Annotated in this window: 55 protein-coding genes and 1 rRNA gene (1 of these 56 running past the window's edge); 22 read left to right on the top strand and 34 right to left on the bottom strand. The window is 34.6% G+C overall.

Translation table 11 applies throughout. The features are described 5' to 3' along the window. The 8 genes from ABWU86_RS05385 to ABWU86_RS05350 all read right to left on the bottom strand — a co-directional run. Positions 1–2,145, bottom strand: the 5' portion of a protein-coding gene (locus ABWU86_RS05385; protein WP_353321838.1) for a beta strand repeat-containing protein. 2,058 nt of this gene lie to the left of the window's left edge; 2,145 of the gene's 4,203 nt are visible here — the first part of the coding sequence; its start codon is at positions 2,143–2,145; the stop codon falls past the left edge of the window. Positions 2,146–2,347: 202 nt separating this feature from the next. Continuing rightward, positions 2,348–3,556, bottom strand: a complete 1,209-nt coding sequence (locus ABWU86_RS05380) for an LPXTG cell wall anchor domain-containing protein (RefSeq protein WP_353321836.1) — start codon at positions 3,554–3,556, stop codon at positions 2,348–2,350. Between the two features lie 197 nt (positions 3,557–3,753). Beyond that, positions 3,754–4,041, bottom strand: coding sequence for a hypothetical protein (locus ABWU86_RS05375; protein WP_353321834.1), 288 nt, complete (start codon positions 4,039–4,041; stop codon positions 3,754–3,756). Positions 4,042–4,124: 83 nt separating this feature from the next. Next, positions 4,125–4,994, bottom strand: coding sequence for a DUF4097 family beta strand repeat-containing protein (locus ABWU86_RS05370; protein ID WP_353321832.1), 870 nt, complete (start codon positions 4,992–4,994; stop codon positions 4,125–4,127). After that, positions 4,994–5,593: a DUF1700 domain-containing protein gene (locus tag ABWU86_RS05365; protein ID WP_353321830.1), complete on the bottom strand. Its 600-nt coding sequence runs from the start codon at positions 5,591–5,593 to the stop codon at positions 4,994–4,996. Before ABWU86_RS05365 ends, ABWU86_RS05370 begins: the two co-directional genes overlap by 1 nt. Before the next feature lie 2 nt (positions 5,594–5,595). Further along, positions 5,596–5,901, bottom strand: coding sequence for a PadR family transcriptional regulator (locus tag ABWU86_RS05360; protein ID WP_353321828.1), 306 nt, complete (start codon positions 5,899–5,901; stop codon positions 5,596–5,598). 101 nt (positions 5,902–6,002) lie between these two features. Then, positions 6,003–6,551 carry a hypothetical protein gene (locus ABWU86_RS05355; RefSeq protein ID WP_353321826.1) on the bottom strand — a complete coding sequence of 183 codons (549 nt, stop codon included), beginning with the start codon at positions 6,549–6,551 and terminating at the stop codon, positions 6,003–6,005. A 68-nt stretch (positions 6,552–6,619) separates the two neighbouring features. Beyond that, entirely contained in the window at positions 6,620–8,026 is a 1,407-nt protein-coding gene (locus tag ABWU86_RS05350; protein WP_353321824.1) for a sucrose-6-phosphate hydrolase, read from the bottom strand. A gap of 256 nt (positions 8,027–8,282) precedes the next feature. Between ABWU86_RS05350 and scrK the strand changes: the two genes are divergently transcribed. The 9 genes from scrK to ABWU86_RS05305 all read left to right on the top strand — a co-directional run bounded on the left by scrK (position 8,283) and on the right by ABWU86_RS05305 (position 15,121). Then, a complete protein-coding gene (gene scrK, locus ABWU86_RS05345; protein ID WP_353321822.1) occupies positions 8,283–9,179 on the top strand; it encodes a fructokinase ScrK in 897 nt (298 codons plus the stop codon). A 17-nt stretch (positions 9,180–9,196) separates the two neighbouring features. Further along, the gene (locus ABWU86_RS05340) at positions 9,197–10,552 is read left to right on the top strand and encodes a glucose-6-phosphate isomerase (RefSeq protein WP_353321820.1); all 1,356 of its coding nucleotides are present in this window, start codon (positions 9,197–9,199) and stop codon (positions 10,550–10,552) included. Between the two features lie 20 nt (positions 10,553–10,572). After that, positions 10,573–11,463, top strand: a complete 891-nt coding sequence (locus ABWU86_RS05335) for an ROK family protein (protein WP_353321818.1) — start codon at positions 10,573–10,575, stop codon at positions 11,461–11,463. A gap of 69 nt (positions 11,464–11,532) precedes the next feature. After that, positions 11,533–11,709 (top strand): hypothetical protein, encoded by a 177-nt coding sequence (locus ABWU86_RS05330; protein ID WP_353321816.1) that lies wholly within the window; start codon positions 11,533–11,535, stop codon positions 11,707–11,709. Between the two features lie 72 nt (positions 11,710–11,781). After that, positions 11,782–12,345: an NAD(P)H-dependent oxidoreductase gene (locus tag ABWU86_RS05325; RefSeq protein WP_353321814.1), complete on the top strand. Its 564-nt coding sequence runs from the start codon at positions 11,782–11,784 to the stop codon at positions 12,343–12,345. A 188-nt stretch (positions 12,346–12,533) separates the two neighbouring features. Further along, positions 12,534–13,145: a hypothetical protein gene (locus ABWU86_RS05320; protein WP_353321812.1), complete on the top strand. Its 612-nt coding sequence runs from the start codon at positions 12,534–12,536 to the stop codon at positions 13,143–13,145. A gap of 23 nt (positions 13,146–13,168) precedes the next feature. Continuing rightward, positions 13,169–13,762 (top strand): hypothetical protein, encoded by a 594-nt coding sequence (locus ABWU86_RS05315; RefSeq protein ID WP_353321810.1) that lies wholly within the window; start codon positions 13,169–13,171, stop codon positions 13,760–13,762. A 23-nt stretch (positions 13,763–13,785) separates the two neighbouring features. Beyond that, a complete protein-coding gene (locus ABWU86_RS05310; RefSeq protein ID WP_353321808.1) occupies positions 13,786–14,400 on the top strand; it encodes a hypothetical protein in 615 nt (204 codons plus the stop codon). Positions 14,401–14,506: 106 nt separating this feature from the next. Then, on the top strand, positions 14,507–15,121 hold the full coding sequence (locus tag ABWU86_RS05305) for a pyroglutamyl-peptidase I (RefSeq protein WP_353321806.1): 615 nt from the start codon (positions 14,507–14,509) through the stop codon (positions 15,119–15,121). A gap of 29 nt (positions 15,122–15,150) precedes the next feature. Here the strand turns inward: ABWU86_RS05305 and ABWU86_RS05300 are convergent, their stop codons facing one another. Continuing rightward, on the bottom strand, positions 15,151–16,539 hold the full coding sequence (locus ABWU86_RS05300) for an AbiH family protein (RefSeq protein ID WP_353321803.1): 1,389 nt from the start codon (positions 16,537–16,539) through the stop codon (positions 15,151–15,153). Between the two features lie 76 nt (positions 16,540–16,615). Further along, positions 16,616–17,941 carry an MFS transporter gene (locus ABWU86_RS05295; RefSeq protein ID WP_353321801.1) on the bottom strand — a complete coding sequence of 442 codons (1,326 nt, stop codon included), beginning with the start codon at positions 17,939–17,941 and terminating at the stop codon, positions 16,616–16,618. 80 nt (positions 17,942–18,021) lie between these two features. Between ABWU86_RS05295 and ABWU86_RS05290 the strand changes: the two genes are divergently transcribed. Then, positions 18,022–18,417, top strand: coding sequence for a MerR family transcriptional regulator (locus ABWU86_RS05290; protein WP_353321799.1), 396 nt, complete (start codon positions 18,022–18,024; stop codon positions 18,415–18,417). A 36-nt stretch (positions 18,418–18,453) separates the two neighbouring features. On the opposite strand, the gene ABWU86_RS05285 is transcribed toward ABWU86_RS05290, so the two are convergent. Both ABWU86_RS05285 and ABWU86_RS05280 read right to left on the bottom strand, forming a co-directional pair. After that, positions 18,454–19,053 (bottom strand): DUF4352 domain-containing protein, encoded by a 600-nt coding sequence (locus tag ABWU86_RS05285; protein WP_353321797.1) that lies wholly within the window; start codon positions 19,051–19,053, stop codon positions 18,454–18,456. Next, positions 19,040–19,396, bottom strand: a complete 357-nt coding sequence (locus ABWU86_RS05280; RefSeq protein ID WP_353321795.1) for a transporter — start codon at positions 19,394–19,396, stop codon at positions 19,040–19,042. The genes ABWU86_RS05285 and ABWU86_RS05280 overlap by 14 nt, the downstream gene beginning before the upstream one ends. 394 nt (positions 19,397–19,790) lie before the next feature. Between ABWU86_RS05280 and ABWU86_RS05275 the strand changes: the two genes are divergently transcribed. Next, positions 19,791–20,342 (top strand): GNAT family N-acetyltransferase, encoded by a 552-nt coding sequence (locus tag ABWU86_RS05275; protein WP_353321793.1) that lies wholly within the window; start codon positions 19,791–19,793, stop codon positions 20,340–20,342. A gap of 137 nt (positions 20,343–20,479) precedes the next feature. After that, positions 20,480–20,665 carry a hypothetical protein gene (locus ABWU86_RS05270; protein ID WP_353321791.1) on the top strand — a complete coding sequence of 62 codons (186 nt, stop codon included), beginning with the start codon at positions 20,480–20,482 and terminating at the stop codon, positions 20,663–20,665. Between the two features lie 46 nt (positions 20,666–20,711). On the opposite strand, the gene ABWU86_RS05265 is transcribed toward ABWU86_RS05270, so the two are convergent. The 5 genes from ABWU86_RS05265 to dcm form a co-directional block, all read right to left on the bottom strand. Then, positions 20,712–23,705 carry an SIR2 family protein gene (locus ABWU86_RS05265; protein ID WP_353321789.1) on the bottom strand — a complete coding sequence of 998 codons (2,994 nt, stop codon included), beginning with the start codon at positions 23,703–23,705 and terminating at the stop codon, positions 20,712–20,714. Positions 23,706–23,790: 85 nt separating this feature from the next. Next, on the bottom strand, positions 23,791–26,337 hold the full coding sequence (locus tag ABWU86_RS05260; protein WP_353321787.1) for an SNF2-related protein: 2,547 nt from the start codon (positions 26,335–26,337) through the stop codon (positions 23,791–23,793). Beyond that, positions 26,324–27,481 carry a hypothetical protein gene (locus tag ABWU86_RS05255; protein WP_353321785.1) on the bottom strand — a complete coding sequence of 386 codons (1,158 nt, stop codon included), beginning with the start codon at positions 27,479–27,481 and terminating at the stop codon, positions 26,324–26,326. Before ABWU86_RS05255 ends, ABWU86_RS05260 begins: the two co-directional genes overlap by 14 nt. Positions 27,482–27,485: 4 nt before the next feature. After that, on the bottom strand, positions 27,486–29,852 hold the full coding sequence (locus ABWU86_RS05250; RefSeq protein WP_353321783.1) for a hypothetical protein: 2,367 nt from the start codon (positions 29,850–29,852) through the stop codon (positions 27,486–27,488). Positions 29,853–29,964: 112 nt separating this feature from the next. Continuing rightward, positions 29,965–31,254, bottom strand: a complete 1,290-nt coding sequence (gene dcm / locus ABWU86_RS05245) for a DNA (cytosine-5-)-methyltransferase (RefSeq protein WP_353321781.1) — start codon at positions 31,252–31,254, stop codon at positions 29,965–29,967. Between the two features lie 90 nt (positions 31,255–31,344). On the opposite strand from dcm, the gene ABWU86_RS05240 reads away from it, so the two are divergent. Continuing rightward, positions 31,345–32,787, top strand: coding sequence for a Sau3AI family type II restriction endonuclease (locus ABWU86_RS05240; RefSeq protein WP_353321779.1), 1,443 nt, complete (start codon positions 31,345–31,347; stop codon positions 32,785–32,787). Between the two features lie 15 nt (positions 32,788–32,802). Here the strand turns inward: ABWU86_RS05240 and ABWU86_RS05235 are convergent, their stop codons facing one another. From ABWU86_RS05235 to ABWU86_RS05175, 13 genes are all read right to left on the bottom strand, one after another. Then, positions 32,803–33,153: a hypothetical protein gene (locus ABWU86_RS05235; protein ID WP_353321777.1), complete on the bottom strand. Its 351-nt coding sequence runs from the start codon at positions 33,151–33,153 to the stop codon at positions 32,803–32,805. Between the two features lie 66 nt (positions 33,154–33,219). Then, positions 33,220–33,495: a hypothetical protein gene (locus tag ABWU86_RS05230; protein ID WP_353321775.1), complete on the bottom strand. Its 276-nt coding sequence runs from the start codon at positions 33,493–33,495 to the stop codon at positions 33,220–33,222. A 3-nt stretch (positions 33,496–33,498) separates the two neighbouring features. Further along, positions 33,499–33,711, bottom strand: coding sequence for a hypothetical protein (locus tag ABWU86_RS05225; protein WP_293793706.1), 213 nt, complete (start codon positions 33,709–33,711; stop codon positions 33,499–33,501). Between the two features lie 37 nt (positions 33,712–33,748). After that, the gene (locus ABWU86_RS05220; protein ID WP_293793707.1) at positions 33,749–33,940 is read right to left on the bottom strand and encodes a hypothetical protein; all 192 of its coding nucleotides are present in this window, start codon (positions 33,938–33,940) and stop codon (positions 33,749–33,751) included. Between the two features lie 108 nt (positions 33,941–34,048). Continuing rightward, positions 34,049–34,567: a hypothetical protein gene (locus ABWU86_RS05215; RefSeq protein ID WP_353321772.1), complete on the bottom strand. Its 519-nt coding sequence runs from the start codon at positions 34,565–34,567 to the stop codon at positions 34,049–34,051. A gap of 15 nt (positions 34,568–34,582) precedes the next feature. Continuing rightward, positions 34,583–35,047 carry a hypothetical protein gene (locus ABWU86_RS05210; RefSeq protein ID WP_353321770.1) on the bottom strand — a complete coding sequence of 155 codons (465 nt, stop codon included), beginning with the start codon at positions 35,045–35,047 and terminating at the stop codon, positions 34,583–34,585. 134 nt (positions 35,048–35,181) lie between these two features. Then, positions 35,182–35,829, bottom strand: coding sequence for a hypothetical protein (locus tag ABWU86_RS05205; protein ID WP_353321768.1), 648 nt, complete (start codon positions 35,827–35,829; stop codon positions 35,182–35,184). A 96-nt stretch (positions 35,830–35,925) separates the two neighbouring features. Next, complete coding sequence (locus ABWU86_RS05200) at positions 35,926–36,369, bottom strand: hypothetical protein (RefSeq protein ID WP_353321766.1); 444 nt, start codon at positions 36,367–36,369, stop codon at positions 35,926–35,928. Between the two features lie 55 nt (positions 36,370–36,424). Continuing rightward, positions 36,425–37,126: a hypothetical protein gene (locus ABWU86_RS05195; protein ID WP_353321764.1), complete on the bottom strand. Its 702-nt coding sequence runs from the start codon at positions 37,124–37,126 to the stop codon at positions 36,425–36,427. A 159-nt stretch (positions 37,127–37,285) separates the two neighbouring features. Further along, positions 37,286–37,711: an Hsp20/alpha crystallin family protein gene (locus ABWU86_RS05190; RefSeq protein ID WP_293793717.1), complete on the bottom strand. Its 426-nt coding sequence runs from the start codon at positions 37,709–37,711 to the stop codon at positions 37,286–37,288. Between the two features lie 234 nt (positions 37,712–37,945). Then, a complete protein-coding gene (locus tag ABWU86_RS05185; protein WP_353321762.1) occupies positions 37,946–39,352 on the bottom strand; it encodes a GH25 family lysozyme in 1,407 nt (468 codons plus the stop codon). 132 nt (positions 39,353–39,484) lie between these two features. Further along, complete coding sequence (locus ABWU86_RS05180) at positions 39,485–40,795, bottom strand: sensor histidine kinase (RefSeq protein ID WP_293793721.1); 1,311 nt, start codon at positions 40,793–40,795, stop codon at positions 39,485–39,487. Between the two features lies 1 nt (position 40,796). Further along, positions 40,797–41,480 (bottom strand): response regulator transcription factor, encoded by a 684-nt coding sequence (locus tag ABWU86_RS05175; protein ID WP_353321759.1) that lies wholly within the window; start codon positions 41,478–41,480, stop codon positions 40,797–40,799. A gap of 128 nt (positions 41,481–41,608) precedes the next feature. Between ABWU86_RS05175 and ABWU86_RS05170 the strand changes: the two genes are divergently transcribed. The 5 genes from ABWU86_RS05170 (at position 41,609) to nrdI (ending at position 47,365) form a co-directional block, all read left to right on the top strand. Next, a complete protein-coding gene (locus tag ABWU86_RS05170; RefSeq protein WP_353321757.1) occupies positions 41,609–42,019 on the top strand; it encodes a GtrA family protein in 411 nt (136 codons plus the stop codon). Then, positions 42,003–44,159 carry a glycosyltransferase family 39 protein gene (locus ABWU86_RS05165; RefSeq protein WP_353321755.1) on the top strand — a complete coding sequence of 719 codons (2,157 nt, stop codon included), beginning with the start codon at positions 42,003–42,005 and terminating at the stop codon, positions 44,157–44,159. The genes ABWU86_RS05170 and ABWU86_RS05165 overlap by 17 nt, the downstream gene beginning before the upstream one ends. Before the next feature lie 14 nt (positions 44,160–44,173). After that, positions 44,174–45,139: a glycosyltransferase family 2 protein gene (locus tag ABWU86_RS05160; protein WP_293793727.1), complete on the top strand. Its 966-nt coding sequence runs from the start codon at positions 44,174–44,176 to the stop codon at positions 45,137–45,139. 317 nt (positions 45,140–45,456) lie between these two features. After that, positions 45,457–46,836, top strand: coding sequence for a hemolysin family protein (locus ABWU86_RS05155; protein WP_293793729.1), 1,380 nt, complete (start codon positions 45,457–45,459; stop codon positions 46,834–46,836). 73 nt (positions 46,837–46,909) lie between these two features. Then, positions 46,910–47,365, top strand: coding sequence for a class Ib ribonucleoside-diphosphate reductase assembly flavoprotein NrdI (gene nrdI, locus ABWU86_RS05150; protein WP_353321752.1), 456 nt, complete (start codon positions 46,910–46,912; stop codon positions 47,363–47,365). 29 nt (positions 47,366–47,394) lie between these two features. Here the strand turns inward: nrdI and ABWU86_RS05145 are convergent, their stop codons facing one another. Next, positions 47,395–48,399 (bottom strand): NADP-dependent oxidoreductase, encoded by a 1,005-nt coding sequence (locus tag ABWU86_RS05145; RefSeq protein WP_293793731.1) that lies wholly within the window; start codon positions 48,397–48,399, stop codon positions 47,395–47,397. A 193-nt stretch (positions 48,400–48,592) separates the two neighbouring features. Between ABWU86_RS05145 and ABWU86_RS05140 the strand changes: the two genes are divergently transcribed. Next, the gene (locus tag ABWU86_RS05140; RefSeq protein ID WP_293793733.1) at positions 48,593–49,150 is read left to right on the top strand and encodes a TetR/AcrR family transcriptional regulator; all 558 of its coding nucleotides are present in this window, start codon (positions 48,593–48,595) and stop codon (positions 49,148–49,150) included. A gap of 32 nt (positions 49,151–49,182) precedes the next feature. On the opposite strand, the gene ABWU86_RS05135 is transcribed toward ABWU86_RS05140, so the two are convergent. Then, positions 49,183–50,358: an MFS transporter gene (locus ABWU86_RS05135; protein ID WP_293793735.1), complete on the bottom strand. Its 1,176-nt coding sequence runs from the start codon at positions 50,356–50,358 to the stop codon at positions 49,183–49,185. Positions 50,359–50,603: 245 nt separating this feature from the next. On the opposite strand from ABWU86_RS05135, the gene zwf reads away from it, so the two are divergent. The 3 genes from zwf to ABWU86_RS05120 all read left to right on the top strand — a co-directional run bounded on the left by zwf (position 50,604) and on the right by ABWU86_RS05120 (position 55,294). Next, on the top strand, positions 50,604–52,085 hold the full coding sequence (zwf, locus tag ABWU86_RS05130; protein WP_293793736.1) for a glucose-6-phosphate dehydrogenase: 1,482 nt from the start codon (positions 50,604–50,606) through the stop codon (positions 52,083–52,085). 80 nt (positions 52,086–52,165) lie between these two features. Next, on the top strand, positions 52,166–53,605 hold the full coding sequence (gndA, locus tag ABWU86_RS05125) for an NADP-dependent phosphogluconate dehydrogenase (protein WP_293793737.1): 1,440 nt from the start codon (positions 52,166–52,168) through the stop codon (positions 53,603–53,605). A 141-nt stretch (positions 53,606–53,746) separates the two neighbouring features. Continuing rightward, positions 53,747–55,294: a multicopper oxidase family protein gene (locus ABWU86_RS05120; RefSeq protein ID WP_353321748.1), complete on the top strand. Its 1,548-nt coding sequence runs from the start codon at positions 53,747–53,749 to the stop codon at positions 55,292–55,294. Between the two features lie 699 nt (positions 55,295–55,993). On the opposite strand, the gene ABWU86_RS05115 is transcribed toward ABWU86_RS05120, so the two are convergent. Continuing rightward, positions 55,994–57,262, bottom strand: coding sequence for a cation:dicarboxylate symporter family transporter (locus tag ABWU86_RS05115; protein ID WP_293793740.1), 1,269 nt, complete (start codon positions 57,260–57,262; stop codon positions 55,994–55,996). Between the two features lie 195 nt (positions 57,263–57,457). Next, positions 57,458–57,574, bottom strand: a 5S ribosomal RNA gene (rrf, locus tag ABWU86_RS05110). Between the last annotated feature and the right edge of the window lie 97 nt (positions 57,575–57,671).

The raw sequence follows: 57,671 nt of genomic DNA, 5'->3' as shown, positions 1-57,671 counted from the left end.
TGGATTATTTGTTACGTCGCTTCCATCAATATTGTCTTTTGCTGATTGGTTAGTTAAATCTACATTACTAAAATTAGTGTATTGATTTACCGCTGCACCATAATTTGCTAGTTGTTTATTAACTTGGGCTTTTACTTGATCTGCAGTTAATTCAGTTGAGTCGTTACTGTTTAATACAACTTGATGTGCAACACCATTTGCATCAGCAACTGTAATTGTTTTCTTGTACTTATTGTTAGTGGTGTCACTTCCGTTAATATCGCTGTTAGCATTAGCATTTGTTAAATCTACATCACTGAATTTAGTGTTTGGATTTACTGCTGCGTTACCATCTTTTTGTAATGCTGCTGCAACTTGTTGTTGTACGTCTGCAGCGCTTAATGTCTTGTTTTCACTGTTTAATGTTACTTTGTGAGATTTTCCTTCACTATCAATAACATCTACAGTCTTCTTGTATGGATTGTTGGTTACGTTACTTCCATCAACATCACTGTTTGCAGATTGGTTACTTAAATCTACATCACTAAACTTAGTGTTTGGATTTACTGCTGCGTTACCATCTTTTTGTAATGCTGCTGCGACTTGTTGTTGTACATCTGCAGCACTCAATGTCTTGTTTTCACTGTTTAATGTTACTTGGTGAGTTTTTCCTTCACTATCAGTAACATTTACAGTCTTCTTGTATGGATTGTTAGTTGCGTTGCTTCCATCAATACTACTATTAGCAGATTGGTTACTTAAGTCTACATCACTAAACTTAGTATTTGGATTTACTGTTGCGTTACCATCTTTTTGCAATGCTGCTGCAACTTGTTGTTGTACATCTGCAGCGCTTAATGTCTTGTTTCCACTATTTAGTTGAACTGTGTGATGGTTACCATTGCTATCTGTAACATCGATTGATTTCTTGTATGGATTGTTGGTTGCATTACTTCCATCCACACTATAAGCATTATTTGAAGTCATATCAGAAATAGCATCAAATTGAGTGTTTGGATTCACACTCAAATTATTAGCAGCTAATGCTGCATTTACTTGTGCTTTAACTTGATCTGCACTCATACTGCTATCGTTACTGCTTACAGTTAATTGATGTACATTTCCATTATTATCAATTACATTAACATTCTTAGTGTATAAGTTCTTAACTTGTTTATCACTATCTGTCATATTCGATAAATCAGAAATATCCTTGTAATCAGCATGTGAGTCAACTGTAAAAGATGGACTCTTTTGACTTGCTGCTAATACTTGTGATTGAACTTGTGCAGCTGTCATATTTTTAGTTGGACTGTTTAATGTAACATCATGCAAATTACCTGATGAATCTTTCACTTTAATAGTATTTACATATGAGAAATTAATGTTAACTGTAGATTCTGAAATTGGTGCTTGTTGAGTTTTAACAATAGTATTATTTTGATCTAAAAGTGTATTAGGGTTATCTTTACTAAAAGCTGTAGTTGATGACGATATATCAATATTACCTGAGGTAAGAGTTGGATCATATAAAACATTATAGGAATCCTTTGAATAGACATTTCCTGCACCATCAACATAGTTGATATTCATTTGATGCATTTCAAGATCATATACAGACAAAGTGCCTTTAGTGGCATCTAAATCCCCACTTTTTGGTAAATCTAAATTACCTTCCCATAAATGTTTTTTCCAAGATGTTTGAATGAAATTGAAAAGTGTATCATTTCTGATAGCTTGGCCTCCACTCTCCCAATCGGCATTAATAACATCCTTATAAATATTTATTGTTTTTTTACCATTAGTGTAAACTTTGATTGTTGCACTATCTCCACTTTGATTGTGGTAATTAATAACATGTAATAAAAAGGATGCTGGTGCTTGACTATCAGCACTTGATGAACCATTTGTTGTTCCTGTTGTTGCTTGGGCAGTATCAGTAGATGTTGATTGTGCATTACCAGTGCTTGTATCTGATGCTTGTTGAGTAGTAGATGTTGTTGGTGCAGCTGATGCTGCATCTGCCTTAGCTAAAATAGTGTGTGATTCTGTGTTGCGAACAGCTTGCGCACCAGTAATTAAGATACCAGTAGTAGCAGCAGCGTACGCCCACTTTTTGTAATTATTTGTTACTTTAATGTTTTTCTTATCGAATTCTTGATTCATATTATTCATATCCCCCTATCGTAATCGAATGAATAAATTTTAAACTTCTTGTCTTATTTACAAAATTGAGTATACAACCGATATAATTTAATTTGTACCCGATTGGATAGCTTTTAAATCAATTTTAAACATCTTAATATTTTCATAAATATCTTAAGAAATTCGCATACTTTTATAATTTTACATTTAGTAAATATGCTTATTAATGACGCTTCTTAAAGCCTAGCATCCCTAATAATGAGGCGAATGCAGCTGTAATGATACCCGCGATTGCTAGTGATGATTGGTTAGTTGCATCCCCTGTTTGTGGTAATGATGCTGGCTTACTTTCTGACTTTTTAACTGCTTTTTGGTGATGATCAACAGCTGGATGTGTTTCTTCGACAGCTGATGATGAATCGGCACTACTTTGGACAGTTGATTCAGCAGATGATGATTGGGCAGAACTACTTTGTGATGATGCACTGCTTGAAGCAATGCTTGAGGTAGCACTTGAGCTTACACTAGCAGTAAAACTTGATTGAGCACTTGAGCTTACTTCACTGCTTGAAACTGAACTTGATTGGGCGCTTGAGCTTGTTGTGCTGCTTGAACTTGCAATTGATTGCGCGCTTGAACTTTCGCTAGATGCTGAAGAACTTTGTTGTTCGTTAGTTGCACTACTTTGGACAGTTTTAGTAAGAATATTTAGCTTAGGACTGGTTTTAAAGTCATAGTAGCTAGTGGTAATTTCATCCTTATTAGTAATTGTGTAGCCCTTATCTTCAATTTCTTTAAATAGTTCTTGTTTGTCAACTGTGTAATCTTTAGATTTGAATGTTAATTCTGAACCATCAGGTAATTTGAAATTCAATGTATTTAAGCCAACTCTAGTTAAATTAGCACCTGAATCAAACAAGTTAACTGGATCACTTAAATCATTAGAATTAGGTACAGTTAGGCCATATTGACCAACTGTATCGATGAAATCTTGTTTAGAAATCAATAGTGAAGTACGTGTGATAGATTTATCGTTTCCATCGCTATCTTTGATGGTTAATGTATATGATGATTGTTGATTTACGGTTGCAACAACGTTGTTATCCTTGTTATTCAAATCAATTGAATCGCTAGTTAAGCTTGATGGGTCAACGTTTAACGCAATATTTTTTAAAAATTCAGTAAAATCTGCTTTGCTCATTGTACTGGTCTTGCTTGGTACATAAGCGTTAACGACTTGGTTATTTACCTTAATATGTTGCACATATACAGTTTCATTGTCAGTTGAATCAGCTTTGGCTAAAACCACTGGATTAGTCAAGATGTTCACTGTTTGAACACCTGTGGCTAAAATTCCTGTAATCGCAATAACAGACGCTAGCTTTTTAGCATTAGCGCCTTGGTTAAAATTATTTTTACTATTATTTTTCATAATACATATCTTCTTTCTTACAATAAATTTAAGTAAAACAAGACAAATGAATTTATGCTTTGAGTATATATCCACGAAAAAAATTTAAAAGTATTTAGGAAACTTTTTAAGCTAATTTTAAGTTTCTTTATACTTTCATAAGAATTCAAAACAAAAAGAGGCATCCCCTATCAGGAATGCCTCTTTAGCTATTTAAATTATACGTTCCAAACACCGTCAACCTTCTTGTATTTAGGTGCATGGTGCTTTTTAATGTCTTCTTCCGCTTCGCTCACAGCTTGTTCACGAATATCTTCTGCGTATTCTGAAATCATATCAATGAAGTCTTCATCAGAAATATCAGTCTCGTTTTGGCGATTGTATTCTTCCTTACTATTTTGTAATAGCACTTGACCAATTTCTTCGACTTCGGCGTCGCTTAGATCTGAGTAGACAGCGACCCATAATTTATACATGTAATTAAAAACGATTTTATCGTTAAACACGTTAGTACCTCCAGATATGATTTTTCTTGTTACTTTAATTTTACTATATTTATAGTGAAATTTACATATCCTTTTAATTAAAACTAATCATTAAGATGAATATCGCCATTTTCTGAAATAATACGGTAGTGCTTTTTACTATTTGGATGTTTATCGACTGATCCATAGATATTTCCATCACTACTATGCGCATATACGTCAGCATCGTAGTTCTTCACTAGCGCTAAATAAACATCTCCATCAGTATTATTAACATTTAAATTGGTAGCAATATCTAAATTGTTTAAATGTGCATTGCCATCAGTCAATGCGGCGTTCAATGCTTTAAAGCTACTATTGTTAATGCGAATATCGCCATCTTCAGATTTGACCGTACTATCGTTACCATCAAAGTGACTGTCCGTAATCGTAATATCAGCATCTTGGGTATCAATTGATAGACTCTTGGCAGTAACTTGGGTTAAACGAATGTCACCGATATTAAATCCGTTGATATTCAAACTATCATTAGAACGCATCTTAGAGATGCCTAAATCACCAGAGTTATTATTGCCTTCAATGCTCTTCAATTGGTTATCAGGAACGGTTACGACCACCATACTAGAGCCGAATGTGAATTTATTTTTGTTAAACTTCACAGCGAAGTTTCCATTAAATGCCGATCTTTTATTGCTGATTTTTAAAACTTGATCATCAACATTGGCATCGATACTGCCTTTTTTCTCTTCATAAACATGCACGGAGAATTCCTTCCCGGACACGACTTCAACGTCGACCTTACCCGATACTTCAATCCGGTTAAACTTAGTCACCGCTTTTTGGTAATCATAACGAGTGGCTGAACCTGTAATGGCATTTTGAATATCGGAACGGCTAGTCCCAATAAAGCCCAAGACAAATAATAATAAACCGACTAGAAAAATTACTAAACCGACTATACTAAATTTCTTCATTATTGATTACCTCCCTTGATTTGATTAAGCGTCTTACCATAAATCCAAGTACTGAATTGACGAATCCATTTGGCAAAACTAGTCACCATTTTTTGCACACAGAAAGTTAAGACCATTGAAGCTCCTAATAGCATTAATCCAGCTCCTACTGCAACGATACTTAAGTTAAAGTAAATTCCCATATTGGTGATTGCCCAATAAATTAAGCCGACAAAGCAAATTAGGAAGAACGCAATCACACAGATACTAAATAGTAATAGAGCCACTAACGTCGCGATTAAAAATGCGACCACTGCCCCTAATACACCGGCTAGTGGTAGTAATACTGGTACTGATGCCATCGCAATGAAGATTTCGGTAAAGTACTTCCAAGTACTCTTTTCGTTATTAACGCCCGCTTCTTTATAATCGTTGACATTAACATCGGCACGAATGCGACGAGCTAATTGCTTCGGTGTGCCTAATTCCTTAATACAAGCTGGGTAAGTATCAATTCCAGCATCTTCCAAGTATTCTTGGTAGTAAGATAATGCATCATCGATATCTGCTTGCGATAAATTATTTAAATATACTTTTAATTCTTCAAGATAAGTTTGCATGCTTATTCCCCCATTAATTGATCGATTCCATTTTTGAAATCGTACCATTCTGTTCTGACTGCCGCTAAATGGTCAACCCCATCATCAGTAATGCGGTAGTAGCGACGGTTCCGTCCTTCAAACGATTCGTCGTAGGTATCAACTAAGCCATCTGATTTTAAGCGACGCATGACCGGATACATCGTCGAATTAGATACATCAATCAATTCTTGCACCCGCTTGGTTAACTCATAACCATACATATCGTTTTGATCGAGAAGGCCTAAAACACAGCCGTCTAATAGCGTTGTTGCGACTTTAATTGCCAAACAATCATCTCCATTTATATTTCACATCATATTATATGACATATAATATTATACAAAAACAAAAAAAGCAACTAGAATTTTCATTCTAATTGCTTTTTGTTTTATCTGTAGCTGAATTTGGGTAATTTAGCGTCTTTGTATTTAGCAGCTAGTGCTTTAGTTTTAAAGCTGTGACTGTTAGCCCAAACCCCGGCACCGTCAGCATCTGTTAGGACCTTATGGCCTTGGTAAGTAGTAACGGCGTAGTATTCACCTGAACCGGCAGTTTGTTGCCAACCGTAAGTCCATACCCATTTGTAGCCATGAATCTTTTGGGGGTTGTTGGTAGCAAAGAACCAGTTAGCAGTCTTCTTGATTTCCTTCTTGCTCATCTTCAAAGGATTGTGATCAACGTACTTGTGTAAAGTTCCCTTGTTGGTCTTTTGTCCTTCTTCTTTGACAGTGATAGTAGTAGCAGTCACCTTAGTAGTAACTAATTTATCACCATCGTATGCGTACCAAGTCCCACGCATGTTCGCAGGTAAAGTGGTTAAATACTTAGGTTGGGCGTCCTTCTTGTGGGTTGCTGCTGAAGCAGTCACACCGCTGACTAAAACCACTAAAGTCGCGATGAATAGACTAGCGATAGTCCAAAACTTGTTCATCTTCATAATATGTAGCCTCCAAAAAAATTGTTAGCTCTATATTACCATATTGTTACCGGTTTGTTACAAAAATGTTACATGTTTTTAATTTTATTTTGTTTAATTGTCATTTGATTGGCTGAAACCTTAATCGATTCGCCATCATGGAAGAATTGACCAGTCATTGTGACTTTCCCACCATTAATGAAAATTTCGAAAACAGAGTTATCTAAGTAGACTTCTAATGATGATGGATCACCACTAAAACTTCTAGTCACCGCTGCTTCACCAACGTTTTTACGTTCTAATGTCCACTGACGGTCAGTTTCATCATAAGATAGATGTAAGTAACTATCAGTTGAATCTAAGTTCAAACCGTATTGACCCGCAAAAGGAGACGCCGTGATGCGTTTTTGTAAATCAGTAGCTGCTGGTTCTGTGTCTTCGATAAGATTGCCTAATTCATTGACTGGGGATTGAATCAAACGGCCGCTAACGATGTGTAATTCACGGACCATTGAAAGTTCACCTTCCCAACCATCTTGGTCAGATAGGTATTCAGTATCAGGTAGCCCAATCCAACCAACTGAGAGTAAACGTCCATCGGGAGAATTTAGTAGTTGGGTAGCGTAGTAGTCAAAACCTTCATCTAGTTGTTGCATAGGTGATGGGTTAACTAGTTTCATATCTGTGAAATCTAATTCATCGGCAATGATATAAGCATTTGGATGGACATTGTCATAGTGGAATGATGCTTTATCAGCCCCTTGCGGACAGAAAATCACGACGACTTTACCATCGACGAAGCCGATATTTGGACATTCAGCCATGTAACCTAAGTTGTCAGTTCCTAAATCTAGTTTCTTATATAATTCCCATCCGGAATCGACTTGTTGACTACGGTAAGTCAAAATTTCGCCAGCATTATCAACAGTTTGCGCACCAATAAAAGCATAGTAGTAATCGTCACGCTTAATAATTTGTGGGTCTCTAAAATGACCAGTCACTCCCGCTGGCGAATCTTGAATTAACGGTTCCGCTAGCTTTTCGATGTTATTATCAGCATCCATCCAGGCACCGACTTGGTATGGATGACGGGTGAATTCACTACCTTCAAATGTATTTCCGGTGTACATGATAAAAAGCTTATCGCCCACGTTAATCGCACTACCGGAATAACAGCCATTACGGTCGGAGTAAATGTCTGGAACCATTGGTTTATCGACGACGCGCCAATGCACTAAGTCATCGGACACATTATGTTGCCAACTCTTTAGGCCATGTACTGCCCCATATGGGAATGCTTGGTTAAAAAGGTGCCATTGACCATTAAAGTATGAAAAACCATTCGGATCGTTTAACAATCCAGTCTTGGTGGTAATGTGATAACCCGGACGCCACTTTGATTGCGCTACTTTAGCTGATAAATCAGTTAAAACTTTGGGGTCCCAATCCTTATATAGTCGACCTAAGCGGTCCAATGTCCAATAATTTGTATCCATGTTAGATGCCTCGATTCTATCTGTGTTTTTGCCTATTTTAGCAGGTTTATTACTTTTTTGAAATCGTTTTCATAAGCTTTATAAAAACTTTAATAACTAAATCCTATCACGTTAGATATTAATAACAATTTTTTTATGATATCTTAACCAATTTTTAAATATTTTTAGCTTGTATTTATCAAATTCGAGTCCATAATTAAGGACAAGGAGACAATGTAAGCGCCTCCTTATACCGTATAAAAAGGAGATTCCAATTATGAAATTTGGTAGCATTGAAGCAGGTGGAACAAAGTTCGTCTGCGCTGTTGGTAATGAAAATTATGAAATTTTAGATAGCGTAAGAATTCCCACTACTACTCCTGATGAAACATTAAAGAAATGCGTGGAATACTTTCAAAAATTCGATGATTTAACTGCGATGAGCATTGCCTCATTCGGTCCCATCGAAGTAAGAACAGATTCACCTAAATATGGATACATTACAGATACACCTAAGCCTAACTGGTCTAACACTAATTTCTTAGGCACTATGAAAGCAGCCTTTGATATTCCCATATTTTGGACTACTGATGTTAACGGTTCTGCTTATGGTGAATACATTACATCAATCAGAAATCATAACCCACTACAAACTTTGGTTTACTACACTTTTGGAACTGGTGTCGGTGCCGGAATTATCAATGAAGGTTCATTCATTGGTTCACTAGGTCACCCCGAAGCTGGTCACACTTATTTAAAACGTCACCCTAAGGACTTGGACTTCGAAGGCCTTTGCCCATATCACCACAGCTGTCTAGAAGGATTAGCTGCTGGTCCTACTTTTGACGTTCGTTGTGGTAAAAAAGGAAAAGATGTCACAATGGACGATCCAGTCTGGGACATCATTGCCAACTACATTGCCCAAGCAGTAATGCAAGCAACCCTATTTATCAGACCACAAAAGGTCATCTTAGGAGGCGGGGTCATTTCAGAACCTGTCGTTGAAAAGGTTCGTGCCCAATTCAAAGAAATGTTTAAGGACTACGTTAATGTTGGTGATTTAGATTACTACATCACAATGCCAGCATGTGAAGATAATGGTTCAGCTACTATTGGTAACTTTGCATTAGCTTCACGTCAATACTACAAAGAAAACATCGTCAAGATTGACTAATCGATGGAGGCTTAATTATGAAAAGAGTTCAATTAGATACTTTAGGGCTACAAAAGTTTGTCGCCGCAAATGAACTAACTGAAATCACTCCAATGGTAAACACCGCTCGTGACCTCTTAGTTCAAGGCACAGGAGTTGAAGCACACATGGGTGATTGGATTAATCTCCCTACTGACTTCGACCAAGTCGAATTCGATCGCATTAAGGACGCTGCAAAACAAATTCAAACAGATTCAGAAGTGCTAATCGTGATTGGTATCGGTGGTTCATACCTTGGTGCCAAGATGGCGTTAGACTTTCTACACGGGAGTTTCTTCAACTTAGAAGGAACTGATAAACATCCCCAAATCTTCTTCGCCGGCAACACCATCAGTCCATCCTACACCGCTGACTTAATTCGTATCATCGGCGACCGTGACTTCTCAGTCAACGTGATTTCCAAATCAGGAACTACGACTGAACCTGCAATGGCGTTTAGAATTTTCCGTCAAAAACTAATCGAAAAATACGGTGAAGAAGAAGCCAACCGTCGTACCTACGTCACTACGGACGCACAAAAAGGTGCGTTACACACTGAAGTCGTTGATAAAGGATTTACTAGTTTTGTGATTCCCGATGGTATCGGTGGTCGTTACTCCGTTTTAACACCGGTTGGTTTATTACCAATCGCCGCTTCTGGTGTCGACATCGACGCATTAATGAACGGTGCTGCTGAAGCCCAACGTGAATTAAAGGATGCCAAGATTGAAGATAACGACGCGCTATTGTACGCCGCTTACCGTAACATCTTATACCGCAAGGGTTACACCAACGAAATCCTAGAAAGCTACGAACCACATCTTCGTTTCCTAGCCGAATGGTGGAAGCAATTAGCTGGTGAAAGTGAAGGCAAAGACCACAAAGGAATTTACCCAAGCTCAGCCATCTTCAGTACTGACTTACACTCATTAGGTCAATACATTCAAGAAGGAATTCGTAACTTAATGGAAACCGTTGTCGAAATTAAGAAACCGGCATCTAACTTAGGAATCCCTTCATTAGATAAAAACTTAGATGGTCTTCAATACCTAGAACAAACTTCAATGGACGCAGTCAACAAGACCTCCAGAGAAGCGGTGGTATTAGCCCACACTAACGGTGGCGTCCCTAACATGTTAATTGAAATCGAAGATAACTCTGCTGAAACATTGGGTTACTTGATTTACTTCTTCGAATTCGCAATTGCGACATCTGGTTATCTAAATGGAATTAACCCATTCAACCAACCAGGTGTAGAAGATTACAAGAAGAACATGTTTGCGCTATTAGGGAAACCCGGTTACGAAGAATTACGCAAATCCATTCAAGAACAAGATCAACAAGAATTTCATTAATTTAGTAAAGAGGCGATGATATGTTATTAGGAAGTCTCTGTACCACAGATCACAACCAAATGGTATGTGCTGTGGGTGACGGTAAATGTAACATTTTAGACCGCATCACAATTGATTTAACCACACCCGAAGTAACATTAAAAAAAGTAATTGATTACTTCGACCGATTTGATGACCTAGCTGCGATTGGGGTTTCCTCATTTGGACCATTGGAACTTAGAACTTACTCTTCTCAATATGGTTACATTAAGGAATCTTCCAGAAAGCATTGGCAAAACGTCAATCTTTTAGGCACCCTTCGTCATCACTTCAAGATTCCAATTTCATTCACAACCGACGTTAACAGTCGTGCTTACGGTGAATACATCAAATCAATCTTAGAAGATGACCCCATTTTAGCGCTTTCCTACATCACCATCAGTGATGGTGTCGGCGTTGGGATTGTCAACGATGGTAAATTCGTTGGTACAATGGGCAGTCCTGAAATTGGTCACATTATTCCACAACGTCATGTCGATGACATGGAATTTAAAGGAACTTGTCCATACCAAGGAGATTGCCTAGAAGGACTAGTTTCAACGCCTGCGATTGAAGCGCGGACTGGTCAAAAACCGGAAGAAATTTCGATGTTTGATCCGCTTTGGGATATCGTTGCCTACTACATTGCCCAATCTTTGGTGCAAACTACTGTCTTTGTCAGACCACAAAAAATTGTATTAGGTGGCAGTATCGTCAATGAAATCGAACTTCAAAAGGTTAAGGAACAATTCAAGAAGCTATTAAACAACTACTTGGATGTCGGCGATGTTGATCAATACATCACCCTTCCTAGTTGTAATGAAGACAAGTTAGCGATTATCGGTAACTTAGCCTTAGCAAAACAACAATTCTACTCACAAGAAGTGAGATAACCAAAAAGACGCATTTCAGCGTCTTTTTTGTGTGATAAAATATAATTATCAATTCAAAGGAGTAATCCAATGAGAAATAAATACAACATATCAATGGCCGGTGTCTTATTAGTTAACATCGTTTTAGTTAGTGATGACAGTCTAACTAGCAGCAACGCCGGTCGTTTCTTTCAATTAATTTTGATCATCGCGTTATTAGCAACCGCTGCCCTATGGGTTAAAGATCGTCATAAGAATCAAAAATAAAACAGACTCGTGGGAGTCTGTTTTTTATGTTGCGGTATAATGACGGTATTAAATAATAAAGAGGATAAAACAATGAAAATTCTAGTTATTCAAGGTCATCCTGATTCCGAATCATTTTCCCATGCTAACGCGATAAACTATTTAAAACATGCACAAGAATTAGGCCATGAAACTGAATTAATTGATTTGAGTGATACTGATTTCGATCCAGTATTACGCTTTGGCTATCGTCAACATATGGAAGATGAAATTTTTCCTAAAAAGGCGCAAGCCTTAATTAAGGAAGCTGATCATATCGCCTTCTTCTTTCCCATCTGGTGGTCCAGTGAGCCTTCCATCTTAAAGGGCTTCATTGATAGAGTCTTGACCCCACACTTTGGCTACACTTATCATCCAAATGGTAAGACCGAAAAACTACTAACTGGTAAAACCGCAGCTGTCTTTACCACTAGTCACGGTCCAGGTTTCTTCTACAAAATGATTGGAAACACCCTATTTAGATGGAAGTATTTAGTGCTAGGTTTCTGTGGCATTAAAGCTAAACATTGTTTTGACCTTGGTAATATGGAAGATAAAAAAGATACTTTAGAACGTCGACAAGCATATATTAAGAAATGTTCTGACACATTAAAATAACCAAAAATAAAACAGACTCGCATGAGTCTGTTTTTTTATTTTAAAAAACAAATTTAGACATAAGTATAAAATTATATAAAAATGCTTTAACATTAGAAATTCCTTTTGACAAAGCATTTTTGCGGTGCTATTAATTAATTATGCTTACATAAGCAAAATTAATATCTATATGATATGGGGGAATATTTATGAAATTCAAGAAAGCTCTATATACAGCAATCGCTGCATCCGCACTATTTACAACCGTCTTTAGTACTGTTGCAAATACTACTAATGACGTTACCGCATCAGCTAAGGCGAAAGAAAAGACTAAAGCAAAAGCTAAATATGTAACTTTTACCCCAGTCTTTTTCGTTGAAAGCACCGGTGGTCATCCAACTCAATACTTCAAGAAGGCTAAAGCTATTAAGATGAAGGTTCCACATAACTTCACAGCCGTTCAATATGTAACACCTTTTGCGCCAGATCGTCTACAAGCTCAATATAGACTTTATGACGTTTACTATGCACCATACAAAGGTAAGTTAGTAAACGTTACTAAATACACATTAGGCTTTAGAGTTAGTGGCAAGATTGATACCAAAGCATTCGAAGGTCTTGGTTTCAAACGTATTTCTAAGAAAGAATTCAACAAGTTAAACGTTCACCATGCTGAAAAGAAATACAACAAAATGGTAGATGACTTCACTAACCAAGTTCAAAGCTCACAAAATGATGACAACTCAAGCGATTCATCACAAAGCAGTAGCTCACAAGCTGACTCATCATCACAAGCCAGCTCAACTAGCTCAAACAACTAATCACAGGAAAGAAGACGAATTATATGAAATTTAAGAAATCTTTATTCGCAGCTTTCGCTGCAACTGCACTATTTACAACCGTCTTCAGTACTGTTGCAAATAATACTAATAACGTTACTGCATCCGCTAAAGCCAAAGCGAAGGCCAAACATCGCTATGCAGTGTTCACTCCAACCTTTTATGTTGTAAGTGCTGATGGTCATCCCACTCAATTTTTCAAACGAAATAAACCAACTAAAATTTTAATTAAATCAAAGAACCCAGTATACAATGTTTACGTTGGCCTTGCACCGGATAACTTCCCAGTTGCATACCATGTTTTCAATTTATACTACGGTGAATACAAAGGTAAGTTCGTCAACTTTACTAAGTATGAATTTGCATACCGCGTAGATGGCGCCATTGATACCAAAAAATTTGAATCTATCTTCGGTGCTAAACGCATTTCTATGAAGGAATACAAGAAACTAAATGTTCATCATCCTGTTAAGAAATACAATAAAAAGGTAGAAGCTTTAATGAAAGAAGCAGATGATGAAAACAATTCATCACAAAGTAATAGTAGCTCACAAGCTGACTCATCATCACAAGCCAGCTCAACTAGCTCAAGTAATTAATCACAGGAAAGAAGACGAATTATATGAAATTTAAGAAAGCTTTATTCGCAGCTTTCGCTGCAACTGCACTATTTACAACCGTCTTCAGTACTGTTGCAAATAATACTAATAACGTTACTGCATCCGCTAAAGCCAAAACTAAGACTAAGACCAAAGCTAAAGCCAAACGTCGCTATGCAGTGTTCACTCCGGTCTTTTATGTTGCAAGTGCTGATGGTCACCCTACTCAATACTTCAAACAAAAAACCCCCAACAAAATTTTGATTCAACGCAAGAATCCAGTTTATCAAATTTATATTGCATTCGCGCCAGATAGTTTCCCGGTTGAATACCAAGTTTTTGATCTATACTATGGCGAATACAAAGGTAAGTTTGTCAACTTTACTAAGTATGATTTCGCATACCGCGTAAGTGGTGCGATTGATACTAAGAAAGTCGAAGAACTATTCTACGCTAAACGCATTTCTAAGAAGGAATACGATAAACTAAATGTTCATCATCCGGTTAAGAAATACAACAAGAAAGTAGAAGATTTAGCTAGAAAATCAAAAGAAAACACCAACAATAATAGCTCATCTGATACCTCACAAACTGACTCATCATCACAATCTAGTGACGACAGTGATTTCGAAGACTAGTATTGATGGATTCTAAAAACCTCACCCAATTGGATGAGGTTTTTTCTTTTCAAATTAATTAATAGTGATATAATCAATTCAATTTATAAAAAAGAAGGTATTTGTGATGAAGATTTTAGTGACTGGTTTCACCCCATTTAATAACGCTGAAGAGAACCCGTCGATGTTAGTATTAGACGCCTTGCCGGATCGAATTGGCCATGCGTCAATTATCAAACAAGTTCTACCAACTGAATTCAAAGGTAGTTCTGAAGTACTAACCACCGCGGTCGATAAATACATGCCAGATGTCGTCGTCAGTTTAGGCGAAGCTGGTGGCCGTGATTCAATCACGCCAGAAACAATTGCGTTTAACGAAGATGATGCTATTATTGCGGACAATGCAGGATACCAACCACGCCATGAGTCCGTCCAAGCATCCGGTAATAATGATTACCACAGTAGTTTACCAGTCCAAGACATCGTCGATGCATTAGTCGAAGCCGGAATTCCCAGCAAGTTATCCAACGATGCCGGTCGTTACGTCTGCAATCACATCATGTATGAATCACAATACCTAATTCATACCAAATACCCTGACATGAAATCCGGTTTTATTCACTTACCTTCTAACCGTGCTTATCACCCTAACATGCCAACACTGGATTTAGACACTGAAATCAAAGGAATTGAAATCGCCTTAGCCACAATTGAAAAAACATTTAGTCAACAAAACGTGTAACTAAAAAGACTGCCAATGGCAGTCTTTTTTTACCCATCAATATTTATTATATTAATTCTTTCCTCTATTAATAATTTATGCAATAAGTTCTTTCCATGGTCTTTATTTTCAAGCGTTTGACCATAATTATTAATTAAATTAGCTATCTTTTTAGATTGTGATTCTCTTTTTTCTATATATCTTTGTTCCTTTTCAGTTTCGCTATCATCGTCTTTATATCTAGGTGAGAATACAAACTTTAATACCAACTTAGAGCTGTATAAATCATAATAATCAAAAATTGACTGAAAGTAAGAGTAATCTGAATCTCCTAATGAGTGTCCAAAAAAGATAATTTCATTAATGTTGTCCTCTAAAACATCTTCATGATTATTCACTAAGTTCAATACCCTACTTGTTTTTGTGAATAAATAAATTGAGTCTTTTTCCTCTTGAGTACAATTTTCAGGATAATCAATGTTACTATCAATTCCAATTATGATATTACTTCTATTTTTAACATCATTTGTATCAATAGATCCATGAATATGTTTTACTTTTGAAATTCCGTTAGGCATATTGTTTATAGAAGTATAGTTAAATGTAAGAAGGTTACATGATTTATTTTTTGAAATGTTAACTAACTTTTGATATAAACTTGCTAAGTCTCTGCTGTAATCTGCATGTTCTTTTATATTTTCGGATAAATAATCAGCGAATTCTTTTTCAAATTCATACAACTCTCCTAAAAGAATTTTATCAATATCTTCCTCGCTGTTAAACTTCTCATCATATTTATCCAAAATATAATATAAAGCGAACATATATAATCTCTCACTCTTTATATCATAAATTAGTCCATTTTCATATTCATATCGATAATTATCATCTCTCATGTTATCTAGCGATTTATAAAGATAATAAGAAGTTTCTCTGTCTAATTTTCTTTTATTCAAAACACCCGTCATAAAATTTTCTATCTGTTTTTCAATGTCATACCAAGACATTTCAGAAGTACGTAGACAAGAAATAAAAATTTCCCAGAAACTATAACCTCTAATGTTTCGATATAATTTTTCAAAATTTTCATAGTCTTTTTTCATATTAGAAAAAGTTAAACTTAACTTTGTTTTTAAATCTTCAATATATGTGTCATTTAACATCTCATTTTTTAAATTTTCTATAGATTGATCAACATCTGCATTTGATAACTTAATGTAAAAAGGCAATAATCCTATCTTAAATACTTTAAAATCATTTCTCATTTGTCTATTATTTTTGGACAAATATTCGCTTGCTGTATTCTTAAAACTACTAAAGATATTGTATGTATTCTCTATGGTACCGACCTTATCATTCATGAAGCACTCAAAAGTACTATCCAAATTGGCATATAGATCTGCTCCGTTTCCAACAACCAATAAACTTTTATTTTCCATATAATATCCCCCTCTTTAATAAATTAATTATATTATCATAATAACATTAAAAAAGACTGCCAATGGCAGTCTTTTTTTATTTGTGAATCCGTTTAATATTTATTGCCATGACGATTGGCACAATGATGAAAATGGTCATTAATAATGTTTGGTAATGGTAGGCCGTCACAACATTGGTGATCGATGCAGTTAAACTAACCACGATTGATAAAACGATGGAACTGCCCAGTTGATGGAAGACATTAACCGCACTGGAAGTCGCCCCACCTAATTCTTTTGGTGTATTAGCCACTCCGGAAATGGTGAGTGGACCAAACGAGAAGCCTTGACCAATCCCAATCACAACCATTGGCAACGCAATGGAAATCCAATAACCATAATGTAAGTCGAGCATAAATAGTATGAAGACCCCAACGAATGAAACAATTGTCCCAAATAAGAGGATGTTTTCATTCTTATACTTGGCAGCGAGTTTGGATTGAACAAAACCAAATAAGAATTGTGGAATTGTCTCTGGCATGAAACCAAACGCAGCTAGTAGTGGTGTAAAGCCATAGTATTTTTGCAGAACTTGCGGCACTAAAAAGAAGAATGAGAACATCGCGCCGATATAACAGAAACGGGCAATGTAGGCAGAGACGCGTTCACGATCTTTGAAAATGGTGAGTGGCATAATCGGGTTGTCAATTTTGACCTCACGAATTAAAAAGACAATGAGTAAGATGATAAATAACGCGATGAATAAGATATGATGACCACTACCGTTAATTCCATTAACTAGTGATAGAATCGCTAAGACCGATAGAATTGAACCGAAGTAATCTAGTTTTTGATGCGCTTGCGCAGGTCTAGCTGGAACGGTGAAGATTGTTAATAAAATTAGTAAAAGTCCTAATGGGACGTTGATTAAGAAACCTAATCTCCATGAAACAAACGTGGTCACAATTCCACCGATAATCAAGCCAACACTGGCACCTAATCCAGCGGTGACACCATAATATGAAATTGCCTTTTCACGTTGTTTTCCTTCATAATTATCTAGTAATAATGCCAGTGAAGTTGGTGCTAAGATGGCAGAACCGATGCCTTGAAAACCGCGCATGATAATGATGAAACTACCGGTGGGAGCAATCCCAACTAGCAATGAACATACAGTAAAAATAACGAGGCCGACTAAGAAAATCCGTTTACGCCCATATAAGTCCCCTAAACGACCACCTAACAATAGTAGACTGCCGAAGACTAACGCATAGATGTTGGTAATCCAGGCGATACTTTGTGGCGTCATTTGAAGGTCGGATGCAATCTTGACGGTACTGGTAAAGACGACCGAATTATCTAGTAAAATTAAAAAATAGCTCAGTAAAATAATTGGCAGAATGATGCCAAATTTGTTTTTCATCGTAATTTCCCCTTTGAATGTGATAAAATCATCATAATACTTAAAGCCAACTTTAAGGCAAGCGAAAGAAGGAAATAATTTTGAATATTAAAGAAGTTACCGCTCAAACTGGTGTCCCTGCTTCCACGATCCGTTATTATGAAAAAGAAGGGATTATCCCGCCAGTCAACCGTAATAGCGCCAATGTCCGCGACTTCGATGACCATGCGATTAGACGCATTGACTTTGCGAAGAAGATGCGCGATGCGGGGATGGAAATCAGTACGTTAAAACAATATATCCATTTGTTTGATAATGTCGAAAATAGCGAAGATCAACAATTAGCGATGTTAGTCGAACAAAAGCGCATCATGGAAGAAAAACGCGATAAAATGCAAAAGGCGATTGATCACTTAGCGCATAAGATTGAAAACTTCGACTCCCACATGTTGAAAGTTGAAGCTGAATTAAGAACAATGGCACAAAATAATAAGTAAATAAAAAAGCAGTCCGATTTGGACTGCTTTTTATTTTTAGTTTAAATCGATATCAACTGTGTTGTTATCAAAATAATCAGGTTGGTATTGTAGTTTTAATTTAGCACTTGGGTTAGCTTCACCAATTAGGTAACCGGTAACCTTTGCACCTGTATCAAGAGTACCGTCTTCGATAGTGTTATTATCGTAATCGTCATTACCAGTATCTGCATCTAGATCAGTTGCATTACCATCGGCACTCAATTTAAAGTCATATGCGTTATAATCTTGTTTTTGGTTGGTGTCATTTTCAATAGTTACATTGATAACAACAAACTTGTTACCACTTTTAGGTGTTTCATAGTCGCTTCCTGAATCATACTTAACATCGTTAACCATGATTTTGTAACCTTTATAGTCGATAGTTTCACCGACTTTATATTCCTTTGATAAAATATTATCAGAACTTGAAACCTTAGTTGCACTTCCGCTTGTTGTCTTTACATCTGAGCTTGAGCTAGCGTTGTTGATAGAATCATCACTACTACCTTGTGTACCAACGAATACAATCACAGCAACAGCAGCAACAGCAGCAACAGCAATAATTACCCAAATCCACCAAATTTTATACCATGGAGTTACATTATTGTTGTTCATTGGTTGGTTCTCCCTTCTTAGCTGGCTTTTGAAGGAATTCAAAAACAGTTGAAATAATCAATAATACGATTGATGGGAAAGCAAATAATAATGCTAACCCTGATAATACTGAACCAATAATCCCCAAAACTGGTCCAACAATTGAAATGCTTAATTGTTTAGCGTAGTACAATGCTAATACATTTAATACTACCCCAATCCAAGTAATAATATAAAAAACTCCAGCCTCGGTATTTCCATTATTAGCGATTGCTTCTCCGATAATGAAAATCCAAGATACAAATAACATCACTGCATTAAAAATATTGTAAATTGCAGTCCATGTGTTCATTCTTGACTTCATATGTATTTCCCCCAGAACAAATTTAATTTATACACATATATAATTTTACCACTTAATTTTTTATATTAAAATTATTTTTATATTATACTTATAATTAGAATATCATAATTAAAAAAGACAACCTCAACGGTCGTCTTTTTTATAAAATTGGCTTTAGCTGTGAATCAACCATTACTAGGTAAAGGATGGTGACCTACATTGATTCCACCATGGTAAAGCCAAGTTTTGATTAGTATTAAGTAGCTTGGGAGTAATATATCTGGAACAATTTTTAATATAGGAAACAATTGTAAATTCTAAATAAAAATAATGTAAAAGTTATGTAAACATTCAAAGATATCAATCTAGTGTTATTAAGCGTATACTTAGTGCAAATGAAAACGGAGGCCACAATATGAAAACGATTTTAGAGTTCAAGCACCAAGATGATGACATTATGATTGGGTTAGTTGATATGACAATGGCGCAAGCTATTTTTAAGTTGGTGCAAGATGATCGTGATATGTTGAGTGAGTGGCTTCCGTGGGCGAATTCGATGAAGACGATTGAAGATGAATACGCCTTTATTGAGTTTGCGCAGATTGAGTATGAGAAGAAGAATTTGATGGCGTGCGTGATTGTGGTGAATGGTGTGATTGCAGGGATGATTGATCTGCATAACATTGATTTAAAAAACCTGGTTGCCGAAATCGGATATTGGTTAAGTGCTGATTTTCAACACCGTGGCCTCATGCATACCTGCGTCGATAAATTATGTCGATACAGTTTTAATCAAATGGGATTGAAGGAAATTAAATTACTGGCTCGTCCAGATAATCAAGCGAGTCGACATGTCGCAGAAAGCTGTGATTTTGAATTAGTTTCTGAAATTCCAGCCGTTCATATCGTCGGTCAAAACGATAAAGATTGGGTGATTTATTCAAGAAAAATTCAGGACGAAAAATAGCTATTTTTTAGACAAAAGTATAATTAAAACGTTGATATGACAGGATTTGGATTGATTTCAAAAAAGTTGAAAATTTTTATTTACTCTCAGCTCAAAATCAATTAAAATAATCTCCATCAAGTATATGGGGTAAATCTATGAAAATAAATTATTCTCTAGTTTTTGACGTTTTAGTTAGGTTAGCATTTCTGTGCTTTGCAGTCTGGATTCAAGTAGCATATAGTTATGATTCAATGGCACATCTAGTTTCTTATTTAATGATGCTATTTAACCTATTCACAATTTTTTATGACACTAACTTTAGAAAAGGAAAAAAGGACTAACTCGAGGGGAGTTGGTCCTTTTTATACATAGGTATACAATATTTAGCTACTCTATCTTTCTTCTTTTTGTAAAAGCTTTTTGCATTTCTACATTACTAGCAAACATAAATTTATAATTAGATATAATGTCAAATTGATTATCATCACATCTATTAACTACGAAATCAGAAACTTCATATTGATAACTTGTAATAATGTTTTCATACAAAAGTTTAATATAAAGTTCAATAAAATCATTCGTTTGATGATTATCCATTTTTGATAGTTTTTCTTTGGTCCAGCCCATTATATTAATACTATAACGGATATTTTTTAAATTATTAAGTATTACATCTTCAAAATAAATAGCTCTTTGGTACAGTGGTTGTTTTGAAGAAATGAAACATCTAAGATATTGGACTAAACAATTAGGAGTATTCACAATAATAAATGATACCCACTCGTCATCATAATGGCCATCCAAGTTTAAATACATAATATCTCTCATTAATGATACGGAATTTTTAACACATAACTCTTCATATGATAAGAGATCGTTAGGACTGTAAATCCTACTTAACATATATAGAATATGCGGAATTACATTAGTTATCGTTTCATCATCTGAGTTCAACAATGATTTCAACTCTTTATCATAATCACACACTAATTTACTAAACATTTTTTTATTGTTAACTAATGGAACCCAAAATTTATTTAAAATAGACAATATATATTCACTGCCTAGTCCTGGTTCATATGGAAATTTTTCCAAAAAATAACCTTTAATAAAGGATACATTTTTTGCCTTAAAAGAAGATACTTTGTTTAAAACATCATTATTTTCTTTCTTATTGTTCTTACATACTTCCAAGCATACTGATATATAAGGCTCTATAAATGAAATAAAATTACTAAAGCTAGAATCATTACACTCATATATTACTAAGTTAATAAAAACAGAAGATACATTAGAACTATAATCACAGTATCTTAACATCTCATCCCATATTTGCTTATCTAATCCCATGAATTTTACACAATCTCTATTTTTATAGAACTTACAGATTCTATCAATTAAAATTCTACTTGGATTAATTTTCAATAATTCCAAATAAACTTCCTCATAACAAAAAAATAATTCATTTATTTTGTCAACAAAAACAGATTCAATTTTATTAATATGTTTATTTCTCTTAATCCGTACTTTTAAATCAATTATTGTTTGTTCTACACTTAATCTCACTACATTTCCGTTATTAAATATCATTCGTTCTCCTTTAGATAATACATTAAAAAGAGTGCCAAATTCTATGTCATCTTCAGAAATAAGTGAATGTTCTGTAATATTTACAGGTCCAATATTTTCAGAATAAGTTTGTCTTTCAATTAGCATTTTAAATAATGCTGTGTTTATAAATTTTTCACTTATATTATTTTTCCATGGTTTATTTAGAAAATATATTTTTTCTTCAAACCATAAGTTATAAATTGCTTTCCACTTAGAAGTATAGAATAAATCCATGCTTAATAAAGACGAAGATATTTGAGATTCAAATTCACGAATCAAATCATACAGTTCTAGTTCCGATTTTTCTGTAAGTTCATAAAGATTTGATCTATATCCATTTTCATACATTTCTTCAAATTTAGAAGCGCTATCTTTATCCTTCATAGATTTTACAAGAATCCATCCAGATATTACTCTTTCTTTACTAAAATCAGTATATTGAATATCTTCACGAAGTGACATTTTTTCATAAAATTCATATAATTTTTCATTTACGTCATCAAAACAAATTTTTTTATAAAATTTATAAGCATAAGTAGAAAAATACGAATTATCATTATTTAATAAATGATTTAAAAAATTTATCTTTTCTTCCTTTTTTAAATCATTTATTTTCTTATTTATAATTTCCCAAACGAAACCACTTAAAAAAATCTTTCCGTTTTTAAATACTTCACTTGTAAAAATTTGATGTATTCTTTGTTTCAAAAGATTACTATTAGAAATCCCCATCAAAAATTCATTCAAATCAAAGTCTATTCTAGATGGATTTCCACAATATGATAATCTATTAAGTATATCGAAAATTTCTTTGTCCTCGGTATACTCATTTCTAAATTTAGAGTAATTCAAACTATTAATATCACCATTTCTTTTAAATTCCTTACTGAGACCACGATTAAATTCAATACTAAAGTCGCTATGGGACTCATTATAAAAAAATGGCTCGATATTATGTTCTTTTAGTTTTTGTTCAATTCTTTTTTGTTCCACTGACTTTGAGCCTTTTTCTTCTAATCTCAATATAGCTACATAAGTATTTTTAACATTATCAAATAAAGACAATATGTAGTCTTCTTCCATACTTGATCCTATAAAGACAAGTAAATATTCTCCGTTAGACAATATATTTTTAAATTCTTTTAACATCTTATTTTCACGATAATAACTTTCATACGAAGAAAATGAGCTTATAAATAGATTTGGATCCCCATAAACGCTTCCATGTAAATGAAAAACTGTGTTATCTGTTATATTAAATAAATCATCATTTAATTCTTTTATGTCTCTAAACTCTCTAAATGAACCTCTAAATTTTTTTAAGTTCATTTCAGTAACATTATCATAATTAGTAGTAAAATAAGCCGCATCTAACTGGCTTAAACTATAATAGATTGAATTATCAAGCACGTTATCTTCGCTAATTATAAAGTGGGCTTTTTCATAATCTCTAAAATGCTTATAAAAATAATCGCTTCCAAAAACATCTTTTAAAAGCTTATATAGCTTTTTCACAATTTTAGTTTTATCTGAATCACATTTTTCATTCTCAGCAATTAAATCTCTTATTCTATTTTTTTGATTTTCGTTTGAATAATAATAATTCTTGATTTTACTATCCCAATATCTCAAAAGTTCCTTTATATATTTATTCCAAGTGGGAATTCCATACGGTACAGAAACTCCTGAACCAATAAAAAATATCAAATGATTGTTTTTACTGGCTTCATAAATCATATGTACCAATCCGCCAATGTTTTCTTTTACCAATTAATAAACACTCCTTTTAATATTTTATAAACATAAAATTGAAACATTTAGATTAGTAAAAAAGCATTCTAATAAGAATGCTTTTTTAATCGCCAATGATTCTAGAAATTTCTTCCTTTTCATCAACATCAATATCAATGGATAATTTAGTTCCATCAACAGCTTTTTTCATTAGGTTTTCTTTATCCTTCAATCTCGAATAAATCTTTTCATCAATATATCCAGGAAGTCCTTCTCTTCCATCTGATATAAAGTAATAGTAATTAGTCTGATCTGTGGGATTAAGTCCAAGACGGTGAATTCTATCCCTTGATTGCAACATGTGAGTTAGATTAAATGAATATTCCAAATAAATTGCATCATGACATACAGAATGAAGTGATACAGATTCAGCCATCGTTTGCGGATTAGCAACAATAACATTTAAATCAGTGTTTTTAAATTCATCAATAATCTGTTCTCTATCTGATAAATCAACACTTCCACTGATTTCTTTAGCGGTAAATCCCATTCTTTTGATGTCTTCACAAACCTTAGACATTGTATCTCTGTTAATACACCAGAAAATTAACTTTCTATCTTGATCTAGTATTTCTTTAGCTACTTCCATTGACTTTAAATATTTAGATGATTTATCAATAACTGGCAATCCTAAAAATTCAGCATCATCAATTTCATCATTATTTATAATTTCTGCTTGGCCATCCTCAAATTCATCCATCAAGTCAGTTTGTGAAGATATCTTTTTCAACAATAAACTTGGATTAGAAGAAAGCTGAATAAGTCTTATAAACAAAACAATTGGCTGATCAGAATATCTATCCCATAAATAAGAGGCCCATTTTTGCTCGTCTTCGCTTACTACAGATCTATATATGTGGTCATCATTAGCATCAGGAACTTGTAATTGCTTCTTATTAGTTCTCCAATAGAATGGATATAGTTTTTCATTTATTTCATTAGATTCTGAACTGTCATTCTTGGCTTTTTTCAATTCATTCAAATCCAATCCAAAAACTTTACCATAATCCTGATTGTACAAAATGTGCATAAAATTCCATATATCACTATAACTATTAGGAATAGGTGTACCTGTAAGAACCATACAGTATTCTACTTTTTTAGAAATATCTATACATATTTGAGCTTTTTTTGAATCCGTAGATTTTATTTTATGCCCTTCATCAAAAACAACCAGAGTTTTATCGTCTAAAATATCATTAAATATTATGTCTGTATTTCCAGGTAATGATTCATAATTAAATAGATACAAATTGTATTCTTTAGATGACATTATCGGTCTTCGATTTTTATCTTGAACATCATAAACGCTTAAGATGGCATCGTTTCCGAAGTTTTCATAAAATTCATCTCTCCAAGCTTTAAATGAATTCTTAGGTCCAACAACTAATATCTTTTCAATGTCATATATTGCTCTTAAATATGAAAAGGTCCCATAAACCATTGATGTCTTACCAGATCCAGGGACAGAGAAATTTCCAACTCTTTTCATAGCTTTCATATAAAAACTAGCCCACATCTGTTGTTCACGTAATTGTCGGGACATGCCCAAAGAAACCACTGTCTTAAATTTTTTAAATTCAGATAATATGGAATCATCTTTTTCCTTTATTAAAGTCCCCATTTCTCTTAATTTATCTATAGGTAGATCGTTAGACTTTTTGAGAAACTTAAATAAATCATCACTAATTCTTAAATTCAAGTCTCTATTTTGACAATATGACGTTATGGAATCAACAATATAACTAACGTTATTAACACTCAATTCATCCTTAAATACCCATTTATCTTTATCGAGTAAATAAACATTTCTAATTGTTCTAATATCGGAATCAGAATAGTCAAAATTAAAGTTAGGAAAATTAATCTCCATCATTAATTTTCCGTCATATTTTAAAACTATTTGTTCTTTAGCTGACTCTGATGAATCCATTTTTATGAATTTATCTTTGCTAAAGGAGATTAACTCATCTCTTAATATTTCATCAAATTCCTTAACCATAATAGTGTCATCATCAGAGGAATTATTCCATAAATCATTAAAGACGACTTCTCTTTCAATTATTGAAACTTTATCTTCATCCGACGTCCAGCTTTTATTAACTGTTATCGATTCATAATTATTTAAAAAAGCTGCTTTAGTCTCATTCAATGATCCAGAGAAAAACAGATAATCATTTCCATCACTAATAATTCCGTATTTTGCATGGAATATTCCGCTATTTTTGAATCCCACTTTTATTTCAACTAAACCTATTTCTATTAAATAAGCAAGATTACAGAAATCATTTTTTTGATCTAAACTTAGTTCATTAAAGTCTGATAATTTCTTTTTTATATCAGATTGAAAGTTATTTTTATCCAAATAACCTTTCTTCATCAGTATATAATCTTCATCACTAATTGTATTAGATATAATCAGTTGATATTTACCATTGTTTTTATAAAGCCCGTATAACCCTTTAGCGAACAGTGATAACGCAGCTGAACTAAAATATCCACTTACTCTTTTATATTTAACAGCTTCCGAAAGCGCTTTGTCATAAAAATCTTTCTGAATATTGTCCGCTCCAGTGGAATATGTCATCTTAAATTTTTTATCTCTTAGCATTTATAAACTCCGAAAGATTATCCACTTTATCTTTTAATTGGTTTAATTTATTAATAAAGTTCGACTTAAGTTCACTACTCATATGATTTACATCATCTATATCAACTTTAGATATGTTATTAAGGGCTACATCAACTAATTTTTCCTCTTTATTTTTTTCTTTAGATAACGCAAATTCTTCAATTATATCTTTAGAGAAATCCGAAACTGATTGCTTTGTTTCTTTATTTAAGTATCCATCATCGTGAAATGATTGATATGTTTCAGCATTAATCTTCTTAGCGTCATTAATTTTATCTTCTGTAAAAACTTTATCGTTTTTACATGAATCGATTAATGATCTTATTTTTTTAGAATCATATCCACTCATAAACGCAGAGAAACATGTTTCTTTTATCGCTTGTTTTCTCTCTTCATCCATCCCTTTAGACTTTACAATCTTTTTCATTTCATTCAATGTTCCATCTAGTTTTTGTTCTCTCGCAAAATTAAATTGCAAAGGTTTTCCGATGAAATCAAGAAAATCAATCATTATTCCAGCCATTATAATGTCATCTTGAACTTTTCCGACAGACTGATTACTGTCTTGAGCGTACTCAGAAATAGTAAATTCTTTATTTTCAGCCATTAGATTTCTATAAACGCCAACATATCTATCGATTGGATTGTAAGAAACTTTTTCTTCCAAATTTTGAATTTGAAGTTCTAATTTCTTAACATCTTTATCTTCGTACTTACTTTTATCCAAAACGACAGCTATTATATGTCCATACTTATCATCATTTGTTTCTCTGCTTAATTTCCTTAAACATGTAAATCTTCTGTTCCCATCAATAACTGTTCCATCACTCATAACAACTGCAGATTCTCGTTGTCTTGTTGCTTTAATGTTAGCCATGGTTTTTTTATTATCAGCAGGGGCACTATCGAAAATAAATGATTCAATCTTATCCTCAGTAATATCTTGATTTGTTGCTTCTATTTCAGTCATGAAAGAAGCAATTCGATCGTTTTTTCTATTGTATTTAAGCATATCAAGCGGAATTCTATATGTTTTATAAGTGTTTGTTTCACCCTTTAAATCTAATGTCTTGGTTCCAACTTCTTCAAAATCTCCATTTGAAATATTATCTAGTAAATTCATCATATTAATCCCCTTTTTGTTTATCTAAGTAGTAATCTTCTTTATTGTTGTATATTTTCTCAAAGTATTCAGCGTAATAATTACATCTCTTTATTACTAATTTTTTCGATAAAATAACACCATACTTTTCCTTTATTTCATCAATAAAATCAATAATATCGCTAACATTCCCTAGTTTAGACAATTCAATACTAATAAAATCTTCTATAACATCTTTATAATTATTACTATAAATACGTACGCTATTATTTGTAATCCTCTGTACTACTCTCAATCTACCTGAGCAGTTAATAATGTCATCATAAAAACAGTCATTAAAATAGTATCCAACAATCTTATCTTCCAGAGAATCAAGCAACATTTTAACTGAAACAAATCGATGGTTTCTTGAGCTAATAACAAAATTGCTTATAAAATCTAAAATATCTTTTTTATCGATTTCACCATCACTAATGTCTTTTAAGTATTCAATAGTACAAAACTTACCAGGTTCTATTTGGAATACTTCTAACTCTTTTTGCAAAAATTTTAAAGACGTTCTTATAGAACGAGAGGTTAGCAATATATTATATTTAGCATCATCAAAATCTGATATTCTTATTACATGTTTCAATGCTTTTGATATGCTATCGTAAGTATTTTTAACATATACATCACCTTTATGGGTGTATCCAAATTGTTGATAAAGACTACCATCATAATCTTTACCGGTAATTATTTTAAATTTTTCTTCTAGGTAAATATCTTCCGACAACTTATTATTTATATCTTTATTTATTTTAGACGAATCATTAGATTCTTCATGAAAATGATTTATAATAAATCTCTTAACATACTGAACAGATAAACCAAACGTTTTATTCATTTTGTCAGACATTGCATCTATTGACATACCGATATGTTCGTCCATATATTTTTTGAAAAAAACATATTCAGAATCATTTCCTATATGGAAGAATGGCCTTTTAAGTAATTTAATTTTTGGAAAAACATTTTTAAAATAACTAAAATATCCAAATAATTCGTAATAATTTCTAATATCTAGAGATTGCATTAAGCTTTTATTGTTGTCATAAATTCTAAAGAATGAATAATAACCGCCATCCAATTTTTCAATAATTTTATTTAAGCTAATTAATAAATTAACTTTTCTATTGTAGTCATAATATCTTATTTGTCCTAAAGAGCCCTCAATAGTTATGCCCTCTTTTTCTAATCGATTATCTAGGTCATATTCATTCTGTAATTTTGTAGTCCTATATTTACGATTATACATCGACATAAATACGCTTTTTGAAAAAACATAATCTTTATTTAATGTAATAAATTCTACTAAACTTCTGCTAAACCTACCGTTTAACAAATTGTCACTAGCGAATTTTTCATTAGAGTAAATAAAAAAATCATCCTTATGGTTGTTATACTCTTCGTATGTTAGTCTTTTAACTCCAGAATCACAAAAAACATTAATAATATTATATGTCTCAATACTTTCGTCAAATAACCCGCAAAACATTTTTGCATCTAATCTATATTCTTCAAAAGCATTTCTATATTTATAAAACTCAATCGATTGATTAAAAACATAAAAAATATTTTTAATATCTTCTTTGACTTCATCTTCGCTCTTCTCAAAAGCAGTAGCAACAAACACTTCTGACTTTCCATCTAAAAGGTATAAAAGTTCCTCTTTATGATTAAAATCTTTTTTCAAGAAATCTTTATAACTTCTTCTAACGACATCCCTATCCACATCGAACAAAATATTACTAGGGAACTTATAATATCCCCACTCAGTTATAATATATCCATCTTGTATAAGGTCAATCGTTAAAGAAATAACACTTGCTTTTTCTGGAATCCTAACTTTTAGATTTGATAAATAATGATTAACATCATCATAAAAATTTTCAGCCTTCACCTTTTTATTCTTCATCAAATAAAAAAGTATCAATTCCTTTATATATTCAACATCGGATGAAAATTCTTCCAAGAAATTATCGCATGGTGTTAATATGCTCTCTACAAAAGAATCTTCAAAGTATATTCTTCCAGAATAAAGTCTGTTGATAATGTCTAATAGGTCATTACTTATATCTCTTAACCTACATATAACAGATTCACTTGCTCCAAATGATTTTAATAAATTAACAGAGTATAAAAAATCCTGATTATGTACTTCTGCTTCTCTAAGATTGTTTTGGGCTTTATGTAATTGTTCTGCGTAATTATTGCCACCTCCAACATCCAGTAAAAATTCTAAAGATTTATCAATTATGATCAAGTCAAAAACGTTATGAATTTTATCAACAAAATATTGATTGTTATCAATTTCATAAATATTTTTGAACTCACAAGCAGTCTTAGTCATCAGTCTCACTTCTTTTATTCATATATAGTTATATAAAAATACATAATAATTAATATTTAAATTATATAACGTATATAACAATAAAAAAAGAGAAACCTTTTTAGGTTCCTCTTTATTCTTCATACTCTTCAACTATATTTTTAATGCCCTTACCGATACCTTCAATTATACTTGTTACTAATGCATTACCCATAAAGAACATTCTCATTCGATCGGAAACCTCTTTGACTTCTCCATCGACTATCTTGTATTTAGTCCAGTCGTCTGGGAAGTCTTGTAGTCTTTCTGCCTCAATTGGTGTCAAAATTCTATATCTATCATTAATCTTTAACCAATGGGTTGATCTGTTTACACTTCCTTCAGAAGTAAGCATTGTTCTTCCTGGAAGAGATAAGTCTTCATAAGGTGACATTCCACCTTCACTATAAGTGTAAGTATGTCCATCCGCACTGGTTCTATCAATTCTTTTAGGACCACGTAGGTAGGCAAACTTATCAATCTTAGCTTGATCATCAACATAATATTTTTCATCAACGTCTTCTTCAGGCAAGATAATGTCTCTCAATGGAATTGGATTCTTTCCTGAATTAGGGACAGAATCTACTGTATAGTATCTGCCATGTCTCATAATTCCGGTATTAAATACCTTTCCTGTAAAGTTATCCGAAGCTTCAACAATATCATCAGGTAGTTCATAATAAGCTCTTCTACCCTTATATAATTCTTCCTTGATAGGAAATTCTTTAGCAAATAGACCTTCTTTGAAGATGTATTCATCATAAGCATCATCAGCCATTAAAATGCTATCTTGTTCATACTTTTCATCTAAATGCTTAGCATATGGTAAGTCATCCCTAAACACAAAGAAATAAACGCGTCGACGACGTTGTGCTCGACCGTATTCTGCAGCATTAATAACACGCCATTCTACTGAATATCCTAAGCTATTAAGTGCAGTTAACATAATTGAGAAGTCACGACCACGCTGACTGGCAGGCGCCTTTAGTAGTCTATCGACATTTTCAAAAATCATGTACTTAGGATGGATGTTTTCTGCGGCACGAATAATTTGCCAGAATAAGACACCCTTTTTACCTTGAATACCCATTTCATTTTTCTTTGATCTCGCAACGGAATAATCTTGGCATGGAAAACCACCAACAATTATATCAGCATCCATTGATTTGAATTTTTCATCGGAAATTTCTGCAACATCAATTCCGATGTTATCGGAATCTGGGAAGCGATAGTTATAAACATCAAAAGCATCTTGGCTTTTTCTACCAGGTTCAAATTGGTTAGCCCATTTTGTTTGGAATAGTTCCTTATCTGCATTATCTAATCCAATGCGGAATCCACCAACACCGGCGAATAATTCCAAAACATTTAATTTTTCTGCCATGATAATCACTCCTTTTTCAAATTTACTATCTTCTATTATATAATAGATGTTGAAAAGGATCAACACATATTGTCTATTAGTGAGGTAACTATGGAATTTAAGACCAAGGAAGACGTACATAATAGAGCTGTTCAAATTGAGCACATCAAACAATCTGACTTAATAAATCAACTTAATCTAAATATAAAAGGCAACAAAAACGCAATGGGTGACGTTTTTGAAGCCTGGTTTGGCAAGCCAAAAGACTCAGCTAGCGAACCAGACTTAGGAGTCTCTGAATTAAAGGCTACCCCATTTAAAAAGTTAAAGAATGGCAAAATAAGTGCTAAAGAAAGATTAGTGCTCAACATTATTAATTACGCAGAGTTAGACAAAGAAATTTTTGATAAAAGCCACTTGTTAAGAAAAAATAAGGTGCTTGAACTAGCGTACTATGAATACAATAATGACATTCCAAAGTCTGATTGGTATTTTGCTAAATGTGTTACCTATGAAATGCTAAAAGATAAAACTGATTTAGAAATCATAAAACGTGACTGGGAAACTATTCAATCATATGTAAAAAATGGTCATGCCGAAGATATTAACGAAGGATTAACCAACTACCTAGCTGCATGTACTAAAGGAAAAAATAAAAATTCACTAAGATCACAACCTAATTCTGATGTTATGGCTAAACAAAGAGCATTTTCATTCAAGAGTAGTTTCATGACTACCCTATTAAGAAACTATATTTTTGGCGACAAAAAATCAGACGCGATAATCAAAGATGCTAAATCTTTAGAAACACAGTCTTTTGAGGATATCATCATTGATAAGTTCAAACCTTATATTGGTATGTCCGTTAATGAGATAATTAAAAAATTAAATATCCCCGTAAAAGAATCTAAAACTATTGGAAAATACAACGTAGCAATCGTAAATAAAATTCTAGGCATCAAAAGTAGAAACGGAATAGAAGCTGAAGAATTCCAAAAAGCGTCAATTGTTCCAAAAACAATTCAATTTAATTATAAAAATAACAACAAAGAAAGTATGTCTTTACCACCATTCAAGTTTAAGGAATTGGCAAAAGAAAAATGGGAAGATGATGAAGGAAATCCATCCGCAACCCTAAATATATATTTTGCTGAAAGTAAGTTTCTATTTATAGTATTTAAATCCGATGAACAAGGTAATAATTTCTTAAAAGGGATTAAATTTTACCGAGTTCCTGATGAGCAAAGAAATTCAATAATCAAAAATGCTTGGTTATCTACTGTTGAAGAACTAAATGATGGAGTAAAACTAACATACGACGAGAGAAGAAAGCGCGTATCAAACGATTTGATTTCTGCAAAGGATAAGATGATTATCCATGTTAGACCGCATGCTGCTCATAGTAGTTATATAAATAACGTAAATTCTAACGAACTTCCTAAACCTGCTAGATGGATTAATAAACCTAAAGAATACTCAAATAATTACATGACTACTCAATCATTTTGGTTAAATAGTAGTTATATTAAAAAATCAGTTGAAGATTTATTGTAAATAGAGATGATATTTTCATCTCTTTTTTTGTATTCTATAGTAAAACTTCCCGAATAAATTTATGACTCCTTTATTCTCACCAACATCTTTATATTCATCCCTTAAAAGTAATTGAATCCGATAATTTCTTTCAAGCCATCCCACCATATCCATTACCTCTGCATTATTTTCTTTATCAAATGCCAGATAGTCTTCTTCGGGTTGTTCTAAATTATTATAGTCAGTAAACTCATCAATCATGATTCGATATGCAAGAATGGCTAATTTCCAATCATAATTTTTATATTTAATCTGATAGTTTTTATCATCATATGTTCTTAAGTCTTCTTTATAAGATTCACATGCAATTTCCGTAATATCTCTCATATAACCACCTACCAGTAATCATTATAGATCGAATTACCATACAAAAAAGGAATAACTCACTTCGAGTTATTCCTTTTTCTTTACAGATACCACTTTAAAACTATTACGACGCTTTCGAACTCGCGCTTCATCATTTTTAAGCTCTTGTTCTTCAGCCATCTCCATAATCCATTGTTGATAGCCTTTTGTGATTCCATTGTCTATCATTTCGTACATCAAATCTTCAATCGACTGCTTCTTACATTCAGATAGTACCTGTAATTTGCCAAACATTTCGTCTCCCATTACCATCTTAACAATGAAATCAACTTTATTATTATCATCATCGAACATATTGATCACCTTCTAATCATCAGTAAATCCAATTCTTTTTTCATAGCCATTTTCCAAAAACATTAGCGCTAATGCGCCGATATAGACTAATAATATCACTAGTTCTTGCACGATTGATAGTGGTCTAGTCATCCCGACCCAAGACATAATCATCACGACCACAAATGACAACAATGACAATGTGCGACGGAAGTATACGACTGCGATTTGTTTTCTGGTTTTCAATCTAATCACCTAACTTATGTACATCCCCAGCGGGATTTTATTTAAACAACTTAAAAGTCGTCTTATGGTAAAACTTATTATAGGCAGCTTTGTGCGGATTATTAATCCAACCCATCCCTTTTTGTCCATACAATGGATTGAATTCTTTCTTGATTGAGCGGGTCAAACGACCCTTAGTACTAGCTGCTAAAGATTTCTTCCAACTAGGTTTTCTGACGCCGATTTTCATCTTATCATCTTCTTTTCCTAATATACGACTAGTATACATCATAATTAACTAATCGATAAATAATTTATTGAAAAATAAAAAGAACTTCCTCTGAAGTTCTTTTTTGGCTTACACAATCGTAGGGACAGTTGGGTCAAAGAAGTCATTAACTAATAGCATGACACGATATAAATCGTTTGATAATTCTTCTAATCCGGCGTGAGTGCGTTTATTGTATTGTAGTGCTGATTGATAATTAAATAATTTGTAGTTGTCCGGATCACTGGCATCGTATAAGACAGCGGTTAACGCAGCGGTCAAACCAGCGGTTAATGTTACCTGCATTCGTCTAGTACTAATTTCGATATCAATCTTGTATCCAGTAATTAAGTCGTGTTTTTCAACGGAAGTAATAAAAATGGGTGTCACTTTAAATGATGATTTAGTGTCGTTGGTATATCGACAATATGTTTCATAATCCCCAATTAATGCGGGAATCAACTCATCATGCAGGCGACCACAAAAACAGTAAAACATATCATGATCAGAAACATTGTAGTCTTTCACAAATTTCTTGATGCCTTGAATTAATCCGGAAGTTGATGCATTGATTCCTTCATACATTGTGACTAGTTTTTCTTCATCCATTTTAGGTGGCCTCCCTTAAAGTAAAATTTCTTTAACATTATGGTATTTATCGACTTCTTCCATCGCATCGACAAGCCCTTCGGCTAACTCTTCTGGGGTATAACCATCTTGTTTTTTTAATGCGACGATTTCATTAATTACCTTATCTTCATCGCCGGAAACGGTGGCTTTAACGGTAATTAAGTCCTCCCCACCAAAGGTGATGAAAATGCCTAATTGTGGTTTTAATAAAATGACTTCATAAGTGTCGTCGTCTTCATTATGACGTGTCTTTAATAAGTATTGTTCTTTGGATTCCTTAGTAACTTCATTGGGTAACCGGAAATACAAATTCCCGTATGGTGAAATAAATTTAAAGGCCTGAATAAATTCCTTCGACAAGCGTTCTTTGATTTCGTCAGCAGAAATTTTAGCGTCTTGGTCAGTAAATTTTTTGACCCACTCTGATGCAAACGTGATATAAGCTATGATTCGATCCATTAAAACAACACTCCCATCTATTGATACTATTATTATATAACTATAATCATAAATTAGATGGATATTTGCCGCGGATTTTAGCATCTTTTGAGGATTATTTGAAAATAAAAAAGACTTCATTTTTTAGAAGTCTTTTAGTCGTCATGATTAGTATCATCATCATCTTTTTGATCTTGTTGTTTTTCGTTTTTTCTGTGCTTCCGTTCAAATTCTCGGCGGATTTGTTCAGCCGCATCGTGAATGTCTTCAGCTTGAATAGCAGGTTCATCCCCGTTGGCAAATGCTTCCTTTTCTTCAAACCCATGTTTTAAGTCTTCTTGATATTCCGGAGTATTTTCTTCTGCAATTTGTTCAGCCGTTTTCTCTTCTGTTATCACTGGTATGAGATAAAAATACGATACACTAAACATCAATGATTTTAGTTGCTCCAACATATCTAACTGAGCAACGTCATATTTATGGTAAGAATCCGACTTACGTTGATAGTCCCATAGACGTTTCTTACCATTTTGATCTACTTTATATTCCACCATCGTAATCTCATTGGTTTCACTATCAGACATCACGAGTTGGATACAACTTAATTCCGTCGCTAAATCAACGATATAGCCGACCACTTCACCATTTACGATGTGTGGCGTTACATCCATTGCAGCCAGTGGATCTTGGGAGTAATAGCGATAATTAAGAAACATCGATGTAATCGCGCTGATAAAGTCCTCGCGAATTCTTTGAGGTTGGTAATCGACTAGTTTACCATCGACTTCCTCTAGCGTCTTCATGTATTCGTTAATCCGTTCTTCAAAATCTTTGGATTCAATCTCATGATTCATCGCTATTTCACGAACGTAGTCTTTATTCACCATCAGTACTCCTCCTTAGTACAAAATATCGTCAACGACGTGATAATCATCAATCTTTTTAAATGCAGCGACCACCATTTGAACGAACTGGTCATCTAAATACATATCGAACTTAGCACCAATCGTGGTATTTTCTAATTCGACTTGCTCGCTGGACTGAGTACTCGTCCCATAACAAGTAATCTTGATTAAATCTTCGCCACCCAGTTGCACAAAAATAGTAACGGTCGGACCCAACAACGTCACGGTCGTAGTATCATCTTGATTAGTGGTTTTGATTCGGTACTGTGCTTGGTTAAGCAGTGGACTGTCAACATAATATAGTTGGCCATATGGATCGTATTCTTTGAAGAGCGTATCAAAATAGGTACGTAAGAAATCGAGTGCATAATCATAATTAAAGGCCTTTTCTTTTAACATTACGTCTTGTAATTCCACTACTAAATCATCATATGTCATACTAGTCACCGCCTTAATCGATAATAAAAAAGCAGCTAAGCTGCTTTTTTAATTACTATAAATTATAACCAATCATGATATTTTTGAAAGCATTTAGACAACCCTTATCAATGCGTTGGTTTAAGAATTCGGCATTAGTAATGTTGACGTTATCAAAGAAGTTAATTGACATATTAACTTCTGGACAGATAGCGACAAACTTTTTAATCATACTTTCATCAAATGCATGTGGTTGTAGTTCCATGTCTAAACCAAATTCCTTGTGGTAGAAACTCATTACCATTTGTTTTAATAACACGGTCATTTCACGGTTGGGCACCGTAGTAATATCTGCTTCTACTTGCAACATTGCATAGTAGCGGTCGTATAACTTGTATTGGGCATTGTAAGATTGCACCATGTTAATACGAGCGACGCGAATATTTTCTAGAGAATATCCAGAATCATTCATTTCCTTTTCACGGTTCGATAATTCTTTACTCTTAACGTAACTGATAGGATCAGTTCTTAACACCATTTCACGATTGGGAATATCGTCAGTTGCAGAAGTAATCGGACGATAGACCATACTATTAAATTGGAATGATGTTTCTTTAGACATTGAAGCATCCACTGTTTTTGCACTATTCAAGCGCGCCGTTCTTTCATTTGACATGTTCTTAAAGACAACATAAATAATTGATGCTAATGCAATAATGATGGCTAAAGTAATAGTCAAAGTTATATTTGCTAACAGCCCAATTATCAATATCACCATTATTATTGTTCCAGAACAACCCAGTCTCATTTACGCCACTCCAATCGGTCTTAAAATAATTATATTTTAATTATAGTATTTTTTGACCATTTTTACATTATAATTTTATCAACTTATAAGAATAATAAAAAAAGAGGGATAATATCCCTCTTTTTAGTCTTAGTTAATAGAAATCTTGTGCGCAGCTTGCTTTTCAGTGGACTTAGGTAATTGAATCTTTAATACTCCACCATCGTAATCTGCACTAATCTTATCAATTTCAACGTCAGGTAGGTAGAATGAACGAGCAACATTGCTGGAAGTACGTTCCTTTCTTAAGACCTTCCCTTCCTTATTAGTGTCTTCTTTATTTAAGTTGTGACTAGCATGAATACTCAAAGTATCATTGTCGTAATCTAGATGAATATCATCCTTCTTGAAACCAGGTAATTCAGAGCTTACTACGTAATTATCTTCGTTTTCAATAACGTCAGTCTTCATTTGATTGCCGGCAACTGAATTGAAAAAGTTCTTGCCGAAGTCACCAAAGAAATCACTCATTGGATCAAATACATCAAAATCTCTATTTCTTAATTCATTAGCCATAATCAAAGCCCCTTTTCAAAAAAATATTTATGAATTGATGTTGATAGTTATTTATTTCCTATCAACAATTCTTATAATAGTCAGTATTGGTCAAATAGTCAAGAGAAAATTAGCACTTATTTTAGTCGAGTGCTAAAAATCGGGGTTAATCGTTGATATGACGGCATTTTAAATTTAATTTTTTTACAAAAAAATAGTGATTCAACGAATTGAATCACTATTAATCAGTTATTTTTATTTAAACATTGAAGCGTAAGCCCAACCTAAGTACTTACCATTATAGTAAGCCTTGTAGTAGTAATGCTTGTCGCCGGGACGTTTAGCACGTTCCTTAATTACCACTGGCGTGTTGGCATAACTTTGACCATATTCAGTCATTTTAGTTCCACCGACAGAACTGTAGAAGTTAACCTTTGGATGTAATCTAACGATCTTAGTTAGATTGTATTTTGAATAATGAATACTTTGCTTTGCTTCAACTCCGGTAGTCGAGATCCATCCCATCGCACGACCTTTGTAGTATAGACGGTAATAAGTATTACCAGTCACTACGTTTTTGGCCAATGAGTTGATGGTCATTTCTTTGTTAGCGTAGTTCTTAGCATGATGACTAACTGCTACTTTACCATTGTACTTAGTGTCACCAGGGACATGGTTGTAAATTTCTAGACCAGTTCCCGGTTTGATAACCATAGTCTTGTTAACAATGGTATAGTTAACCACTTTTTTGACCACTTTTTTCTTCTTAGTGGTCTTCTTTTTCTTAGTCGTTTGTTTCTTAGGCACCACTGGGTTATTAGTATTAGCAGCAGTACTGTTAGTACTATTATTAGCACCTTGTTGAGCTTGTTGTTGACCCTGGTTGGCATTGTTAGATGCCTGGGTAGATTGGTTAGTAGTTGGAGCGGTAATCGTAGGAATTGGACTTGGATTATTCGCATCATAAGTATCACCAATGAACCAATTCACACTTTGTGATGTTAACAAGTTCGCATCTAATGATTTACCAAGCGCCTTGGAATAAAAACGACTAGTGAATTGCCATAAGACATGTTCTCTAGCAGGTTCATTATCTTGATAGGCAGCAATCCAATAACCATCATAATTAGAAACCGCATAAGCAGAATGTTTTACCATGAAATTCGCATCAGAATATAGCAAAATCTTACGGTTACCAACTAATGGACGTAGTGCGTTCAACCAAGCAACGGTTGAATCGTTAGTGCCACCAGAAGTAACGGTTTGATCTTCATAATCATTGACGTAAAACAATGCATTAGGGGCGCGACTATAAAGCACTTTAGCTTCATATGCCGCGTCTTGAGGGTTTTCGTATTGACTAAATGAGTATACCCCATATGGAATCCCATATTTATTCATTAAATCACGGTTACTTTGGAAAGTCTTATCAGCATAAGCACTTCCATATTGAACACGCAAAATCACGAATGGAACTTCATTCTTTAATTGTTGGGCTTGCGCATCAGTAATTTGGCCTTGCCATTCAGAAATATCATAAACGGTATTAGTTGAGTTAGCACTACTAGCACTTGCTGCATCAGCCATGACGTTGACCGAGGAGCTAGCCAGCACCAATCCGATTACGGTTATCATCATTAGCCATAATTTGTTTCGTTTCATAGACAGATATAAATATTTTTAATTTATACCATCCACACCTCCTCTTGTCATTTTCTCATTACATTCCATTGTAACAGACAGCGCTAAAAAAGATACCGCTATTAAAGGAAAAATAGAATTAATTGCCATTTCTTATAGGTTAAAAGTGACCGTGAAAATGGCACCGGTTGGATGATTATCGCGTACCGTAATACGACCATGATGTTGATCAACAATCCATTTGGCAATCGATAGCCCTAAACCATTCCCACCAGTCTTTGAGTTTCTCGACTTGTCGGTGCGGTAGAAACGTTCAAAGATAAGTTCTTTATCTTCATCTGGCACCCCGTTTCCGGTATCGGAAACCGACATCTTCAATGAATTATGGTTGCGGTTAACGCGGACAGCGACAGTGCCACCTTGTGGGGTGTACTTCATCGCATTGTCGACTAAAATCACCATTAATTGTTTGATTAAATCGGTGTCAATGCGGCCATTCCCGTCCACATCGACGTTGCTAACGAATGACTTGTTTTGACTATTCGCAATTTCGTTAAATGGTGCGACAACCGCATCAAAGAAAGGTGCTAATTCGACGTCTTGGCGTTGTGCTTGGACAATGTTGGAGTCCGAACGCGCCAATGTTAATAAGCGTTGCGTGAGGACTTTCAAATGCTTAACCTCTTCTAGCGTCGTTGAGACCGGTTGAATCTGGTCAACAATTCGATCAGTCGGTTTAGTTAACAGATATTCCATTTGGTTTTGAATTACTGTTAGCGGTGTGCGTAATTCATGCGCCGCATTAGAACTGAATTCCTTTTGGCGGTGCCATGAATTTATGATGGGTTTCATACTAGATTTAGATAGATAGTATGCGATTAAGATGGCAATAATCCAGAAGAAGACCAGCGTTACGATTAAAGCTTCGATAAAACTGTGTAGTGCCAGTAATTCGGCATCGATATTTTGCAAAATCAATACATAATTACCAGCGTATTCTGGATTCAAATTATCTTTGGAAACCTTCAATAAAATTGCGCGGAAATTAGTGACGTAGTTTTTCGAACCAAGAGTAATTTGATCAACTTTATTTAACTTACTAGAATCAACGGTTAACTTACTCAAGAGTTGATAAGTACGTTGCCCTAACATCCCTCGATTAGAGATAATTCCCTTCTTATTAAAAACAATGATGTTGGTTTGAAAATCACCGTTACTATAATTATTAAATGGGTTAAAAGCCCCCGGTCTGGGATTCACCTGTAATGGTTCTTGTGTTGACGCCACGTTACGTTCGATGCGAATCCGTTGGCGGTTTAGACCAGCATCAATGTTGGAATAAATTGATTTTTGGAAGAAGAAATAGACAATCATCCCTAAGAGCGCGAATAAAATCGCAAAACCAATTAGTTCTTTTATAAACAGCTTAATTTGTTGTTTATGCTCTAAGATGCGATCTCTCATATTATTCTCCTTCTAACATGTAACCAACATTTCGCAATGTCTTGATGGGGTTGGTTCCAGAAATTTGTTTAATCTTCTTTCTTAAATTACTCATGTAAACTTCGACCACTGACAAGGCAGTTTCTGAGTCAAATCCCCAGAGACGGTCAAAGATTTGATCTTTGGTAATAATGGTTGCTGGATTTTGGACAAAGTAAACCAATAAATCGTATTCTTTTCCATTTAATTGTAGTTCTTTCCCTTGGTATTCCACGTAATGACGACCTAAGTCAATGGAAAAACCAGCAACGGTTAGTTGGTTGTTGTTACCTAAACGACCAGCTCGTTTTAAAAGTGCTTTTACACGTAAGATTAATTCTTCACGGTGGAAAGGCTTAGTTAGGTAGTCATCGGCACCTAGTTCAAATCCATGGACCTTATCAGCCATAGTATCTTTGGCAGTCAAAATTAAGACTGGCATATCGATGCCGTCATCGACACGCCATTGTTTTAAAATGTCGTATCCATTCACTTCTGGCAACATTAAATCCAAGATGGCGATATCGTAAATGTTATCTTGGCCCATCATTTGACCTTCGAAGCCATCATGCACAACGGTGGTGTTTCCAATTGGCGCTAAAAATTGTGCCACACTGGCAGCTAAGTTTTCGTCATCTTCGACGATTAAAATATTTAAACCATCCATAATTATCAATTCCTTTCAGGGTTTTTCAATGTTAATTTTCAATTTAAGTTAAGTTTATGATTGCTTTAAGATTAGTTTAATTTTCTTAAACTAGACTTAAAGCATTCCAATAAAGGAAGTGCCCAACCATGATAACTATTTGCCGACAATTTTTTAAGTTCGGTGTGGTTGGATTAATCAACACTATTTTAACGTATCTTATATATACTTTGCTATATAAAGCAACATCTCCCACGGATGCCATGGCAATCGGATACGGAATTACTTCGGTGATCGGGTTAACCATCAACCGTAAGTGGGTGTTTAAATCCAATCATAACTGGATTTTAGTCGCTAAATATTACCTCACATACTTATTTACATGGACATTAAGTATCGTCGTAACGGATGTCGCTAGCAATTATTTCCACGTTCTAGCTAGTATTATCCCCCTAATTACACTATTCGTCACGACTCCTACTAATTTCGTTTTAAGTAAGTATTGGGTATTTAAAACAACTCGTATAAAGGAGGCATCCGCCCATGAATCAACCGACTGAAAAGAAGGCTAACTTCTTCTCACGCCACAAAATTGACTGGGTATTAGTAATTCTCCTGCTAATCGCTTTAGGATTATATGGATATGGAACTTGGAAGACTGGTTCTGCTAATGACTTCTATACTTCCGCAATTACTAGTATGACCCAAAGTTTTAAAAACTTCTGGTATGCCAGTTTTGATCCTGCCGGATACATTACTGTCGATAAGCCACCGGTTGCCCTTTGGTTTATGGCTATCTCAGCTAAAATCTTAGGTGTTTCCAACTTCAGTGTGGTACTACCTTCCGTCTTATTCGGAGTCGGTTCAGTCTACTTAATGTACCGACTAGTTACTCCTTACTTCGGTCAGCTTGCAGGACGCATCGCTGCCTTAGTAATGACAATTACACCAATCGTAGTTGCCGACTCTAGAACTAATAATATGGATGCAACATTAATTTACTTCTTATTATTAGCCATCTGGATGTTACAAAAATCAATTAATAAGAACAATATGTACTGGTTGATTGGAAGCTTTGCAACGATTGGTTTTGCTTTTAACATTAAAATGCTCCAAGCCTTCATGATTATTCCTGGAATGCTACTATTCTACTGGTTAGCTTCTAAGGATTCATGGAAGAAAAAAATCGGTAAATTATCACTTGCCGGAATTGCTTTAGTTGTCTTCACCCTTTCATGGCCACTATCTGTTGATATGACATCAGCAAGTAACCGTCCATATGAAGGTGGATCACAACACAACTCAGTTTTAGAACTAGCCTTTGGCTACAACGGAACTCAACGTCTTTTAGGTCAAACTACTGGTACAGGTGGTGCCTTTAAGGGAATGGGGAACAACTCATCTAAGTCCAAGAGTACTAATAATCAACAAATGACCATGCCAAATGGTCAAAAAATGGGTAACTTCAAACCATCTAAAAACATGAAGAATATGAAAAACATCCCTTCTAACGCTCGTCGTGGCGGTATGAAGATGGGTGGTGGAAAGAACATGGGTGGCGCCGGTGGTGCCTTCAATATCGGTACAGCTGGTCCACTTCGTTTATTCCAATCAGCATTAGGTCCACAGATTAGTTGGCTATTACCATTTGCGATTATCGGAATGATTGCCGCATTCATCGGTTACGCAGATCCTAAACGTAAATGGTACCAATTAACACATCGTCAAAAACACGTTGTGCTATGGACTGGATGGCTAGTTCCAGTGTACGGATTCTTCTCTGTCGCTAGTTTCTTCCATCCTTACTACACTATCATGTTAGCTCCAGCAATCGCTGCGTTAGCCGGATTAGGTCTTGCTGCAATGATTAAGCTATTCAAAGAATTTGGTTTAAACAATTACAAAGCATACTTCCTACCAGTCGCAATCGTTGCTACTGCTGCGCTCCAAGCATGGTACGTATCAAGTTACTACCCTTGGTTAACTGTTTTAATCATTGTCGTGGCTGTCATCGCCAGTGTTGGTTTACTAATCTTCAAAGCGAAACCAGCTGGTAAAGCCATCATGATTATTGGATTGCTATCAATCGCAGTCGCACCAAGTTTCTGGTCACTAACTCCGACCCTTGCTAAAGAATCCGCTGCAATTCCAACTGCTGGTCCTGATCTCTTAACTAGCGGTGGTAACAACTCCGGTGGAATTGGTAACGGTACTGTTAATACCAAATTGTTAAACTACCTAACTAAACACCAAGGCAATGCCAAGTACCTATTTGCAACTGCAGATTCCGGCACTGCCGCTCCTTACATTATTAAAACTAAGAAAGCCGTCATGGCAATGGGAGGTTTCAATGGAACCGACCCTGCAATGACATTAAGCAAGTTCAAACAATTAGTTAAATCTGGTCAAGTTAAATACTACCTCGATGAAGGTAAGTCCGGATCTACTAACAATGAAATTGTGAACTGGATTAAAAAACATGCTAAGAAGGTCAACGCTAGTGAATACGGTGGATCATCTAACAGTAATAGTTCCTCCAATACTTCTATGTTTACTGCCAAGAACCGCCCATCTAACATGACTAAACCATCAGGTAAAATGGCCAAAGGTCAACAGCCTAACACTGGTTCAATGAATATGGGTGGCGGTCCATCTAACATGTCAAACGGTACTTTATACGACCTTTCCAGCATCTACTAAACTGGAGGTGTCTTATGACCACTAAAATTAATGCTATCTCAATTGTTCTTCCCGTTTTTAACGAAGAAGAAGGTATCTTAAATACCATCGAAGTTTTAGAAAACTTCATCAATTGCCAGATTGAAACTTACGAAATCATATTTGTGGATGACGGCTCTGTCGATTCAAGCGTAGATATTATCCGTCAAGCACAATCACAATACGATAACATTAAGCTGGTAGAATTCTCTAGAAACTTTGGTCACCAACTTGCCATCACCGCTGGCATCCGTTATGCAACAGGCGATGCAGTCGTTGTTATGGATGCTGATTTACAAGATCCCCCCTCTGTAATTCCTAACATGATTGAAAAATGGCAAGAAGGATACGACGTTGTCTACGGAAAACGTCTTATCCGCGAAGGTGAATCTTTCTTTAAACTCTTCTCTGCGAAAGCTTTCTACCGCATCATGCGTAAAGTCGCTAACATAGATATCCCCCTAGATACAGGTGATTTTCGCTTAATGGACCGTAAAGTGGTTGATGCACTTTCCAAATTGAATGAACCGGAGCCATTTGTTCGTGGCCTAGTGAGCTGGGTCGGCTTCAAGCAAACTGCTGTATCATACGAACGACAAGAACGGACATCTGGGGTAACCAAGTACCCCTTATCTAAAATGTTAAGACTAGCTACTGATGGGATTACCGCATTCTCTGAAATCCCCCTAAAGATCGTAAATTATGTCGGAATCATCAGTATCATCGCTGGTTTCTTATATGGATTGGTCACCATCTTTACCGGTATATCAACATTAACTTTTGCAATTACTTTAATGTTGATTCTATCTGGTAGCATCATGCTTGCGCTAGGCATTATCGGTGATTACCTATACAGAACATTTGATGCTTCTAAGCAACGTCCGCAATATGTTGTTGCACAATCATACGGATTTGCCAAAAGACCGAGCAACGTTCACGCGATGAACAAACAACATGGCTAATAGAAAAGACCTCCGCTTTAGCGGGGGTCTTTTTTAATTTAATTATGTGGATTTGATGATAAAAAAAGAGGCGACCATTGCTGGTCGCCCCTTTCCTGCTTGATAAATTACTAATTCATCCTCTTAATTCTACCAATAATTCCATAAGAATAAAACAATTTTATTCAAAATATTTAAAATTTAACTAAATTTTGATTTTTTTCCATTTTTTTAAAAAAAATAAGGTATTATATTCACTAAATTACTTAAAAAACATAAGTATAACAGGTATAATATAGACATTATATAAATTTTACTAAGAAACGGGGAATGTTCTGTTGGATAGTGGTGTGATATTTTTTCAAATCATTATTGTATTAATCGCATTCTTCTTCGCTGCATACTTTGTTGCCTGTGAATTTGCCTTAGTGCAAACCAGATACAGCATGTTGGAAGAAGAGGAAGAAACTAAGGGTAAGTCAAAGAAACTTGCTCGTGAAATGCACATGCTCACTAACCTAAATGACTATTTATCAACTACTCAAGTGGGGGTTACCGCCTGTGGTATCCTTATGGGTTGGCTTGGTGAAAGTCTTATTGTTGACGCCATCTTTGATGTTTTAGAATTAAAGCCTGGCCTAGTTGCTCAAAGTACTGCACATGCTATTGGTAGTATTGTTGGTATTTTAATCTTAACCTACCTTGAAGTGGTAGTAACTGAAGTTGTTCCTAAGAACATCAGTATTGCCATGCCAAGAAAAGTGTTAGGTTATGTTGCAACATCACTTCATTACTTCCACACTATTTTCTATCCAGGGGTATGGGCTATCAATGCCAGTGCTGCTGGTATGGTTAAAATGATGGGTCTTAAGATGACTGACGAAAGTGACGAATCAATGTCTCAAGCCGAAATCTTAAGTATCTCAAAGGAAGCCGTTGAAAATGGTGATCTAGAAAAATATGATTACCTATACATGCAACGTGCTTTTGATTTTAATGATAAAGTTGCCAAAGACATTATGATTGATAGAACTCAACTAACCGTCATGGACATCAATACTTTAGTAGATGATGCCATCACAATGTATCTACAATCAAAATACAGTCGTATTCCTGTCGTGGTTGATAATAACAAAGACAACATCTTCGGTTATGTTTACTGTTACGATTTGGTTCGCCAATCTCGCGTTAACTCCAACATCCCAGTTGAACGTTTAATTAGAGATATCGGAACTGTCCCTGAAAACATGAAGATTACCGAAGTCCTACAAAAAATGATTACTATGAGAACCCCAATCGTCGTTGTTGTTGACGAATATGGTGGTACTTCAGGGATTATTACTGATAAAGATATTTACGAAGAACTATTTGGAACTGTCAGAGATGAAATTGATCCTGCAACTAACGAATATGTTTTCAAACAACCTAAAGGTACTTACCAAGTAAGCGGTAAGATGACCACTTATGACTTTGAACGTTATTTCAAGACTGAAATTAAAGATTTCAGCAAATCAGATAGCGTAACTCTATCAGGTTACTTCATTGATAATAATCCTGGCGTTCAAATCAAACCGGGAAGCACTTTCACCGTTGATTCATTTACTTTCAAAGTATTACACTTCGAAAACTCATTCATCAATCTATTTGAAGTTGATGACCAACGTAAAGACAACGATGAAAATCATGAAGAACCCAAAGAAGTTGAAAGTAAAGACTAATATAAAAAGATTAAATCTGTTAGAATATATTTCTAGCAGATTTTTTATTTTATATGAAAAGGAAGTCCTTATTTTGGCAGCAATTCGCATTCTCTACATTTCAATTTCTGGTAATACCCGCAATTTCGTCAACAACTTACAAAACTACGCTAAGCAATTACATGCTGATGATGATGCCAATCCATTAATTGAATTAACCGAAATTTCAGACCAAAGTGATTTTGCTGATGAAAAGGAAAACTTTTTTGCATTCGTGCCAACTTACTTAGACGGTGGCAACGGAATCGATAATGGGGTCAAAGAAATGATGACCAATTCACTTGGAGAATACATTGATTACCACAACAACGCACGTCGATGCATCGGCGTGATTGGTTCAGGTAATAAGAACTTTAATGACCAATACTGTTTAACTGCAAAAAGATATGCGCAAAAATTCAATACCGAACTCACAACTGATTTTGAGTTACGCGGAACTGATCGTGACGTCATGAGAGTTTATAATATTTTAAAAAATAAGAATATATAAAAAGTCTGCTATAATCTAGCAGACTTTTTTTAAAATAATATAATGACTTTTTCTGTATGATGTTTTTTCACATAATCCAATGCTTCATTAATCTGATCGATTTTAAAAACACCACGCTCAAATTTAATTTTTTTAATGCAATCCGTTTTATCGATAATCTCACTAATTTTCTTTAGTTGCTTACCATTTTCACGACTTAGTACGTAATGATACTTAACGCGGTGTTCATCGCTTTTAGATTCAACATTGGCACTCATTTTTTTAATCTTGTGTTTTTTTAACCAACCAAATTTTTGGCGTTTAGCAAATGCATTATCCGGGATACCATTTAAACTCACCAAATCACCATTAGTTTTTAAAATTTTCATTTCATCTTCAAAGTGGTCACTACCTAATGCATCAATAACATAATCGACTCTATCTACTACTTGTGTATAGTCTAATACTTTATAATCGATATACTTATCTGCTCCTAGAATCATGGCATTATTACGAAATTTTCTATTACCACTAACGATAACATTTAATCCCATTGCCTTAGCAATCACAATCGCTCCAGCACCAAACGATCCAGATCCACCATTAATAAACAATGTCTTCCCTGACTCTACTGTTAATCTATCTACTAAGATTTGATATGCAGCTAGAGCCGGAAAAGGAACTGTTGATGACTGAAATAACTTAAGTGTTTTTGGTGCTTTAGCTATATAGTCTACGTCAACTGCAACATATTCTGCGAAACCACCTAATTGACGAATGGGGAGACGTGTATATACAGCGTCTCCTATATCGAATCCCTTAACATCATCACCAATTTTTTCAATATGACCACTTATCTCACTTCCTAAGACTTGTGGCAATTTATAATCAAAAATATTTTTTAACTCGCCTCTACCAATTTCATTATCAATATCATTTACAGATGCAGCAACCACCTTAATTAACACTTCATTAGAATTAATTTGAGGGATATCAATATCAACCACTTGCAACTTAAATTTTTCACTATATTCTAATAGTTCCGCCGCTTTCATTAATTTCCCCCGTAATTTTTAGTAACTTTTTAACTATTTTGTAACTAATTCTGAATTATATAGAACAGGAGTATAAAAGTCAAAATTTGTGCATTTTCTAATTTTATGCTAATATTTATTTAATGATAATTTGAACACAATGTCTATTTTTTGAATTAGATAGAAACTTATGATAGGTTTCTGAGGCCTGAATATGGAAAAAATAAGTAAAGATAGAATTATTAACATTGTACAAAAATTAATCATTCAAAATGATAAAACCGATATCACTTTGAATGAGATTGCTAACGAGTTACATATAACTCACGCCGCTTTATATAAGTACTTCAGAAATAAACAAGAATTATGGGAAGCAGTCAATGCCAAGTGGCTTGAAGAAAACGTTTTATTAAAGATTAATGTAGATATGACCAGAACCGATCGTTTATCACTATTACACGATTGGATTAAACAATTTATGGATGCTAAAAGAAATATTTATTTTGCAAATCCTAAAATGTTTGAGCTTAGTACTATGTATATTGAACATAATCCGTTTGCACTTCATAATGTATTGACATTGTCATATCCCTCAATTAACCAAATTTTAGGTTTAGATGATCCAGAATTTATAGAGGCAGAAAATATCATGTCTGCATTCGCTATTTTTGGATTACCTGATTTTGCTGAAACTTGGAACGATGATTTTTATGATCAACGATTTGAAAATATGTGGAACTTAATAAAATATGGAGTTAAACATAATAAATAAAAAAGGATTGTTTCTTATTGAAACAATCCTTTTTACTTTTGTCGACTAACTGCCATAACGATTATTAATGATACTAACATTAACGTCGCAACAAAAATAAATAATGGGTTATATCCATACGATTCAATCACAAATCCTGCAAATAATGGACTAATCGCTCTTCCTGCTGACATTAAAGCATTAAACATCCCCTGATACTTTCCTTTTTCTTCCTTGGTTGATAATTCATCAATCCAAGCAGGGACATCCGGTAGACCAATCATTTCACCAATTGTAAGGAAAATCATAATTCCCAAAAAGGCAGGGAAAGTCTTCGCAATAACTAGAAAATAAAAAGCCATCGCAAACAAGAATACTCCTAAAAACACTTGATGATTAATTCTAATTTTTAAACGTTTACTTATATAGTTAACTAATGGTTGTCCAAATACAATTAATAATCCGTTAACTGTCCAAAGAGTCGAGTATGCTTCAAAAGATATTCCTAATTTTACCATGTGGACAGACATAACACTTTCCCATAATGTATAACTTAAATATACAGTGAAGACCATTAAGCAAATTGGATATATTAATTTAATTTTGGATTTTGATAAGCTGACGTTATTATCATTAACATTATTAGACTCATTATCATTTGTTCGATAATTAGAAAAATCAACATTGAAATAAATTAATGTTAGTAACCATAAAGCAACGTAAAAACTTGTGGCGGCTATAAAAACAACGGAAATTCCATATTTTAATAAGTATCCTACCATTGCTGTACCAATTACCACTCCAATATTTAATCCCACATATAGCATATTAAAAACCGTTCGGGTATCTCTGCTCTTAACATTAGTTGCATACGAGTTTAGCAATGTTAAATTAATTCCATCCCCAAATCCTAAAATTACTAATAATATAGCGAAGGTAGGCCAACCATGATAAAAGATTAAAGCAATGATGGCTAACGTCGAAATCGTGATTCCAATCATTGATGCCTTATAAGCTGACCAGTGATCAAACAAATACCCACCGACATAATTACCGATGATAGTAAATCCTGATATAAAAAGTAGCGATATCCCAGACACTAATAAAGATTTATGTAAATAGTTATCAATGTACATTGTTACTAGCGGCCACATAAATGCCGCACCGGAATTAAGTAATAACGAATAAATGAAAACTAATTTCAATCCTAATTCTTTTCTCTTTCTCATTGAATTCTCCCCCTTTTTTAATCCTCATAAACACCATTATAAAGCAAATGGTACCCGAATATCCATCAAATATGATTTAAATTATTAAATTTTAGTAAAGCGTTTACATTTCTGTAATGATATGGATTAAAACACTTTTTTAATTTTGCGTCGTGTTATATAATATCTTTGTATATTAACTGAGAATGAATTACATTTTACATTCATTTGAATCGTTAAAATTTTTCTATAAGGAGTGACGGTAATTGGCAACAGCAACTCGTGCCTTGTTCATGCTATTTGGTGCAACTGGTGACCTAGCTAAACGTAAATTATACCCATCTATTTTTAACCTATACAAAAAAGGTTACGTAGATAATGATCACTTTGCATTAATTGGTACTGGTCGTCGTGAATGGAGCGATGAAACATTCCGTGATGTAATCGTGGAATCAGTCAGTGCTAACGCAGATAGTGAAGAACAAGCCAAAAGCTTCGCAAGTCATTTTTACTACATGGCACATGATGTAACTAATCCAGAACATTATGATGCATTAAGTGACTACGCTAACAAGTTAGATCAACAATATGATACTAACGGAAATCGTATTTTCTATATTTCAATGGCTCCCAACTTCTTTGGGACTGTGGCACAAAACCTTAAAGCCCACAAATGTTTATCAGATAATGGCGGTTTCAACCGTTTGATTATTGAAAAACCATTTGGTCGTGACTATGATTCTGCTGAGGAATTAAACAATGCACTTGGTAAATCATTTAATGAAAACCAAGTTTATCGAATCGACCATTACTTAGGTAAAGAAATGGTACAAAACGTGCTAGCACTTCGTTTTGGTAATCCACTAATTGAAGGTATTTGGAACAACGAATACATCGACAACATTCAAGTAACTTTAGCTGAAAAGCTTGGAGTTGAAGAACGTGCTGGTTACTATGATGGTTCTGGTGCATTACGTGATATGGTGCAAAACCATACCATTCAAATGCTAACCATTCTAGCAATGGAAGACCCTATTTCATTTAAGGACGTTGACATTCGTCGCGAAAAGATTCGTGCACTAAGAAGTATGCGTGTTTACACTGAAGATGAAGTTCGTCAAAACTTCGTTCGTGGACAATACGGTGCTAACGGTGACCAATTAGATTACCGTCACGAAGATAATGTTCCTAACGATTCAATTACTGAAACTTATGTTGCCGGTAAAGTTTTATTTGAAAACAAACGCTGGAAGAACGTTCCTTTCTACATTAGAACTGGTAAGATGTTAAGCGACAAGTTTACTCGTATTGACGTGGTCTTCAAGAAGCCACTAATCGATGTCTTCGCCGCAGCAAACGGTTCTGAAAGTGAACTAAACAACAACGTACTTACTTTATTCGTAGACCCTGTCAACAAGATTATTCTACGTCTAAATGGTAAGAAGGCTGGACAAGGTATGGACATGCAACCAATCGAACTTACTCACACTCAAAGTGATGAAGAAAAGGCGATTACTCCAGAACCATACGAACGCTTAATCCATGATGCAATCTTAGGTAACGCTACTAACTTTGCTAGTTGGGACGAAGTAAGTCGTGCCTGGGAATTCGCAGATGTTATCAGACAAGTTTGGGACAAGGATCAACCTAACTTCCCTAACTACACTCCTGGTTCAATGGGACCAGATGCAGCTGACGAATTGCTAGAACGCGATGGTCGTGCTTGGGTTTTTAACTCAAAGAAATAATTATATGACAATTGTCAATTAAAATGTTAAAATTTAAGTGTATATAAATACACAATTTTCTTTAAAAAGGAAGGTTTATAATGGCTGACTCAAAAGCAAACATTGGTGTTGTTGGAATGGCTGTTATGGGTAAGAACTTAGCCCTTAACATTGAAAGCCGTGGCTTCACTGTAGGTATTTACAACCGTTCAGCTTCAAAGACTGAAGTTGTAATGAAGGATCACGCAGAAAAGAACTTGGTACCAAGTTACTCTGTTGAAGATTTTGTTAACTCTCTAGAAACTCCACGTCGTATCGTGATGATGGTTAAAGCCGGTCCTGCTACCGACGCAACTATCGACGCACTTCTACCTTTACTAGACAAAGGTGATATCTTAATCGATGGTGGTAACACTAACTTCCATAACACTATGGAAAGAAATGCTAGACTAGATGAATCAGGAATTAACTTCATTGGTATGGGTGTTTCTGGTGGTGAACTAGGTGCACTTCAAGGTCCATCACTAATGCCTGGTGGTCAAGAAGACGCATACAAACTAGTAGAACCAATTTTAACTCAAATCGCTGCTAAAGCTAGCGATGGCAAACCATGTGTTTCATACATTGGACCAAATGGTGCCGGTCACTACGTAAAGATGGTTCATAACGGTATTGAATACGGTGATGAACAATTAATCGATGAAAGTTACGACATTCTTCGTAACGGTGCTGGTATTGACATCGACGATTTAGCTGATATCTTCAAGGAATGGAACAAGGGTGAACTAAACAGTTACCTAATCGAAATTACTGCTGATATCTTAACTAGAAAAGACGATTTAGGTGCTGACAAGAGCAAGCCTATCGTTGACATGATCTTAGACCGTGGTGCTAACAAGGGTACTGGTAAATGGTCATCAGAAGATGCCATGGAAGTTGGTACTGACCAATCAGTTATTACTGAATCAGTTTACGCTCGTTTCATCTCAATGCTAAAAGACGAACGTCTTGCAGCAGCTAAAGTATTAAACGGTCCTAAGGCTACTGACGTTATCAACGATGACGAAAAGAAAGACTTAGTTGAACGTGTACGTAAAGCTCTATACTTTGGTAAGATCATGAGTTACGCACAAGGTTTCGAACAACTACGTTTCGCTTCAGAAAGCTATGACTGGAACTTGAAGTTCGGTGAACTAGCTCAAATCTGGCGTGAAGGTTGTATCATTCGTGCTCAATTCTTACAAAACATTACTGACGCTTTCGAAAAGGATGAAAACCTAACTAACCTATTGTTAGACCCATACTTCTCAGAAATCGCTAACAAGTACCAACAAGATGCTCGTGATGTTGTTGCTCTTGCAACTAAAGCTGGTATTCCAGTTCCATCACTTTCAGCAGCTGTTAACTACTACGATTCATACCGTGCAGAAGTGTTACCTGCTAACCTTCTACAAGCACAACGTGATTACTTCGGTGCTCACACTTATGAACGTACTGACCGTGAAGGTAACTTCCATTACCCATGGTACGCTGAACAATAAGATAATTATTGATCATAATAAAAAGAGACGATTAAATCGTCTCTTTTTTAGTACATACTAGTTTATAATGATTACTAATTGCAAATGAATATAAATAAGAATATAATGAAGGCAATCTTAAAATAAGAAAGGTTGTTTTCAATGGCAAATGAAAAAGTCTATACAGATTATTTCTTTTACGAACCTGCTTTTAACACCCATGACGGTGGCTATATTCCACTAGAAGCTACTGATGTGGCACCACAAAAGCTAAAGGTTCCAGAATTACTAACTCCTGATAAGGAAACTGATACAGATATGTATTACACTGTTATTTCCCAAGCAGGAGAAGCTAATATTATGCCTGGTAAAGCGACACAAACTTGGGGTTATAATCAATCACTATTGGGTAAAACAATTTTATTCAAACGTGGTAAGAACATCCATGTGACTGTCAAAAATGAATTACCAGAATTAACTACATATCATTGGCACGGCTTAAACGTTCCCGGCGATATCGATGGTGGTTGTCATACCCCTGTTTATCCTGGCGAAAGTAAAGTTTTAAACTTCAAATGTGATCAACCTGCTGCTACATTATGGTTGCATGCTCATCCTTGCCCATCAACTGCTGAACAAGTCTGGCACGGTCTAGCGACTGCAGTTGTCGTCAAAGATGAACATGAGGCAACTTTTCCAATCCCTAGAAATTATGGTGTCGATGATATTCCGGTCATTTTACAAGACCGTCACTTCGATGAAAATAATCAATGGGATTACAAAGCCGACTATGATCCAGATGGTGTGCAAGGTCCTACAGCGATGATTAACGGAACGGTTAACCCATATTTTGATGTAACAACCCAAAAGGTGCGTCTTCGTTTACTTGATGGTGCTAATCGTCGTGAATGGCGCCTTCATTTCTCAGACGATTTAGAATTCACCCAAATTGCTGGTGATGGTAGTCTATTAACTCACCCTGTTAAGTTCACTCATTTAATGATTACCTGTGCTGAAAGACAAGAAATTGTCGTTGACTTCGGTAAATACAAAGATGGTGACGAAGTTGTCCTATACTCTGATGATGTCGCAATCATGCACTTCCGCATTCATGATTACGAAAAAGATGACAGCGTGATTCCAGACACCCTTTTTGAAATGAATACTCCAGAAGTTACCAAAGATACTGCAGTCCGCCACGTCGTAATGTCTGGTATGGATGAAGAAGTAGCTTTAGATGGTAAGAAGTTCGATATGGAACGCATCGATGCTAAACAAACGATGGGAAACTGCGAAATCTGGGAAGTTACTAATACTAATGATTGTGAAGGCGGCATGGTTCACCCTTTCCATATGCACGGCTGCCAATTTGAAGTTCTCGACCGTAATGGTCATGCCCCTTATCCTAATGAAACTGGATTAAAGGATACAATCGGTGTTAACCCAGATGAAACCGTTCGTTTCAAAGCTTGGTTTGACCATCCTGGTATTTTTATGTATCATTGCCACATCATCGAACATGAAGATGGTGGTATGATGGCACAAATTCAAGTCGATGATCCAGAAAATCCACAAGAATTCCATATAACTAAGATGGATGAATTGATGAACGCATTCGCTGAAGAACGTGGTGTTGCCGTTGAAGATTTAGAATTAAGCGGTATGTCATGTTACGAACATATGGAACATATGGATCATATGAAAATGTAATTAATAAAGAGTTAATCTGGCCCGGATTGGCTCTTTTTTAGTTTCATTATAGAAACATAAATATTTTAAGATGAAATGTTGTCAAAAATAAAAAAATGGTGTAAGATAAACATTGTAACAATACTAGATAAAAAAGGAGTGAACAACAATGACAGAATTAACCTTTGATCCAGGAGCGTCGAAAGATCATTCTATCAAGGGAGAATTAATGTCAGAAGTTGTTTCAATTCTATAAGCTTAAGGATTGAGATAACCTTTGACAGTTAATTTTCCCGAATCAACATAATCATATAAATAGATTATTAGATGGAGAATTGACTGTTGTTGGTTATCTCAGTATCCTTTAGCTGCAGGCTTAGCGGTGACACGCTAATTAACAGTGACATGTTAGCGGCTAATAACAGTAATTTAAAATTGAATATTTAATAATTGCTTGATGATGCTTCACCTTCTGGGGAACTAGTTGGGGAGGTATGGACAACAGTTTATACACTACTAAATCTATGTAGATAAACTGAGTAATTATGAGATTACACAGAAATCTTCGTTGAGTCCACGGGGACGTGGCCTTACGCCAAAGTAATTGCTACTTATCTACGACAATACAATTATAAAAGAGACAACTTTGAAGGTTGTCTCTTTTTCGTACTATAAATAAAAAGCCTCAATCATCAAGATTGAGGCTTTTTACATTAATGATTATTTAATTCCAATTGATTTTAGATAAGTTTGTTCCTTACCTTGATCAAATTCTTTTTCTGATTTACCGATAATCACAGTTGCTAGAGAATTACCAATAACGTTAACTGCAGTTCTTGCCATATCAATAAAACGGTCAATACCAGCAATAAATGTTAATCCGGAAACTGGAATACCAACAGTTGAAACAGTGGCTAATAAGACCACAAATGAGGCTCCTGGAACCCCTGCCATACCTTTTGAAGTAATCATTAGTGCAACTAATAATGTTAGTTGTTGCCCGATTGATAAATGAATACCATATGCTTGAGCTAAGAATAACGCAGCAAGTGATTGATAGATAGCTGAACCATCTAAGTTAAATGTGTATCCAGTTGGAATAACGAATGAAACAATTGATGTACTGACACCAAATTTAGTCATTTTATCAATACTTCTTGGTAATGCAGCTTCTGAACTGGCAGTTGAGAATGCTAACACCGCTTCTTCTTTAACTACCTTTAGTAGAGTAGTAATTTTGAAGCCGAAAATACGTGCAGCTAACCCCATTACTACTAGTACGAATACAATCATAGTTAAGTAAGTTAATAGCACGAAATAACCTAGTGGCAATAATGCTGATACTCCTAGCTCTGCTAAAGTAACTCCAATCAATGCACAAACTCCTATTGGAGAAAGCTTCATGATCCAACCAGTAATCTTAAACATTACTTGTGAAACCGCATTTAAGAAATCAACAATAACTTTACCTTTTTCACCAATAGCTGCAGTTCCTAAACCAAAAAATACTGAGAAAACGATGATTGGCATCATATCACCACTACTAATAGAATTGAAGATATTAACTGGAATTAAGCCGATTAATGTCCCCCAAATACCAGTGTGGTTAGCAGTCTTTGCAGTAGTCATGTATTGAGTAATATCAGTAGCATGTAATGAATGAACATTGATAAAGTCTCCGGGATGGAAAACATTACCAACAATTAAACCTAAAATAATTGCGATTGTGGTCATAATTTCGAAGTATAAAATAGTTTTTCCACCAATACGACCTAATTTATGAATGTCACCAATATTTGCGATACCGACAGTTAAGCACGATACCACGATTGGAACAACAATCATTTGAATTAAACGAATAAACATAGTACCAATACTTTGCATTGCTGTAATCGCTGTAGTGTTCTTATAGAACACTAAACCTAGAATAATTCCTAAAACTAATCCAATCAGGATTTGCCATCCTAGGGTAATTTTTATTTTCTTCATAATGAAGGCTCCCTTTTTTAACACATATTATTTCAATTTTATCATAAATTCCGAATAATTTCTGAATTTATTAGGAAAGAGTTTCTATATTGATGATAATCATACTGGTTTAAATAATAAAAACACCTAAACATCAAGTTATCTATTAATGGCACAAAAAAAGAGCTACCATAAAGGTAACTCTTTTTATAAATTGCGCGGCGACTTCCTACCCTCGCAGAGGGCGATCCCTCAACTACTCTTGGCGTTTAGAAGCTTAACTTCTGTGTTCGGCATGGGAACAGGTGTATCCTTCTAGCTATCGCCACCACACTATTTATCTGAAAGAACTTCGTTCTCTCAAAACTAGATATTATTTATTTCTTCCGATTACTACCTTACTTGGTTAAGTCCTCGACCAATTAGTACT

Origin of the sequence: Apilactobacillus pseudapinorum (assembly GCF_040369555.1) — a bacterium.
Taxonomy (GTDB): domain Bacteria; phylum Bacillota; class Bacilli; order Lactobacillales; family Lactobacillaceae; genus Apilactobacillus.
Note: the sequence above shows the minus strand (reverse complement) of the source record. Positions and strands in the feature narration are given on the sequence as shown.

Coding starts and splice junctions, on each gene's coding strand:
- ABWU86_RS05180 (WP_293793721.1), bottom strand. CDS start 40,795: ATGAGAGATCGCATCTTAGAGCATAAACAACAAATTAAGCTGTTTATA.
- ABWU86_RS05355 (WP_353321826.1), bottom strand. CDS start 6,551: ATGAAGATGAACAAGTTTTGGACTATCGCTAGTCTATTCATCGCGACT.
- scrK (WP_353321822.1), top strand. CDS start 8,283: ATGAAATTTGGTAGCATTGAAGCAGGTGGAACAAAGTTCGTCTGCGCT.
- ABWU86_RS05215 (WP_353321772.1), bottom strand. CDS start 34,567: ATGGATGAAGAAAAACTAGTCACAATGTATGAAGGAATCAATGCATCA.
- ABWU86_RS05205 (WP_353321768.1), bottom strand. CDS start 35,829: ATGAAGACGCTAGAGGAAGTCGATGGTAAACTAGTCGATTACCAACCT.
- ABWU86_RS05240 (WP_353321779.1), top strand. CDS start 31,345: ATGGAATTTAAGACCAAGGAAGACGTACATAATAGAGCTGTTCAAATT.
- ABWU86_RS05255 (WP_353321785.1), bottom strand. CDS start 27,481: ATGAATTTACTAGATAATATTTCAAATGGAGATTTTGAAGAAGTTGGA.
- ABWU86_RS05320 (WP_353321812.1), top strand. CDS start 12,534: ATGAAATTCAAGAAAGCTCTATATACAGCAATCGCTGCATCCGCACTA.
- ABWU86_RS05380 (WP_353321836.1), bottom strand. CDS start 3,556: ATGAAAAATAATAGTAAAAATAATTTTAACCAAGGCGCTAATGCTAAA.
- ABWU86_RS05195 (WP_353321764.1), bottom strand. CDS start 37,126: ATGGTGATATTGATAATTGGGCTGTTAGCAAATATAACTTTGACTATT.
- ABWU86_RS05370 (WP_353321832.1), bottom strand. CDS start 4,994: ATGAAGAAATTTAGTATAGTCGGTTTAGTAATTTTTCTAGTCGGTTTA.
- dcm (WP_353321781.1), bottom strand. CDS start 31,254: ATGGCAGAAAAATTAAATGTTTTGGAATTATTCGCCGGTGTTGGTGGA.
- ABWU86_RS05270 (WP_353321791.1), top strand. CDS start 20,480: ATGAAAATAAATTATTCTCTAGTTTTTGACGTTTTAGTTAGGTTAGCA.
- ABWU86_RS05140 (WP_293793733.1), top strand. CDS start 48,593: ATGGAAAAAATAAGTAAAGATAGAATTATTAACATTGTACAAAAATTA.
- ABWU86_RS05200 (WP_353321766.1), bottom strand. CDS start 36,369: ATGACATATGATGATTTAGTAGTGGAATTACAAGACGTAATGTTAAAA.
- gndA (WP_293793737.1), top strand. CDS start 52,166: ATGGCTGACTCAAAAGCAAACATTGGTGTTGTTGGAATGGCTGTTATG.
- ABWU86_RS05300 (WP_353321803.1), bottom strand. CDS start 16,539: ATGGAAAATAAAAGTTTATTGGTTGTTGGAAACGGAGCAGATCTATAT.
- ABWU86_RS05190 (WP_293793717.1), bottom strand. CDS start 37,711: ATGGCTAATGAATTAAGAAATAGAGATTTTGATGTATTTGATCCAATG.
- ABWU86_RS05210 (WP_353321770.1), bottom strand. CDS start 35,047: ATGGATCGAATCATAGCTTATATCACGTTTGCATCAGAGTGGGTCAAA.
- ABWU86_RS05285 (WP_353321797.1), bottom strand. CDS start 19,053: ATGAACAACAATAATGTAACTCCATGGTATAAAATTTGGTGGATTTGG.
- ABWU86_RS05120 (WP_353321748.1), top strand. CDS start 53,747: ATGGCAAATGAAAAAGTCTATACAGATTATTTCTTTTACGAACCTGCT.
- ABWU86_RS05135 (WP_293793735.1), bottom strand. CDS start 50,358: ATGAGAAAGAGAAAAGAATTAGGATTGAAATTAGTTTTCATTTATTCG.
- ABWU86_RS05310 (WP_353321808.1), top strand. CDS start 13,786: ATGAAATTTAAGAAAGCTTTATTCGCAGCTTTCGCTGCAACTGCACTA.
- ABWU86_RS05165 (WP_353321755.1), top strand. CDS start 42,003: ATGAATCAACCGACTGAAAAGAAGGCTAACTTCTTCTCACGCCACAAA.
- ABWU86_RS05305 (WP_353321806.1), top strand. CDS start 14,507: ATGAAGATTTTAGTGACTGGTTTCACCCCATTTAATAACGCTGAAGAG.
- ABWU86_RS05185 (WP_353321762.1), bottom strand. CDS start 39,352: ATGAAACGAAACAAATTATGGCTAATGATGATAACCGTAATCGGATTG.
- ABWU86_RS05220 (WP_293793707.1), bottom strand. CDS start 33,940: ATGAAAATCGGCGTCAGAAAACCTAGTTGGAAGAAATCTTTAGCAGCT.
- ABWU86_RS05175 (WP_353321759.1), bottom strand. CDS start 41,480: ATGGATGGTTTAAATATTTTAATCGTCGAAGATGACGAAAACTTAGCT.
- ABWU86_RS05330 (WP_353321816.1), top strand. CDS start 11,533: ATGAGAAATAAATACAACATATCAATGGCCGGTGTCTTATTAGTTAAC.
- ABWU86_RS05350 (WP_353321824.1), bottom strand. CDS start 8,026: ATGGATACAAATTATTGGACATTGGACCGCTTAGGTCGACTATATAAG.
- ABWU86_RS05340 (WP_353321820.1), top strand. CDS start 9,197: ATGAAAAGAGTTCAATTAGATACTTTAGGGCTACAAAAGTTTGTCGCC.
- ABWU86_RS05325 (WP_353321814.1), top strand. CDS start 11,782: ATGAAAATTCTAGTTATTCAAGGTCATCCTGATTCCGAATCATTTTCC.
- ABWU86_RS05250 (WP_353321783.1), bottom strand. CDS start 29,852: ATGACTAAGACTGCTTGTGAGTTCAAAAATATTTATGAAATTGATAAC.
- ABWU86_RS05280 (WP_353321795.1), bottom strand. CDS start 19,396: ATGAAGTCAAGAATGAACACATGGACTGCAATTTACAATATTTTTAAT.
- ABWU86_RS05160 (WP_293793727.1), top strand. CDS start 44,174: ATGACCACTAAAATTAATGCTATCTCAATTGTTCTTCCCGTTTTTAAC.
- ABWU86_RS05115 (WP_293793740.1), bottom strand. CDS start 57,262: ATGAAGAAAATAAAAATTACCCTAGGATGGCAAATCCTGATTGGATTA.
- ABWU86_RS05335 (WP_353321818.1), top strand. CDS start 10,573: ATGTTATTAGGAAGTCTCTGTACCACAGATCACAACCAAATGGTATGT.
- ABWU86_RS05315 (WP_353321810.1), top strand. CDS start 13,169: ATGAAATTTAAGAAATCTTTATTCGCAGCTTTCGCTGCAACTGCACTA.
- ABWU86_RS05235 (WP_353321777.1), bottom strand. CDS start 33,153: ATGAGAGATATTACGGAAATTGCATGTGAATCTTATAAAGAAGACTTA.
- ABWU86_RS05260 (WP_353321787.1), bottom strand. CDS start 26,337: ATGCTAAGAGATAAAAAATTTAAGATGACATATTCCACTGGAGCGGAC.
- ABWU86_RS05275 (WP_353321793.1), top strand. CDS start 19,791: ATGAAAACGATTTTAGAGTTCAAGCACCAAGATGATGACATTATGATT.
- ABWU86_RS05365 (WP_353321830.1), bottom strand. CDS start 5,593: ATGCAAACTTATCTTGAAGAATTAAAAGTATATTTAAATAATTTATCG.
- ABWU86_RS05295 (WP_353321801.1), bottom strand. CDS start 17,941: ATGAAAAACAAATTTGGCATCATTCTGCCAATTATTTTACTGAGCTAT.
- ABWU86_RS05145 (WP_293793731.1), bottom strand. CDS start 48,399: ATGAAAGCGGCGGAACTATTAGAATATAGTGAAAAATTTAAGTTGCAA.
- ABWU86_RS05170 (WP_353321757.1), top strand. CDS start 41,609: ATGATAACTATTTGCCGACAATTTTTTAAGTTCGGTGTGGTTGGATTA.